This window comes from Leisingera aquimarina DSM 24565, assembly GCF_000473165.1.
Taxonomy (GTDB): domain Bacteria; phylum Pseudomonadota; class Alphaproteobacteria; order Rhodobacterales; family Rhodobacteraceae; genus Leisingera; species Leisingera aquimarina.
In genome coordinates this window covers 82,481-140,151 of sequence record NZ_KI421505.1, presented here as the reverse complement: position 1 = coordinate 140,151, position 57,671 = coordinate 82,481, and the positions used below count along the sequence as shown (strand labels likewise).

Here is a 57,671-nt window from a genome sequence, read left to right as displayed (position 1 = left end):
GGGGATCTCAATATGGTAGGCATTTTTGCCCTTCAGCCGCTCGAAGCTGCTGACATGCGCCGGGTTGACCAGATCGGAGAGGTGGGTTTAGGGGGCCCGGATTTCTTCAACCACAGTTCGACTCCGGTGACCGATCTGCTGCAAAGATGCCAACGCGGCAGTTTATAAAGGGGTGAACCCAGCGGCAAGCGCGACAAGCGGCAAAACGGCAACCATCCCTTGGCTATGCCTGCCGTCCCAGATTTGCATAGCACGTATCAACCGCTGCTTCGTTTGCAGCAGGCAACAATCGCCACCCGGGGCCGCAACCGCTACTGGCTTTGCAGCCAATCGGCAAAAGCCTTGACGCTGGTCTGCAGCCTGCTTTGCCGCGGACGCACCAGGAAGTAGCCATAGTCCGTCAAAGCCTGTTCCGACAGGCGGAACAGCTTGGCCTCTTCCAGTTCGCGCGCAATCAGCGCGTCCATCAGCGCAATCCCCTGCCCGTCGATGACCGCCTGCACCCGCACGTTGGGGTCGGGGATGATCAACGCATCCCGGCGCGCCTGCTGCGGCAGCCCGGCCACCTGCCGCCAGTGGGTCCAGGCGTTGCTGTCATCGTGGTCGCGCAGCAGCGTCATGCTGGAAACCGCCTGTGCTATGCCCTGCCGCGCCACTTGTTCCAGCGCCGCCGCATTGCCAACGGGATAGGCCGGACAAGGCAGAAACGGGGTGATCTCCCCGTCCTCCCAATGGCCGCTGCCCCAGCGGATTGCGATATCCACGCCTTGCGCCTCCAGATCGAACAGCCGGATCATCGGCTGCAGGCGCAGCTGAATATCCGGGTGCTCCTGCATGAACGACATCAGCCGCGGCGACAGCCAGCGGGCGGCAAAATAGGTTGAAACACCTACCGTCAGCGTGCGGCTGGAGACGCCTTTCAGCGCCAGAACCCCGGCCTCGATATCCTCGTAATGGCTTTGACAGGCGGCCAGCAGCTTCTGCCCTGCGGCGGTGATCTCCACCCCGCGGGCATTGCGCTGGAACAGGGCAAACCCCAGCTCTGCCTCCAACGTTTTGACCTGATAGCTGACCGCGCCCTTGGTCATGTTCAGCGCCCCGGCGGCATCTGAAAAACTGCGGTGGCGGGCGATTTCAACAAACAGCCGCAGGCTGTCGTGGTGGCGGAATTCTACAGACATAAGGCAAGCGTATAAATTTCCTGAACGCAGCGCACAAATAAAATCGATTGCCGGACGCGCAGATTCCTAAAATATAGACCCCGGAATATTCACTCGGGAGGCTTCAAGTTGGGAAATATGAACGCTGATACGCATATCACCCAGCGCGGCCGGTCGCGCCGGGGGCGGCTGACCCGGCACAATGCACCTCAGGCAACACCTATCTACCAGCGCCGCAACATTCCCGCCTATGATCTGCTGGAGGATACTGCACTGGCCCGGATCGAGGCCCAGGCGGATTGGATCCTGGAGCATATCGGGGTTGAATTCCGCGGCGACGGTATTGCCCTCGGGCTGCTGGCTGAGGCCGGCGCGCAGGTTGATGGCCCCCGCGTCCGCTTTGCGCCGGGCCATGCCCGGCAGCTCTGCGCCACCGCCCCCGCCGAGTTTCAGCTGCATGGGCGGAACCCTGCCCGCACGGTCACCCTGGGCGGCGATAACCTCGTGCTGATGCCGGGCTATGGCTCCCCCTTTGTCAGCGATCTGGCGCAGGGCCGCCGCTATGCCACGCTGGCGGATTTCGTGAACTTCGTGAAGCTATCTCATCTGTCCCCCGCGCTGCACCATTCCGGCGGCACCGTGGTAGAGCCGACGGACGTGCCGGTGAACAAACGCCATCTCGACATGGTGCTGGCGCATCTCACCCTGTCGGACAAACCGTTCATGGGCGGCGTCACCTCAGCTCAGGGCGCGCAGGACAGCATTGATATGGCGCGGTTGGCCTTTGGCGCCGGCTTCCTGGACCGCCACGCGGTGATGCAGGCCAATATCAACGTCAACTCGCCGCTGATCTATGACGAAACCATGTCCGGCGCCCTGCGCATCTACGCAGCAGCCAATCAATGCGTCTGTATCTCCCCCGCGATCTTTGCCGGCGCCATGGGGCCGCTCTCCCCCGCTGCCGTTGCGGCGCAGACCCTGGCCGAAGCGATGGCAGGCATTGCCCTCACCCAGCTGGTGCGCCCCGGCTGCCCGGTGGTGTTCGGCAGCTTCCATTCCTCGATGAACCTGCGCAGCGGCGCGCTGACCTTCGGCTCGCCCGAGGCGAATCTCGCCACCATGGCAATCACCCAGCTGGGCCGCCGGCTGGGGGTGCCGGTGCGGTCGGGCGGCGGCCAGGTCACCGCTTCAAACGCGCCCGACGGCCAGGCGATGCAGGACAGCACCGGGGCAATGTGGGCGACGCTGCTGTCGGGCGGCCATCAGGTCTGGCATGCGGCGGGCTGGCTCGAAGGCGGGCTGGTGATGTCCTATGAGAAGTTCATTATGGACCTCGACCACTGCGGCGCGATGCTGAAGATGCTGCAGGGCTTCACGGTGGAGGACGAGGATTTTGGCCGCGACGCCTACGGCGAGGCCGGGCCGGGCGAGAACTTTCTCTCCACCAGCCACACCCTGCGCCATTACACCACCGCCAATTATGAGCCGCAGATCCCCGATGCCGGCCCCTACGAGACATGGGACGAAAACGGCCGCCAGACTGCGGACGAACGCGCAACAGCACGCTGGCAGCAGATGCTGGCGGAGTATCAGCCGCCGCCGATGCCGAACAGCACCCGCTCGGCCCTGAACAACTTCGTGGCGGACCGCAAAGCCGCCATGCCCGACGAATGGTATTAGAAAGGGACCCCCGAATGACCGAAGAACTCAGCCGCACATCGGCGCTTGCCTCCCGCCACACCGCCCTTGGATCGGGGTTGGAGGACTGGAACGGCATGGGCACCGCCTGGAGCTACAGCTCCGACCCCAACGACGAACACGACGCGGTGCGCGAGCGGGCGGGCATGTTCGACATGTCACCGCTGAAAAAGGTCTTTGTCCGCGGCTCTGATGCGCAGGCCGTACTGGACCACCTGACCACCCGCGACCTTAGCAAAGTCACGCCCGGCAAGGCAGCCTACCTGTGCGTTCTGACTGAGGCCGGCGGCATTGCAGACGACGCCATCGTATCGAACAACGGCGGCGGCGAGTGGATGATCGTGCATGGCTCCGGCGATACCATGGCGCTGCTTGAAGCCTCCGCTGAAGGCCGCGACGTGTTCCTGGAATTCACCGACGACCTGCATGACGTCTCGGTGCAGGGCCCGTCAGCGCTGGAGATCCTGAACGCCCACTGCGACACCGACCTCGCCGCACTGCAGTATTTCGAGCACACCCCGGCCACCCTGTTCGGCCATCCCTGCCGGATTTCACGCACCGGCTATTCCGGCGAGCGCGGCTATGAGATCTTTGCCGGCGCCGCCGTGATCACCGACATCTGGGACCAGCTGGCGGCGGCCGGTGTGATGCCCTGCTCCTTCACCGCGCTGGACAAGGTGCGGATCGAGGCCGGGCTGCTGTTTTATGGCTACGACATGACCGCGGACAACACTCCCTGGGAGGTTGGCCTGGGCTTCACCGTCAGCGCGTCCAAGGGCGATTTCCGCGGCAAAGACGCGGTGATGGCGGCAAAGGGTGCTGCGAGGATCGGCAATGTCTGCCTCGATATCGATCACCCGGACATGGTTGAGGGCGGCGAGACACTGTCTCTGGACGGCGAAGACATCGGCGTGATCAACAGCCCCTGCTATTCGCACCGGCTGGGCAAATCCCTGGCGCTGGCCCATATCCGCCCCGGCATTGCCACCGGTAGTGTTCTGAACGTCGCCAGCGAAACCCTGAAAACCACCGCGACGGTAACCAGCAGCCCGGTTTACGACCCGCAAAAAACCCGCACCCACGGCTGAACCGCCGTGCAGAACCTGGCAGGAGGCCGGCGTTCAAACTGCCGGCCCTCTGCGCCCTAGCCTTGCGCCGCCAGAAACGCCGACACCCGCGCCAGGCCTTCTTTCAGGATCTCCGGCCCGTTGGCGTAGCCAATGCGGACATACCCCTCCATGCCCAGGGCCGACCCTGGTGTGAACATCACCCCCGTCTGTTGCAGCAGCGCCACGCAGAACTCGCGCGACGTCATCGGCAGATCGTATTTCAGCAACGCCGTGGTACCCGAGCGCGGCTTTACCCAGGACATCCGCGGCTCCTGATCCACCCAGCCTGCCAGAATTGCCAGATTGCCGCGGGTGATGCGCTGGCTGCGCCCCAGCACCTGATCGCGGCTCTCCAGCGCCAGCGCGGCAAAATGGTCGTCGATCATACCCACGGAAATGGTGTCGTAATCGCGGTGAATGGACACCGCCTCAATTACCTCCCGCGGCGCCGCAATCCAGCCCAGCCGCAGCCCCGCCAGGGAATAGGCTTTGGACATGCCCGCCGTCGAAACCCCCTTTTCATAGATATCCGCGATCGAGGCGGTCATGCCGTTCCCCTCCTGATCGGTGCCGCGGTAAACCTCGTCGCACAGGATCCAGGCGCCGGCCGCACGGACAATGGCGGTGATCTCCTCCAGCATCTCCCGGTCCATCAGCGCGCCGGTGGGATTGTTAGGATTGTTGATGGCAATCAGTTTTGTGCTTGGCGTGACCAGAGCGCGCAGCGCATCAAGATCCGGCAGAAATCCGTCTTCCTCGCGCAATTGCAGCTGATGCACATCGGCGCCGATGCTGGCCGGGATCGAATAATGCTGCTGATACGTTGGCACCACCGCCACCACGCGGTCGCCGCGCGACACCAGCGCCTTATGCACCAGCATATTGGCGCCGATGGTGCCATGGGTGACGATGGTGTTTGCCACCTCCTGCCGCGTGTACAGCGCCGCAATGGCGCGCCGCAGCCGGTCCGAGCCCTCAATGGCGCCATAGGTCATCTTCATGCCCAGGAGGTCAGACAGGTCTGCGCGGGTCTTGCCCGCCAGCTGCAGCAGCTCTGCGATAGTCAGGCTTTCAACGCAGGTCTCGGCCAGGTTCCATTCGCATTTGGTCTCCCATTCGTTCATCCAGATTTCAACGCCAAAGGGATCTATATGCATGGGGTTGCTCCTTATGCTCAGGCACGGCCGCCACCCCGGACCCTAGGCTGCCTTCCCGCTCCTTGCCATCATCCCCAAGGATGATGCGCCGCGCGCCCGGCCGTGCTATGGCGCCCGGACCGGGAGGCGACTGTGGAATTCCAAGGCACTGACATCGCAGGGGCGGCCCAGGCATTGGCCAGCGTCATCGACGGTCACGGCAGCGCGCCGGATCTGATCGCCGCCGCGGGCCATCTGCTGCCCTTCACCGCCGCCTTCTGCGTGGTCAACCGCAAGGGCCGGCGCCCGGTTTACTTGTGCGACACCTATCCCGAAGGCACCGCCAAAGATGCGGTGCAGCTTTATGCCGGCAGCACCTATCTGCTGAACCCGGTCTATAACGCAATCCTCGACGGGCTGCCGCCGGGGCTGTACCGGATGGCGGACCTGGCGCCCGACAATTGGAACCTCTCCCCTGAAACTCCCAGCATTCTGGTCGAAGACACCGAGGAAATCGGCTACCGCACCCCCGGCTGGCCCGCCGGGCTGCAGGAACTCACCCTGCTAGTGGCGCTGCCAGAGGGGGCCATGGGCGAAATCAGCTTTGCCCGGCCCGCCGCCGACGGCGGTTTTCCCGACAGCCTGCTGGCCCGGCTGCGCCCCTTCCTGCCGCTGTTTGCGGCTGCCTTCCGCCAGCTTTGGTCCCACCATACGGACAGCCCGGTCCCGGCAGAACCGGACCGGACACTGCAGGACTTCGCCCGAAGCACCCTGTCCCCGCGCGAGGCAGAGACCGTGCAGCTGATCCTTAAGGGGCATTCCAGCCTGTCGATCAGCCTGACCCTGGGGATTGCTCTGCCGACAGTCAAAACCCACCGCAAAAATGCCTATGCCAAACTCGGCATCAGCACCCAGCAGCAGCTGTTCAACGCCTTCCTGCAATGGCAGGGCAAGGCCCGCCGGCAAACTCCTTAGCCGGAGACCTTCTTTACAAACTGGGACTTCAGGCCGATCGGACCGACCCCCGGCACCTTGCAATCAATGTCGTGATCGCCATCGACCAGCCGGATGCCCCTGACCTTGGTGCCAACCTTGATAACCGAAGACGTCCCCTTCAGTTTCAGGTCCTTGATGACCGTCACCGTGTCGCCGTCAGCCAGCAGGTTGCCGACGCTGTCGCGCACTTCGGCGGCCTTGCCGTCAGCCGCCTCCGCCGCCCATTCATGCGCGCATTCAGGACAGATCAGCAGGGCGTCCACCTGATAGGTATAGGCAGAGGCGCATTCGGGGCACGGAGGCAGAGTGTCAGTCATGCCCGCTCCAATAGCCCGTTGGCCGGATGCTGGCCAGACAGAGATTGCTTCCCCCGCCCTCAAGCGCCCTGCCCTCCCCCCTTGTCCCAGCACCCTCTGCCTCAAACCGCGCGCGCCTGCGGCAGCAGGTAGGGCACACCAGCGGGCGGCACCCGGTTCACCGGAACCGGACAGCCATAGACCTGCGCCAGGGTGTCATGGGTCAGCACCTCCGCCGGCACGCCGTCCGCGGCCACCCGGCCTGCATGGACCAGCGTGATCCGGTCGGCAAACATCGCGGTGAGGTTCAGATCATGCATCACCGCCACCACGCCGCCGCCGCGTGCCGCATAGCTGCGCGCCAGATCCATCACCGTGAACTGATGGCCGATGTCCAGACTGGCCACCGGCTCGTCCAGGATCAGCCAGCGCGGCACGCCGTCCCTCACCGGCTCCCAGACCTGCACCATCACCCGGGCCAGCTGCACCCGCTGCTGCTCGCCGCCCGACAGATCCTGATAGAACCGGTGCGCAAAACCGGCCAGATCCACCTGTGCCAGCGCGCGCAACGGCAGATCGCTGTCCGCTGCCGCCAGCCCGGCGCGCAGGCCAAGGCGGACGATCTCCAGCACCGTAAAGGGAAAGGCGATGGCGGCGGATTGCGGCTGCACCGCGCGGATGGCGGCCAGCTGCCAGGGTTTCATGGCGGCGGTATCGTGCCCGTTCAGCAGCACCCGTCCAGAGAACGGCACCTCGCCGGTCATCGCCCGCAGCAGCGTGGTCTTGCCCGATCCATTCGGCCCCGCAATGGCGGTGACCTCGCCGGGGCGGGCCTCAAAATCCACCCCCTTCAGGATGGCGCGGCGGCCAAGCGTGACCCGGATATCATATGCCTGCATCGCGGCCCCCTAAATGCCCATGCTGCCGAAACGGCGCAGCAGGATCCACAGAAAGAACGGCGCGCCCAGCACCGCCGTGATGATGCCGATGGGCAGCTCCGCCGGCGCAACTGCCACGCGTGAGATCATGTCCGCCGCCAGCAGCAGCGAGGCCCCCAGCAAACCCGCGTTGGGCAGCAGGCTGTGGTGGTCCGGCCCGGTGGCCAGGCGCAGCAGATGCGGCACCACAATGCCGACAAAGCCGATGCCGCCGGACACCGCCACCGCCGCGCCGGTGGCGGCCGCAACCGTCAGAATGGCAGTGTTCTTCACCCGCTGCACCGGAATGCCTGTGTGGCCTGCAGCAGCCTCGCCCAGGGCCAGCCCGTTCAGCCCGCGGGCCAGAAACGGCGCCGCCAGCAGCGCCAGCCAGATCACCGGGGCGGCGGCAAAAACCTTGGCCCAGGTGGCGCCGGCCAGCGATCCCATGTTCCAAAACGTCAGGTCCCGCAGCTGGCTGTCATCGGCCATAAAGGTGATCATGCCGGTGCCCGCATTGGCCAGCGCGCTGATGGCAATGCCCGCCAGCAGCATGGTCGCAACCGAGGTCCGGCCGCCGCGGGTGGAAATCCGGTAAAGCACCAGAATGGCGATCCAGCTGCCGAAAAACGCGGCAATGGACACCAGATAGCTGCCCGCCGCCTGCTGAACCGCGGCAGGCAGCGCCGTGCCCAGCACAATCGCAGCCATCGCCGCCAGACCGGCCCCGGCGCTGACACCCACGATGGCAGGGTCTGCCAGCGGGTTGCGGAACAGCCCCTGCAGCAGCGCGCCAGACACCGCCAGCGCTGCCCCCACCAGAACCCCCAGCACCAGGCGCGGCAGCCGGATATCAAACAGGATGATCCGGTCCAGACGGCTCAGCTCGCGGCCCGCCGCCAGATCGCCAAGCGCCCCCCACAGCGAGGTGCCCGAGGCGCCCCAAGCCAGCGAAAACACGGACATCCCCGCCAGCAGGGCGGCCAGCACCACGGTCAACCGCCGCGCCTGCACCCGGCGGTCTGTCCCAGGTCCCGCGGCAGCAGGTGCATCAATGGCCAAGGACATATCAGCCTCCCCCGCCATAAAGCGCCTGGTTCAATTCTGTGATCGCCGAGGCCGTGCGCGGGCCGAAACCAATCAGATGCAGCCCGTTCATCCGCACGATTGCACCATTCTGCGCCGCCGGGGTGGGCTGGATTGCCGGGATCGCCAGCAAATCTTCGGTGCGGATGCCATGATCGCCGCCGCGGTCCATCATCAGGATCACCTCCGGTGCGGCTTGGGCAATGGCCTCGTCGCCCATCGGCTTGTAACCTGCAAACCCCGTCACCGCATTCGCTCCGCCCGCCAGCCGGATAATGCTGTCCGCCGCCGTGTCCGCACCGCCTGCCATGATGCGCCCGCCCTGGGTGGACAGCACAAACAGCACCGTCCGGGGCGCTCCACCTGCCGCCTTTGCCGCTGCAGCCTGGGCGGCGGCGATTTCCGCGCTCACCTGCCCGGCCAGCGCCTCAGCCGCGTCTTGCCGGCCCAGGGCGGCGCCCACAGTGCGGATCTTGCGGGCGATGCCTTCGGCACTGAAGTCTTCGGGCACGCTGATGTAGTCCACCTCTGCCGCCCTCAGCACGTCCAGCGTCTCCGGCGGCCCGGCGCCCTCAATCGCCAGGATCATGTCCGGCGCCACCGACAGCACCCCCTCCGGCGCCAGCGCCCGCTGATAGCCGATGTCCGGCAGCTGCCGGGCCTCCGCCGGAAAGACAGAGGTTGTGTCACGGGCGATCAGCCGGTGCTGCTGGTCCAGCGCATAGACGATCTCGGTGACCGAACCGCCAACCGAAACGATGCGGGTGGCCGGATCCGCCAGCGCCATATGGCCCGCAAAAGCCGCAGCAATCACCAGGTTCAACCCCAGATACAGACGGGACAGCACAGACATCAGGCCATCTCCGCCGCCGCAAGGGAGGCCAGGCTTTCGACAATGCCGTTCCATTCGGGCCGGTGATCCTTGGCCTCTGACCGGCGGCCAAAGACCTGCAGGATAAGGCCGCCCGCCGCGTCAAACGCCTCAACCGAGACCGCATCGCCGCGCTGGGTGGGTTTGGTGACCGCCCAGACCTCGGCAATATGCTCCAGCCGCAGATGCAGGTCAAAGCCGGGGTCGAGGATATTCTGCCACGGCCCCATTCCGCGCAGGGTTTTCACCGGGCCGCTGTGGATTTCGATGCAGCCCATATTGCCCACGAAAATCATCACCTCAACGCCCTGATCGCGCACCGCTTGCAGCATGGTGTTTACCGCACCCGTCTCCAGCGCCCGCGCCAGCGGCTCACCGGCAAGCCGATAGGCGCCCAGCCGGTTCATCTTCAGCTTTGAAGTCAGCCGCATAAACTGGTGGGTGTCGGTCATCCTGGCCCATTCCGTGCGCAGCGCATCGGCCTTGTCCGGATTGCCCTTGGGCGGCTCCGCCGGTTTGCGCGGTTCCACCGCCAGCGCCTGGCTCTGGTCCTCCAGTTTCAGGTCTGCCACCAGCTGCGCCCAGGCGGACAGATCCGAGGCATCGCGCAGATGCACCTTATGCACCGCATCCCCGGCCGCATCAAAAATCTGGATCGACCGTTTCACACCCTTGTCCGTTTCCCGTTCCACCGCAAAGGCGGTGACGAAATGTTTGGGGAACAGCCGCAGGTCAATCGCATCGTTCAGGATCATCGATGCATGCTGGCCCGAACGGTAATTGTCATAGACCCCCACCTTTTCGATCACGCAGGAGGTGTTCCGGGTCAGCGCCATCACCTCGCCCAATGCGGCAAGCCGCGGCATGATGCCGTCCGGGGCGGGATTGATGCGGGTCACGCCTTCGCCTGCATAGGCCGCCACCAGCTGGCCTTCGGAGATGCCAATGCGGTCGGCAAAATCACGGTCGCGCAGCGCGGAATGCTCAGCACGTGCGGCGCGGATCGCCGCCGGCGTCATCGGGATATCAGTCATATCAGCCCTTTCAGCTGTGAGATTGGAAAGGGCTGGCAACGGCGGCAGATAAGGCGCGCAGCAGCTGGCCGCCGCATTTTACGGCGCGTTAATTTATGTTGACTGTTTCTATCACCTTTATTAACAGGCTCAAGCGGAATTTGTGAATCCGCAAAATCAAACCAACGACCTCGCCAGCCCCGACGCAAGCATCCGGTTCAACAGAACAGACAGATGCGAAGGGACGCGAGATGGGGAAACACCACAAGAAACGGCAAAGCGGGTGGCTCCTGCTAAGTACCGTTTCAATGCTGGGCCTGATGGCCAGCGCCGGCAGCCTGGCCGCACAGGATATCATTGAGGACACGGATTTCCTGGGCACGGTGGACCTGGGCCAGGGCAAGCGCGAGGTGCAAACCGGCACCGCGGTGCCGCTGACCGTGATCACCCAAGAGGAAATCGACGACCGCCAGGCCGGCACCATCGGCGAGCTGATCGACTCGGTGCCCGGCGTCAACCTGGTGAACGGCAACACCCCGCGCGGCGCCGGCATCAACATCCGCGGCTTCGGCGCCACCAGCAGCTTTGGCACCGACCAGAAGGTCCAGGTGATCGTCGACGGCGCCTCCACCGGCTCCGAGGAGCTGTACCGCATCGGCACCCAGCTGTTCACTGACCCGGAGCTGTACAAAGAGGTCTCGGTCCTGCGCGGCACCATCGGCAGTTTTGAATACGGCTCCGGCGTCATCGGCGGGCTGGTCAAACTGGATACCAAGGACGCCTCGGATTTCACCGGCGGTGAAATCGGCCTGCGTTTCCGCCAGACCCTGCAGGCCACCAGCAACGGCGAAGGGTTCGCCACCTCCTCGATCATTGCCTGGCAGCCGCTGGAGAATTTCGAGCTGCTGCTGAACTACACCCTGCGCGATACCGCCGAATACGACAATGGCGGCGGCATCCAGGTGGCCAACACCCAGTCGCGCACGCCCTCTTACCTGATCAAGGGCAAATACAGCTTTGGCGATGCCGGCGAGCATTCCATCACCGCCTCGCTGAACGACAGTGTAAACGACGAAAAAGACGTGCCCTACGATGGTTTCGGCACCACCAGCACCAGCTTTGGCAGGGTCGACCGGCGCATTGATAACCGGGTTGCAGGTATCCGCTACCAGTGGAACCCGGTTGGCAATGATCTGGTCAATCTGGACGTGAACCTGACCTATTCGGATCAGGAAATCACCCAGTCCTACATCGCTGGCAGCGCCTTTTGCGACGACGGCGGCGTGGTCCGCGCCGATCCGAACTGCGCCCGCAGCGGCCCGGCGGGAACCCCCTTCAGCAGCGCCACCCAGGACGCCGACCACCGCTATGAGACAACCAAGCTGACGGTCAAGAACAGCAGCTATTTCACCACCGGCGCTGCCACCCACGACCTGCGCGCCGGAGTTGAGCTGTCGCGCCGCGAGCGCCTCAATGCTTCCTCCGCGCCGGGCGGCACCGCCAAACGCTATGCGGTGTTTGCTGTCGATGACATCTCTATCGGCCGCTGGACCGCCACCCCGGCCCTGCGTTATGAGTCCCAGGAGATCGAGGCGCATGACGGCTCGCAAAACCACGACGCCTCGGCGCTGATGGGCGGGCTGTCACTGCGCTATGAGTTTGATACCGGCTTTGCCCTGTTCGGCAGTGCCGCCTATACCGAAAACCTGCCGGTGATCGACGATCTGGACAATGCCGCCCGCATCGGTGTTTCCGAACGCTCGCACACCTATGAAATCGGCGCCTCTTATGCGGCGGCGGATGTGTTCACTGCAAACGACAGCCTGGCGGTCAAGGTGAACTACTACCAAAGCCGGCTGCGCGACATCACCTCCTATGTCAGTTCCGTCTCCCTGCCCACGCCGCCCTTCTTCGCCTTTGTCCCGCTCGACAAGGTCGACACCAGCGGGTTCGAGATCGAGGCCAGCTATGCGCTGGACTCCGGCTTTTATGCGGACCTCAACGCCAACCTGCCCGACGGCGAGGAGTTCCTGACCGGCACCGTCTCGCGCTGGCGCAACCTGGCGGCGGACGATCTGCGCCTGACCCTGGGCAAACGCATCGGCGAGACGCTGGATCTCAGCTGGGAACTGGTGGCGGCGAAATCCGGATTTGATGCCGCAGGAACGGCTGTGGCGGGCTACGGCGTCCACAATCTGCGCGCCACCTACACCCCGCAGTCCGGTCTGCTGCAAGGCGCCGAGATCCGTTTCGGCGTTGAGAACGCCTTTGACCGCGCCTACCGGCCCAGCCTCTATTCCCGCGACGCTGCGGGGCGCAACTTCAAGCTGACGCTGGCCAAAACCTTCTGATCCCACGGAAAAGCTCCGGAACCCCCCCAAGAGGTGCAACATGGCACATGGACGTAAATCCCTGAAATCCCTGTTTCTGGCTGCCACCCTGGCGGCAAACGGCGCAGCGGCGGAAGATGCCGCCAAACCGGGTATCTCCATCGAGCTCAGCGCGGCTGAGGCGGCGGGCGATGCCTGCAAGCTGTCCTTTGTGGTGCAGAACACTCATGCCAAGGACGTCGATCAGGCGGTTTATGAAACCGTCCTGTTCGGCGCCCAGGGCCAGGTCGCGCGGCTGACACTTCTTGATTTTCAGGATCTTCCTGCCGGGCGCCTGCGCGTGCGGCAGTTCCAGTTCCCGCAGCCCTGCGACGGCATCAGCCGGGTTCTGATCAACGGCGCCGGCACCTGCACCGGCGACGGCCTGCCCGACGGCGCCTGCAGCCGCGGCCTGCGCCTCAGCTCCAAAGTGATGGAGCTGGCAGGATGATCATCGTGCAGAACGCCTTGAACAAGGTGCTGAACCTCGGCGGCCCGGTTGTGCTGCTGCTGCTGGCGGTCTCAGTCCTGACAAGCGCCTTGGTGCTCTACAAGATCTGGCAGTACCGCATGGCACGGGTCGGCCAGCACCGCGCCCTTGCGGCGGCACTCGAAGCCTGGGACCGGGGCGAGGCAGACGCGGCCCGGCACAGCCTCAGCCACAGCAAATCCTATCTGGTGCCGGTGATGCGGCTGGCGCTGGACGGCCCCCCGGACCAAATGCTGGCCGACCGTGCCGACGCCGAGGCCGAAGAGCGTTGTTCCCGGCTTGAACGCGGCCTGGGAACGCTGGACATGGTGGCCCAGCTGGCGCCGTTGCTCGGCCTGTTCGGCACCGTCATCGGCATGATCGAGGCATTCCGGAACCTGCAATCCGCGGGTGCCTCGGTGGATCCGTCGCTGCTGGCCGGCGGCATCTGGGTGGCGCTGCTGACCACCGCCGCGGGTCTGGCAGTGGCGATGCCGACCTCGCTGGTGCTCAGCTGGCTGACCGCCCGGATGCAGCGCGAACGGGTCTTTGCCAACCGCGCCCTGCGCACCGTCTTTGCCCCGGCCGCCCCGCCCCTGCAGGTGGCTCATGACGGTTAAACTGCAGGGTCCCAGACGCAGACGTCTGTCGATGACCTCGCTGATCGACGTGATCTTCCTGCTCCTCTTGTTCTTCATGCTGACTTCCACCTTCTCGAAATTCGGCGAGGTGGAACTGATGGCCGCAGGCCAGGGCGCCGACAGCAACGGCAAGCAGATGCTGTTTGTCACCCTCGGCGCGCAAAGCCTGACCCTGAACGGCCAGCCCGCCGATCTGGAGCGGATCGCTGGCCTGATCCGGCTGCAGCCGCAATCCGGCGGCCATCTGGTGCTGATCAGCCCCGGCGCCGGCGCCTCCTCTCAGCGGCTGGTGGACCTGCTGTCCGAATTGCGTCGCGTTGAAGGCCTGCAAACCCTGGTGCTGGGCTGATGCGCATCAAACCGCCCGCCACCGCGCAGAAGGAGCCAACAATTGCCTTGATCAACATCGTGTTCCTGATGCTGATCTTCTTCATGATCGCCGGCACCCTGGCGGTGCCGCTGGACAAGGATCTGACCCTGATCGAGGCAAAGGATCTGGAGGGCCGCGAACCGCCCGATGCGCTGGTGATCCACGCCGACGGCCGTCTGACCCTGCGCGGCGAGGTACTGCCGGACGCCGCCGCCCATGTGGCCGCGCTGACCGAAGACGACCGCGAAGCCCTGCGCATCGTGCCCGATCGCAACCTGCCCGCACGCGACCTGGTGCAACTGGGCAACGCCCTGCGCGCCGCCGGTGCCAAACGGGTGCTGATCGTCTCCGAAAGAGCGCTGCAATGAAAGTGCCCCGCTCCCGGCTGGCAGGTGCGGCAGCCCTGTTCCTCGCCGCCGCCGCCCACGCAGGCGCTGCCTTTCTGACAGACCGCGAACAGGCCGAGCAGGCAGGCGGCCAAACCGACCTGGCGGCACACGGCTTTGCCTTTGCCGATCTGGCGCAGGGAACTGACACCCCGGTGGAGGCCGAAAATACCCTTGCGGCGGAACATCCGGTGCAGGACACCCCGCACAAACCCGCCCCCGAAACGGGGCAGCCGGTTGCTCCCGCAGCAGCAAAGCCCGCCGCCGTGCCAAACACCAAACCGGCCCTGCCATCCCGTCAGGCGCAGCCCGTGGTGCAGACACCAGCCCAACAGCCTGCCAAACCCGCAGCACAGCAACCAATGCCCGAGGCAAAACCGGACCCCGCCCCGCAACCCCAGCCCAAACCCCGCAAAGCCGCCCCGCGCGGCAACAGCGATCAGAACGCGGCACAGGGCACCGCCGCAGGGCGCGCGGCAAAACCTGCAGGGCAGGCCACGCAAGCCCCCGGCACCGCCAAGCAGCAGGGCAACGCCGCGGCAGACAACTACCGCGGCCAGGTGCTGCGGCGGGTGATGCGGGCCAAACGGCAGCGGGTCAATATCCGCGGCGCCGCCCTGGTACAGTTCTCCATCGCCGCAAACGGCGCCCTGCGCGCCGCCAGCATCGTCAAAAGCTCCGGCTCCGCCAAGCTCGACAGCATCGCCCTGGCCCAGGTCCGCCGCGCCGCCCCCTTCCCGGCACCGCCTGCAGGCGCCAGAACCACCTACACCGTCCGGATCAAAGGCAAGTAACAGCGCCCAAACGCGCAGCCGGTCAGTTGCCCGCCAGGGCGGTCTTGCAAATCCGGGTGACAAATTCCTGCACCGTCTGAATCCGTGCCATGCCGCTGGTATCGGGATGCATCAGCAGCCACAGATCCGCCGTGGCTTGCAATTGCCCCGGCAGCAGCTCCACCAGATCCGGATGCGACCGGCCCAGGTACTTCGGAAACGGCGCAATCCCCAGCCCGCTTTTCACCGCCTCCATCTGGGCAAAGATACTGTCCGTGGTCAGCGCCACATTGCAACGCTCTGAGATCCCCGCGAACTCTTGGCATTGCACCGTCTGCGCCATATCCCCCGAGGCGGCAATGACGTTGTGCCCCGCCAGATCCGCCGCGGTTTCAAATTCCCCGATCTCGTCCAGATACAGAGATGAAGCATAAATCCCGAACCCCACCGCCCCCAGCTTGTGGCCCACCAGCCGCTCCTGGCTGGGGGTGCCGATGCGCACGGCAATGTCGGCCTCGCGGTTCAGCAGGTTCACCTTGCCGGTCGACAGCAGCAGCTTAACCCGCAACTCAGGATGCAAATTGTGCAGCTCGCGCAGCTGCGGCGCCAGCAGGGTCTGGCCCAGCCCGCTGGGGGCAGCCACGGTGACCGTGCCCGCCAGCTGGCCGTCGTTGCCGGACACCGCCTCGCTGATCAGCCGCGCCTGATGCTCCATCTGCTCGGCGCTGGCCAGGATCCGGCTGCCGCAACTGGTCAGCTCCACACCCGAAATGCTGCGGTCGAACAAGGTGGCCGACAGTGCCGTCTCCAGCTCCCGCAGCTTGCGCCCGACCGTGGCCGGGCTTTCCGCCAGCTGCCCCGCCGCCCGCGCAATACTGCCCGCCCGTGCAGCCGCCAGAAAGAACCGGAACAGATCCCAGTTCTGGCTCATCACGGGGGCGGGTCTGGGGCCGGAAACGGTTTGCATCACGCCGGAAATCTCATGTGACAACAACAGGGCGGCGGCAAGGACAGCCTATCTTCAGCTACTGCCAGCCCCGTTGTAACACCACTCAAATTTACTTGTGCCGCTGTGAACTTGAAAAAAATCCGCACCTTCTCAGCACTTTACGCGAAAATCTCCGCTTTCTTCCAAATGACGCGCAGCGCTTCAAATCTGATGCGTTGCGTTTTTCCCGCCCCCTCACAGCTTCAATCGCAACCGCGCGCAAACGGAGCTGCGCCGGTGCAATTGGAGGAAAGACAATGACTGTACAGAACAACATGGGCCCGATCACCGGGACAGAAGGCCCGGACCCTCTCATCGGGACAAATGCCAGTGAGGAACTGCAGGGGCTGGGCGGCGATGACACCCTGACCGGCGGTTTGGGGGACGATACGCTGGACGGCGGCGCAGGGTCGGACACCGCGAGTTACCGCGACATCGACGTGCCGGTCGCGGCCGCGCTGCGCACAGGCACCGCCACCCGCGAGACCGGCTTTGCAGTGGTGGTGGTGGATCAGCCGCTGGCGTCGCTGACCACAGACCAGTCCCCCGCGGATCTTGTGGACCAAGCCGCAGGCGGCAATCTTTACTACAACATTCACACCAATGACTTCCCCGGCGGTGAAATCCGCGGCCAGCTGCTGGTTGAAAGCGATGTCGCCGATGGCGGCGTCCGCACGCTGACTCTGGTTGCCGATCTGGATGCCGCGCAGGAACCGGACGGCGCCAGCGACTCGCAGGCCACCGGTCAGGGCCGTGTGGTGATCGTGATCGACGGCAGCAGCATCACCTACAGCTCGGATCTGTCGGTGACCGGCCTGGCCGCATCCGATCTGCTGCCGGTGGCGGGCGTCAGCGCCATCCACCTGCACAACGCCCCCGCCGGGCAGAACGGCCCGGTGATCACCGATATCGTCCAGGATGCAGGCGGCGACGTGAACGGGCTGGACGCCGGTGCCGATGACGGTACCATCTTTGATGAAGTCGTCGAGACCGACACGCTGATCAGCATCGAAAACCTGGAAGGTTCCGATGACGGCGATGATCTGCGCGGCGACAACGGCGCCAATCTGCTGAACGGCAATGGCGGCGATGACATCCTGCGCGGACGCCGCGGCGATGATGAGCTGAACGGCGGTGACGGAAACGACGACCTGCGCGGCAACCGGGGTGCCGACACTTTGGACGGAGGCTCCGGCGACGACGTCTTGCGCGGCGGCCGCGGCAGCGATCAACTGGAAGGCGGCAGGGGGAATGACGACCTGCGCGGCGGCTCCGGCAACGACATCCTCAGCGGCGGCGGCGGAGTGGACACCATCGACGGCGGCGCGGGCATCGACACCAACTCCTTTGCCAATATCAACCAGGGCGCCGCAGATGCCTCAATCGCCGGTGTCACCGTGGTGCTGAACGCGGACGGTTCGGGCACCGCAGCCTATAATGGCGGGGGCGGCAACGGCCCGCTGATCGAGGAAGACTTCACCGGCATCGAAAACATCACTGGCTCATCCAACAACGATGACATCCGCGCATTGGGGGCAGCCCCCAACGCGATTGACGGCGGCGATGGCGACGACTTCATCGCAGGCGGCGGCGGCACCGATGTCCTGACCGGCGGCGAAGGCACCGACACCAACAGCTTCATCAATATCGGCGCCGAAGTTGTCGCCGACCTCGGCTCCGGCAGCGCCTCTTATCAGCCGAATGAAACCACCACCGTGTTCGAAAACTTCAGCGGGTTCGAAAACCTCGACGGTTCGGACAATGACGATCAGCTGTTCGGCGGCGGCGGCGCCAACACCCTGACCGGCAACGGCGGCGACGACCTGCTGGTGGGCCGCGGCGGCAATGACGTGCTGGAGGGCGGCGCTGGCAATGACATCCTGCGCGGCGGCGGCGGCGCTGACATCACCGACGGCGGCGACGGCATCGACACCGCGGATTTCCAGGATATCGGTGCGGCAGTGATTGCCGATCTGAATTCCGGCGCCGCGGTCTATCAGGGGCCGAACGGCGCGGTTGTGGACACGCTCCTGAACATCGAAAACCTGACCGGATCGTCTAACAACGACGTTCTGAACGGCGATGCTGGCGACAACCTGCTGGCCGGGGGCGCTGGCGGCGACACCATCAACGGCGGCGGCGGCAATGACGTGATCCGCGGCGACGCCATTGGCGATGGCGAGGCAATCACTGTCACCGTGACCAACACCCTGGATGAAGGCGGCACCTTCCTGACGCCGGTCTGGTTCGGCTTCCACGACGGCGAAAACTTTGACCTCTGGACGGATGGCGAGGCCGCCAGCGGCGGGCTGGAGCGCATTGCCGAAGACGGCAGCGTCGAAGGCATCGCCGCCGAGTTCAACCAGCAGGTCATCGACGGCGGCGTAGACGCCACCATCATCGGTGGCAGCGGCGCGCCGGGGCCGATCGATCCGGGTGAAAGCGCCAGCTTTACCCTCAATGTGAGTGCCGATCAGGTCGGCCAGGGCTTCTTTACCTGGGCCACCATGATTATCCCCTCCAACGATGCTTTTCTGGCCTCGCCCGACGATGCGCTGCAGGACTTCATCTTTGACGCGGACGGCAACTTTGCCGGGCCGCTGGTGATCGAACGCTTCGGCAGCGACGTTCTGGACGCCGGCACCGAGGTGAACACCGAAGAAGGTGCTGCCTTCCTGAACCAGACCGCCCGCGATCAGGGCACCGCTGAGAACGGCGTGGTCCGCCAGCACGAGGGTTTCAACGGCTCCGAAGGCCTCCCCGGCGGCACGCCGGTGAATGTCCTGGGCGGCACCACCGCGGCAGGCACCATCGTGGATCCGGTTGAGGGCGACTTCACCCGCAACGGCGGCGAGGAGCAGCTGCTGCGCATCGTGGTCGACCTGGCCGAAGGCGGCGCCGATGTGCTGTCCGGCGGTGCAGGCAGCGACTATATCGACGGCGGACGCGGCAACGACCTGCTGCGCGGCCAGCGCAGCGCCGATACCCTGGACGGCGGCGATGGTGCGGATGTGCTGTTTGGCGGCCAAGGAGGCGACCTGGCCGACGGTGGTGCGGGCAATGACCGCATCGTTGGCGGACGCGGGCGCGACACCCTGGACGGCGGCTCGGGCAATGACCGTATCGAAGGCGGACGCGGCGCCGACGTGCTGACCGGGGGGGCCGGCAATGACCAGCTGACGGGCGGCCGCGGCGCGGATACCTTTGTTTTCAAAGAGGGTTTCGGCGATGACGTGATCCGCGATTTCAGCACCTCCGCCGATGGCGAGCTGCTGGATCTGACAGGCGGAAGCTTTGGCTTTGACAGCTTTGATGACCTGTCCGGAGCAATCTCGCAGGACGGCAGCAATGCCCTGATCGACCTTGGGAACGACGGATCGATCACCCTGCTGGATGTGCAGGCCTCTGCCCTGAGCGAGGATCATTTCCTGCTCTAAAACCCGCAGGCGGCGGCAGTCTGCGGAGTGCCGCCGCCTCAGTCTCAGTCAGCAGCCATCACCAGATCGCTGGCCTTTTCACCGATCATGATGGCCGGCGCATTGGTGTTGCCCGAGACGATCTCGGGCATGATCGAACAATCCGCCACCCGCAGCCCCTGCACCCCATGCACCCGCAATCCGGCGTCCACCACCGCATCCGCCCCCTGCCCCATCCTGCAGGTGCCGGTGGGATGATAGATCGACACCGAATTGCCGCGCGCCCAGTCCAGCGTGCCCGCGTAATCCTCCATCTCCAGACCGGCATCGGGCCGGAACTCCGCGGCGATCTTGGACGCCAGCGGATTATGCCGGGCAATGCGCCGGGCAATGTTCACCCCGTCCACCAGGGTCCGGCAATCCGTCTCCGTCGCCAGATAGTTGGGATGAATTTTCGGATAGGTTTTCGGATCCGGCCCATCCAGCCGGATCTCGCCCCGGCTTTCCGGGCGCAGCTGGCACACCGACATGGTAAAGGCCGAAAACGGATGCACCCCTTCGCCGGGGCTGTCCGCCGACCAGGGCTGCACATGGAACTGGATATCCGGCGTTGCCAGCTCAGGCCGGGTTTTCATGAATCCAGTGGCAAGACTGGCCGCCATTGTCATCGGCCCGGCCCGGAACAGCGCGTATTTCAGCGCAATCCGCGCCTGATTGAACAGGCTGCGCACCTCGTCGTTCAGCGTCGGCTCGTTGCATTTGTAGACCAGCCGCGCCTGCAAATGGTCCTGCAGCCCCTGCCCCACGCCCGGCAGATCCACCGCCACCTCAACACCGTTGGCCTTCAGCTGCTCCGCCGGGCCGATCCCCGACAGCATCAGCGTCTGCGGCGAGTTGATGGCCCCCGCCGACAGGATCACCTCCTTGCGCGCCGTGATGCTCTGCCGCTGGCCGGCACGGTCCAGATAGGTCACGCCAGTGACCCGGCGCCCGTCCAGATCAATCTTTTCCACCAGCGCATTTGTGATGATCTGCAGATTGGCCCGCCCCCGCGCCGGTTTCAGGAACGCCACCGCAGCACTGCAGCGCCGCCCGTTGCGGGTGGTCAGCTGGAAATACCCCACCCCCTCCTGCGCGGCCCCGTTGTAATCGGGGTTGAACGGATATCCCGCCTCCTGCGCCGCGGCGACCCAGGCGTCGCAAATCGGGCGCTGAATGCGCATGTTAGAGACAGTCAGCGGCCCGCCCGAGCCATGGAATTCATCCGCGCCGCGCTCCTGATCCTCGGAGCGTTTGAACAGGGGCAGCACATCGTCCCAGCCCCAGCCGTCATTGCCCATCTGGCGCCAGCGGTCGTAATCCTCCTTCTGGCCGCGCACATACAACAGCCCGTTCAGCGAGGACGAGCCGCCCAGAACCTTGCCCCGCGGCCAGTCGATCGAGCGCCCGTTCAGCCCCGCATCGGGCTCGGTCTTGTAGCACCAGTCAACAGACGGGTTATGCATGGTTTTGAAATAGCCGACCGGGATGTGGATCCAGGGGTTTGTGTCCCGCCCTCCGGCCTCCAGCAGCACCACCTTGTTGCGCGGATCCGCACTCAGCCGGTTGGCAATCACGCAGCCCGACGACCCTGCTCCGATAACAATGAAATCTGCTTCCACGACCCTCTCCCGACTCTTTCAAGAAAAAACTTCTATACAGATTGCATGAAATAAGCTAGCTATTTTTGATACCAAACGTCTCAATAATTGATCTTAGGGAGGAAAATTATGGGGATCACCGACAAACTGAACCGCATATCGCGGCGGGATCTGTTCAAGGTTGCAGGCACTTACGGGATGAGTTCGACCCTGCTGGCGGCCGGCAGCTTTGGCGGCGCGATGAGCCTGGCGAATCTCGCCTCAGCTGCGGAATCGACCTATGAAAAGCGCTTTGCCAAACCTGCCAAGCACACGCTGAAGTTCGGCGCCTCAGGCTTTAACGCCCGCAACCTGCTGATCGAACGGGCCGGCGCGCTGGAGTTCGCCCGCGATCTGGAAGCCCGCACCGACGGCGAGATCCGGATTGAATTCATCGGCGACAACCAGATCTGCGGCCAGCTGAGCTGTGTTGAGAAAACCCAGCAGGGCATCGTCGATATCTACGCTGCCTCAACCCAGAACTCGGCCGGCGGCGCGCCCTATCTGAACGTGCTGGACTATGCCTTCATGTTCCCCGGCCGCGCCTCGCAGTATCACTTCCTGTACCACCCCAAGAGCCAGGAAATCCTGCGCGACCCGCTGGAAAAACGCCACGGGCTGAAATTCCTGTTCAGCCACTGTGAGCTGCGCGGCATCCAGCTGGGCCTGAAATACAAGGACGCGCCCACAATCACCAAGCTGGAACAGCTGTTCGGCACCAAGAACCGCGTCACCGGCACCCAGCTGGGCCGCATCGCCATGAAGGCGCTGAACCTGAACCCGGTACCGGTCGCCTGGGAGGAAACCCTGGACGGGTTGAAACAGGGCCTGATCGACGGCGCCGAAACCTGGGCCTCTGCGGTGGCCTATGCCAACATGTCGCCGGTGGTTTCGCAATCCGTGGACCTCAAATTCTTCTGCGGCACCGAGCATACTTCGATGTCGACCAAGGTCTTTGACGGGCTCGAAGGCTACCTGCAGGACGCGGTGCTGGAGAGCGCCTATTGGGCGCAGGCCCATGTGCAGGCCGCAAACGAGGCGGCACTGGTCAAAACAGTCGGTTTCTCCGACCCGCAGCTGCCGGGCACCATGTTTGTTGAAAACGACGTGCGCCCTGCCTTCCTGCCGGACAGCGAAATCCGCATGGCCGAGGAAATGTGCTCGCCCGAGTTCCAGCCGCAGCTGTGGGAGCAATGGCGCGACCGTCTGAACGGCTGGGCCGGCGGCATCGACACCTATCAGGAAATCTACAACATCGCGCGCGAAGTCGACAAAGACATGAAGCCCGAAAACGTGGAACCGCGCCGCTGGTGGAAGGGCTGACCGCAGCCTAGGCTGAAATAACGGGTTCCGGCGCCGCATGACGCGCCGGGCCCCGCCCCTCCGGAACGGGAGACCGGGGGCTTCATGGGAGGAACGAATGACGCTCTGGTCTGATATCAGTGCGATTTTCAGCGCATTTGCATCGCAAGACAGCTGGGAAATCCGCAACGCGTTGCAAAGCAACGCCGCCTGGGTGCTGGGCACCATTGCAGCGGCCCTTGGCGGGGTGCTGGTGATGCTGGTCTACCGGCTGGTGCCGCTGCTGGACCGCCACCTGGAGCGCACCATCATGGTGTGGAGCTATCTGGCTATCGCCTTCATCATTTTCTGGGGCGTGATCGACCGCTTTGTGTTCAAGAACCAGCAGCCCTGGTCCACCACCATCCCGCCGCTGCTGTTCATGGTGATGGCCTGGTTCGGCGCCGCCTTCAACGTGCGCCTGCGCACCCATCTCAGCTTCAATGAATTCCGCACCATCATGCCCCGCTGGGCGCAAATGGGGTGCCTGACCCTGGACGCGGTGCTGTGGTTCGGCTTTGCCGTCATTGTCTTTGTCACCACCACCCGGATGACGGCGCTGTCGGCCTCGAACTTTCAAATCGTGCTGGGCACCGACAGCGTGCTGCAATGGTGGTTCCTGATCACCGCGCCGCTCGCCTTTATCCTGATGATCGGCCGGGTGTTTGAAAACCTCGCCGACGACATCCGCAATTTCCGCAGCGGCGCGCCGCTGATCAAACAGGCCGTGATCGGAGGAGACGTGTAATGGACACCGGAACCTGGGTCACGCTGATCTCGCTTGGAGTCACCTTCCTGTTCATGCTGGGCGTGCCGGTGCTGCTGGTGATCGGCTATTGGGTCATCGGCTGCTCTTTTGTGCTGGGGCTGACGCTCGACAATATGGGCGCCGAGCTGCTGAACGTCTTCAACAAGGGTTTTGCCCTCTTGGCGATGCCGCTGTTCATCCTCACCGGCGACCTGATCAACCAGTCCGGCATTGCCCGCCGCCTGTCCGATTTTGCCTATGCCTGCCTCGGCTGGATGCGCGGCGGGCTGGCGATGGCCTCGCTTGGCGCCTGCGGGCTGTTTGCCGCCATTTCAGGCTCTAACTCGGCGACAACGGCCACCATCGGCTCGATGCTGCACCCGGAGATGGTCAAAGGCGGCTATGACGAGCGCTTCTCGGCTGCCACCGCCGCCGCTGGCGGCACGGTCGGCATCATCATCCCGCCCTCGATCATCTTCATCGTCTACGGCTTCCTGATGAACCTGCCGATCTCGGACCTGTTTGTGGCCGGCATCCTGCCTGGCGCGATGATGGTCATAGGGATGCAGCTGGCCTGCTGGATCATCTGCCGCCGCAATGGCTGGGGCTTCTTGATTCCGCTGCAACTGAACCGGGTTCTGAAGACCGCCTTCGGCGCCTGGCTCGGCTTCTTTGCCATCGGGTTGGTGCTGTGGGGCATCTACACCGGCAAATTCTCCCCCACCGAGGCGGCAGGCGTCACCGTCGGCTTCTGCGTCATCGCGGGTGTGCTGTCCTGGCTGGTGACCAAACTCACCGGCGCCCGGAGCGATAAAACCTGGGAGGAGAAATCTTATGCCGAAATGCTGGTGGTCGAAGGTTTCACCATCCCGCAGATCCCCTCGATCGTCGTGCGCTCGGCGCAGATCACCGGCATTCTGGCACCGCTGATCGCAATCTCCGTGGTGATGCAGCAGATCCTGTCCTTGCTGGGCGCGCAGCAGACCATTGGCGATTTTGTCACCTCGATGGGCGGCTACCACGCGGTGCTGTTCACCTCGATGGTGATTGTGTTCTTCTCCGGCATGGTGCTGGAAAGCCTGCCGGTCACCATCATCCTGGCGCCGATCCTGGCCCCCATCGCGGCCTCTGTCGGGGTTGATCCGATCCACTTCTCGGTGATCTTCCTGGTCGGCGCCTCCATCGGTTTCATCACCCCGCCTTACGGTCTGAACCTCTATGTCGCGTCCGGCGTGACCGGTGTTCCGTATTTCCGCCTGCTCCGTTATACCGTCCCTTACCTTGCAGCCCTGATCGGGGTCTGGGTGCTGGTCTCGCTGGTGCCCGATTTCGCCCTGGTGCTGCTGCCCAACAAGTAGGGATTATGCGGCGATGGCAGACGACGCGTCCGAAAACAATCAGGGGCAGATCCCCACCAACCTGCGCCTTCTGGTGCTGCTGGAGGAGATCGCCCGCCGCGGCGTCGCCGTGAAACCGGCCGAGATGATCGAGGCGATGGGCCTGCCCAAACCCACCGTGCACCGGCTGATGCAAACCGCCGAGGCCGAAGGGTTTTTGCAGCGCGACCTTGACGGGCGCGCCTATGGTCCCGGTCCCCGCCTGCGCCGGATGGCGCTGGATACCATGTCATCCGAACATCTGCGCACCGCCCGGCTCAGCATCCTGAAAGGCGTGGCCGAGGAACTGGGCGAGACCTGCAACCTGGCCACCCCCGACCGCGAGGGGATGATCTATCTCGACCGGGTGGAAACCAAATGGCCGCTGCGCATCCAGCTGCCGATCGGCACTCAGGTGCCGTTCCACTGCACCGCCAGCGGCAAGATGTATCTGTCGACCCTGAAGCCCGCCACCCTGCAGGCCGTGCTGCACGCCCGGCCGCTGGAAGCGGAGACCGGGCAAAGCTGCACCGACCCGGCTGCGCTCAGCACTGAATTGGACGCCATCCGCAGCCGCGGCTATTCCACTGACGCCGAGGAGTTCATCTCCGGCATGGTCGCCGTCGCCGTGCCGGTGCGGGACACGCACAACCGGCTCCTGGCCACATTGTCGGTGCACGCTCCCGTGCAGCGCCGCAGCCTGCAGGATCTGACGGATTTCCTGCCCGCCCTGCAAACAGCCGCGGCAGCCCTGTCTGACTTGACCTAGGCGCCCTGACTATCCTGCCTGCGCAGCCGGTTCCCCTTTTCCCTGCACCTTTTATACATGAACAGCGCGCAGCCGGCAGCCCGACCTGCCCTGCCCCGGCCAGACCCGGCCGTCCGCCTGCGCCACCGCTGGCCTGCGCCATAGCGTCAGCGCCAGCGTCGCCGGGAATTCAAGAAATCGCCCTCCCCTGAACGGCAGAACACAAGTTAAAAATCGACCTTTTACCTTTCCGTACACAATTTATCCGATAATGAAGAATTCATCAGTCGCGCTGCGTTGCAAAAGGGTCCAGCCATGCATTTCAAAAGACCGGTGTTTCTGCTCTGCCTGTGCCTTGGTCTGCTGACCGGCCAGACCGCCGCAGCGCGCATGCTGGTGATCGGCACCATCAGCGACGAGCCGGTTAAGGAAACCCGCGCCTTTTCGCCTTTTGCCCAGTATCTGGCAGCGCAGCTGCAGGATCAGGGTATCACTGGCGGCAGTGTCACCATCGCAAGGGACATCCCCCATATGTCAGAGCTTCTGCGCACAGGCGCTGTCGACATCTACGTCGACAGCCCGCTGGTGTCGCTTGCGGTTCGTGCCAAATGCGGCAGCCGCCTTCTGGCCCGCCGGTGGAAAAAGGGAACCGCGCAATACCAATCCGTTATCTTTGCCCGCCGGGACAGCGGCATCCGGTCGCTTGCAGACCTGGAAGGCAAGCTGGTCGCCTTCGAAGAACCGTTTTCCTCCAGCGGCTATTTCCTGCCGCGGCTGGCCATCGGGGACCAGATCGCCCCTCTGGCCGCTCTCCCCAATCCCCGGGCCGCGCGCCCGGACAGCGGCGGCGCCTATGTCTTTTCCGGTGACGACGAAAACACCATCGAATGGGTGCTGCGCGGGTTGGTGGATGCCGGCGCCATGTCGTTGCGCGGCCTGAAAATGCATGCGGGCAGCGATTTTGACGATCTTGCAATCATTCTGGAAACCAAAGCCATCCCGCGCCATGTCGTCAGCGTTCCGCCTGATGCCCCCGCCGCGTTTTCCCGGGCGCTGCTGGCTGTACTGACAAGCATGGATCAATCCGCGGCAGGCCGCAGCGCTTTGCTGGATTTTGAGAATACCACCAAATTCGACACCATACCCGCCCCCACCCTGAACCTGCTGAAGCAATTCCAGGCTCCGGTTGCGCTTCTCATCGGCGGAGGCTGATTTGCTTGGGTCCAGCCTCAGAACCAAACTAGTGGTCTACACTGTTCTGATCGTACTGGCGGTGGCCGGCGCAATTGCCGCCATTTCGGTCACACTTGCCCACCGGACCTCAGCCGAAGCCTATGAGCAGCATGTGACCGATCTGGCCAAAACCCTGGGCGAAGCTGTACTTGAACCGCTTTATGAATTAGATATCAAACGGTTACGTCAGCAAACCGGGGCAGCTTTGGCCAGCGAAGGTGCCATGCGCGCCTTGATCCTGGATGCCGGCACCCGGGTGCTGACAGATGGCACCGACGACAACCTTTTGCGCGGCCAGCGGTATGCAGATCCCCTTCTGCGCTCCGCTGTCGATTGCAAGCAGTGGACGGTCCTGACAGGCGGCGGCCGGATCAGGGTGGCGGGTCCGGTTCTGGCAACAGCGGACACCCGGCTTGGCTATGTGGTGCTTGAGTTCTCCACCGCCCGGCTGGATCAGGAATGGAAGGCTCATGTCGGCCGGATCCTGCTGCTGTCCGGGTTTTGCGCGCTGTTTGCATCGGTTGCCGCCATCGTCATGGCCAACCGGATCACCCGGCCGGTCAAGCGGCTGACAGACTTCGCGGACAGCATTCGCCAGGGCAGCCGGCCCCAGGACGTCCCCGATTGCGGCCGTGACGAAATCGGCCGTCTGGCCCTGGCTTTCGCCGAGGTGCTGACCCATCTCGACCGCAGCAACAGCGAACTGACCGAACTGGCCGCCTCGCTTGAGGACAAAGTGAAGGAACGGACCCGCGCAGCTGAAGCCGGGAACAAGGCCAAATCCGAATTTCTGGCCACCATGAGCCACGAGATCAGAACCCCGATGAACGGGGTGCTGGGAATGGCATCTTTGCTGGAGGAAACGGATCTGGACGAGGACCAGGCGCTTTATGCCCGGACCATTTCGGACTCCGGCGAAGCCTTGCTGGAAATCATTAACGAGATACTCGATTTTTCCAAAATCGAGTCCGGCAAGCTGGAGCTCAGGAGCCAGCCGCTTGATCTTCGCGACCTGCTTTCGGGTGTTGTCCGGATGCTGGAACCCAAAGCGGCAGAAAGCCGGGTAGCCTTGAGGCTGGTTTATGATCCCGCCTTGCCCGCGGGCATTCTGGGAGACGAGGGGCGCATACGGCAGATCATCGTCAACCTGGTCGGCAACGCCGTGAAATTCACTGAGGAAGGGGTCGTGACAGTCAAAGTCACTGGAACCAATCTGACATCTCAGTCCCTGTATAACATCGCTGTCCAAGACACCGGGATCGGTATACCCGAAGACAAGCTGGCCAGCGTCTTCAACGCGTTTTCCCAGGTCAACAGTTCTGCAACCCGGGATTTCGGCGGAACCGGTCTGGGGCTGGGCATCGCCTGCCGCCTGGCACATCTGATGGGCGGCGAAATTGATGTGCGCTCCGAACTTGGGAAAGGTTCCACGTTCACGTTCAGCTGTACATTCTCCACAGTCCGGGATTCTGTTACCGGATAAGGCAGAAACCCGCCGGTAAATCCTTCCCGGGTTTTCATCACAGCAAGCAATTCGGAAATTCACAGCTGTGAGCTCCACGTTTCAGCCTCTTTGGATTTCAAAGCCAGACGATAACGGCTGCGGCAGGTGCGATGGCGGGCAAGAACATCTTCGGGCACCTCTCGCAACGGGCCGCGTCAGGTCGCCAGCCCTTGCACCGGAGTAGCGGCTGACCTGACCGGCAGTCATCAAAAACTGGATCGGGCGGCCCGAGCGCCTGTGACCGCGTGAAGCTTAATATTCATACCGCCCGTTTACAGGGAATTTGATCTCCCGGATCAGATCCTAATCCTTCAAATGCCGCACGGTCAGACGGCCACGCCCCTTTTCAGCCCCAGACCCGATGCCCTGCGGTGAACTTTCAGATACCTCGCGTCCGCCAGCCCTGCAGCTAGTTGCGCAGCAATCAATGAAAGGGACGCATGATTGCCAGATGATCCGATTGTTCAGCGGTCAATCCTTCCATGATCCGAGCGAAGACACCCTTACCGCTCCACCGTTTCGAGCATTCACCGTGCTACGCCGCTCCGCTGGGGCGACAGCCCCGCCTCACTGGGCGGTCGATACTCCTTCGGCGCATCAGACCACCGCAAACCGGCGCGGCTCATAAAGATAGTCCTGCTGAGAACACGTCTGTCACCCACGCGCGGCTTGCCATGTTTTTGGGAAAGCACCGCCGTAACCGAGCCATCTGCTCATCGGTCAGCCAGAAAAGATTGCTCACCATACTCCTGAAATTCAGGCGCTTGAAACAGTACCCTGAAACGGCGGCAACCAAATCAATGGGTCCAATGCTATCGTGCTGCCGGAAAACCGCATGCCCCTTGGATACCGTTGCATTGTGATCTCCTTCACAGGAAAGTTCCCGCAACTGAGCTATAGGCCGCAAATTCCCCGGCAGGCCGGCGCACGGGCCGGTTTCCAGGCCGATTGCGCAACCGGGCGTGATAACAAAACAATGATGCGGACAGGCGGCAAATCCGCCCGGAAGGAGTGACTAGAATGCGTTGGAGCAAATCCCTTGCCGTTGCGGGCGGTTTTGCCGCCCTTTCCGCGGCCGCCGCGGCCCAGGAGCCGCTGAAACCCGTGAAACTGCTGCAGACCTCATCGGACTCCCTGCTGCTGGAGCGGCAGTTCTTTGGCCAGGTTGCCGCCAAACAGACGGTTGATCTGGCCTTCCAGGTCGGCGGGCAGATCCTGAAATTCCCGGTGACCGAAGGCGGCGCCGTTACCCAGGGCGGCTTGATTGCCGAACTGGACCTGGAACCGTTCGAGTTGCAGCTGGAACAGGCGCAGCTGCGCAAGGAACAGGCCGACCGCACGGTGGTGCGGCTGGAAAAGCTGAGCGGCACCGTCAGCCAGGTGTCGATCGACGACGCCGAGACCGAGGCAGGCCTGGCCCGCGTCGCCCTGCGGGACGCCGAATATGCGCTTGGCCATGCGACCCTGAATGCCCCCTTTGATGCGCTGGTCTCCAGCCGCGAGGTCGAGCAATTCACCACCATCTCCGCCGGCACCCCGGTTGTGCGGCTGCACGACATGTCCGAACTGCACATCAAGGTCGACGTCCCCGAGGTTCTGTTCCAGCAGGCCGATCAAAGCGATGTGCTGACGATTGTTGCGAATTTCCCCGGCCAGGACCAGGAAACGGACTATCCACTGGAAATCCTGGAATTTGACGCCGAGGCCAGCAGCGTCGGCCAGACCTACCGGGTGACCTTCCGCTTGACCCCGCCCGAAGACCGCCAGATCCTGCCCGGCGCCTCCGCCACAGTGAATGTGCGCGTGGACACCGGCGATGCGGCGATCCGGGTGCCCGGCACCGCGCTGGTCGCCGCCGCCGATGGCAGCACCGGGGTAATGGTCTTTGCCCCCGCGGGCGCCGAAGACGGCACCGTCACCTGGACCCCGGTAAAGGTCGAGGCAAGCCAGAACGGCGACTTCCGCATCGCGGACGGCCTCAAAGGCGGCGAAGAGATCGTACTGACCGGCGGCTCCGCGCTGAAAGACGGACAGCAGGTCAGCCGCTTCACCGGCTTCGGCAATTGAGGGCGAACGCATGGACATCGCACGCGGGTCGATCAACCGGCCGCTTTACACCTGGCTCATCATGCTTGCCGCCTTGCTCGGCGGGATCTGGGGCTTTTTGAACCTGGGCCGTCTGGAAGACCCGGCCTTTACCATCAAATCCGCAGTCATCGCGACCCAGTATCCCGGAGCCAGCAGCGCCCAGGTGGCGCTGGAAGTCTCGGAACCGCTGGAATCCGCAATCCAGAAAATGGGCGAGGTGAAGCTGATCACCTCGGTGAACCGGCCCGGTTCTTCGCTGATCGAAGTGGAGATGCAGGACACTTACGACGGCACCGAGCTGCCCGCAATCTGGACCAAACTGCGCGCTGAGGTCCGCGATGCGGCCCGCGCCCTGCCCGATGGCGTCAGCCAGCCATACGTCAATGACGGCTTTGGCGATGTGTTCGGCCTGTTCTACGCGGTAACAGCCGACGGCTACACCGACGCCGAGAAACACGAGCTGGCAACCTTCCTGCGGCGCGAGCTGCTGACGGTGGACGGGGTCGCCGATGTCGAAATCGCCGGCCTGCCGCAAGAAGCGGTGTTTGTCGAGCCGAAGATGGCGGTTGCGGTCAATCAGAACATCCCGATTGACGCCATCAGCAGCGCTTTGGCCAATGCCAACTCGGTCCGCCCGGCCGGCAGTCTTGAGGCCGGTCCCGCGGACACCCGGCTCAGCGCCCCGGAAGGCTCGGACTCGGTCACTGAAATTGCGGGTCTCACCATCGGCTCGCAGGGTGAAGTGGTCAATGTGATCGACATGGCCGACGTCCACCGCGGCCGCATCAGCGACCCGGACCTGCTGATCCGCTTTGACGGGGTTGAGGCCTTTACCCTGGGCATTGCCGGCCTAGCCACCGAAAACATCGTCGAAGTGGGCCAGAACGTCGACGCCAAACTGGCCGCACTCGACAGCCGGATCCCCTATGGCGTGGACCTGAAACCGATCTACCAGCAGCATGTGGTGGTCGAGCAGGCCTCCAACGACTTCCTTGTCAACCTGGCGATGTCGGTCAGCATTGTTGTGGTGGTTCTGGCCCTGTTCATGGGCTGGCGCGCCGCCGTGGTGGTGGGCTCCACCTTGCTGCTGACGGTTGTCGGCACGCTGTTCTTCATGAACATGTTCTCGATCGAGATGGAGCGGATCTCGCTGGGCGCGCTGATCATCGCCATGGGGATGCTGGTGGACAATGCCATTGTGGTCGCTGAGGGGATGCAGATTTCCATGCTGCGCGGCAAGACCTCGCGCGAGGCCGCGCATGACGCTGCCTCAAAAACCCAGATCCCGCTGCTGGGCGCCACGGTGATCGGCATCATGGCCTTTGCCGGCATCGGCCTCAGCCCGGATTCTGCGGGCGAATTCCTGTTCTCGCTGTTTGCGGTGATCGCAATCTCGCTGCTGCTCAGCTGGCTGCTGGCGCTGACCGCAACACCGCTGCTGGGCCACTATTTTTTCAAACAAGGCACAGAAGACAGCAAAGACGCCTACAGCGGCCTCCTGTTCCGCACCTATGGCAAGCTCCTGGCATCGGCGCTGAAGCTGCGCTGGCTGGTGGCCGCCGGGCTGGCGGGCATTACCGTGGTCTGCTTCATCGGCTTCGGCCAGGTGAAACAGCAGTTCTTCCCGGACTCCAACACGCCGCTGTTCTTTGTCCACTATAAGCTGCCGCAGGGCACCTCGATCCAGGCAACGTCCAAGCATCTGAAGGTGTTCGAGGACTGGCTCGCCGAACGCGAAGACGTGGTCTCGGTTGCCTCCTTCGCCGGCCAGGGCGCCACCCGCTTCATGCTCACCTACTCGGCAGAGAAGCCGAACCCCAGCTACGGGCATCTGATCGTCCGTACCGAAACCCTTGACGCCATCCCGCCGCTGCAGGCGGACCTCGAGGCCTTCGGCCAGGCGCAGTTCCCCGAGGGCGAGTTCCGCACCAAGCGGCTGGTCTTCGGCCCCGGCGGCGGCGACCCGATCCAGGTGCGGTTCTCCGGCCCCGACCCGCGCGTCCTGCGTGATCTGGGAGAGGAGGCAAAGCGGCGGCTTGAGGCGGCCTCCGCCAATATCCTGATCCCGCGCCACAACTGGCGCGAACAGGAGCCGGTGCTGAAACCCGTCTATGCCACCGACCGGGCGCAAACCGCCGGCGTCACCCGCGAAAACATCGCCGATGCGCTGCAGTTTTCCACTGACGGGCTGCAGATGGGGGTGTTCCGCGAACGCGACCGGCTGATCCCCATCGTCGTCCGCCGCGCACCGCAGGAGCCTTACAACATCTATGATCAGGTGGTCTTCTCCTCGTCGGCCGGCAAGTTTGTACCGCTGGAGCAGATGATCGACGGCGTTGATGTGGTGGTTGAAAACACCCTGGTGCACCGCCGTGACCGGCTGCCGACCCTGACCGTCGGCGCCGATATCCCGCCGGACCTGACTGCCGCCACCGTCTTTGCCGAGGTCCGGGAGACCATCGAAGCGATGGACATTCCGCCGGGCTACCTGATGGAATGGGGCGGCGAGCATGAAAGCTCGGGCGATGCGAATGAGTCTTTGGGCAAGCAGCTGCCGGTGACGCTGCTGATCATGGTGCTGATTTCGGTGCTGCTGTTCAATGCGATCCGCCAGCCGGTGATCATCTGGCTGTTGGTGCCGATGTCGGTCAACGGCGTGGTGATCGGGCTTCTGGGCACCGGCTTCCCCTTCACTTTCACCGCGCTTCTGGGCCTGCTCAGCCTGTCGGGGATGCTGATCAAGAACGGCATTGTTCTGGTCGAGGAAATCGACCTGGTGCGCGAAACCGGCCTGCCCCTGCGCGAAGCCATCGTCGAGGCATCGGTGTCGCGTCTGCGCCCGGTGATGCTGGCGGCAGTGACAACGATCCTTGGCATGGCGCCCTTGCTGACCGACGCCTTCTTTGTGTCGATGGCGATCACCATCATGGGCGGCCTGGCCTTTGCCACCGTGCTGACACTGGTGGCCGCGCCGGTCTTCTATCTGATCTTCTTCCGGCGGGTGGAGAAACAGGAAATGGCGGGGGTTTGACCCTCCGCCATCTGCAATCCGGGGCGCTTTTCAGGACCACAACCTGATCCTGCAGGGCCGCTTGCCACAAGCGGCCCGCCCTACCCCGCCAGATCCTCCAGCGCGCCGGGGATCAGCTCTTCCCAGAATTCCGCCATCTCACCGGCCAGCAGCGCCGCAGCCCAGCCCCGGTTGCGGAATTCCTCGCGGTCGATCTCTGTTTCCAGGCGGCTCAGGAACAGCCGTTTGTCGGCATCCCGCTGGGTCGGCGAACGCCCGGCGGCCAGATCCCGGATCCGCTCCAGCCGCTGCGCCCTGAGCGACCGCTCCCGCGCCTTGGCTGCATCCTCTGCCGCCTCAACCCTGGCCGCCTCGGCTTCCTCGGCCTTGCGGGCCGCCGCCGCCGCCAGCACCTCGGGCGGCACTTCCTTGACGGTCTCCGCGGGCGTATCCTTGTAATCATCCCGCAGCGCTGCACTCAGATAGCGCACCGGGCTGTCCACGCCCTTTTTACTCTTCAGATAGCCGACCTTCTCGGCGACATACGCCTCGCCGTGCTCGGCGATCCATTGCCGCGCCAGCCGGTCGCTGACGCCCAGACCGATCAGTTGGGAATACACCGCCCCCTGCCGCACCCCTGCCCCGTCATCAATGTCCAGCATCGCCAGCTGCGGGTTCTCCTTGATCAGGAACCGCACCTCGGCCACCTGCCGCCCCATCTTCTTGAACTCCGGCGTCAAGAGGATGTTCGAGGTCTTGTTCACCTCCGCCACCGCCGGCTTGATGATCTTGGCGTTCAGGTGCTTGAAGCTTTCGTAATAGGCACTGCCCTCCACCCCCATCAGGCGCCGGAACAGCGCAATATCCCACCATCCGGTCGACCCCGTGCGCACAAAGCGGTAGCAGTTTTCATACAGCGCCAGCGCATGGCCGCTGGTGAACCGCCGCTGGATGTTCAGATTGATCAGGGCAAAGACCTTGGGGTCATGCAGCTTCTCCGCCAGCGCCGGCGAATAGGCGTACTCACACACCCCGCCCGCCAGCTTGGCATAAGACAACAGCGAGCTGACACCCCATTCCTGACGCCCCTGCTCATCCAGCATGTCCCATTCCGCCACGGTCTCCGCCAGCGAGCGCAGCGACTGCTTCAGCGTCTCCATGTCGTTGGAGTTATACCCCACCATCATGCACAGCGTCTGCGCATCGATCTGATGCTTGGGTTTTGAAATCAGCGTGTCATATGCATTCAGCAGCAGCACATTCGACAGCTTGCGCTGCAGCAGCGTCAGCTTGCCGGACACATGAATGGCCGCCACATTCTTCTTCACCGACCCCCGGCGCAAGGGGCCTGTCAGCTTGTTGTGCGGGATATCTTTGGCGTCCATCGCCCTGCCCTCCTGCCCCTTTTCCGGTCTTTGCGACTCTGCGGGGCCTGCCTTGGCGGTACTATGACGTAAAAGGAACCCGCGCTCAATCCCGCTATGGGCACCCGTTTACGGGAAAGCCCCGTCCCGCAAACGGGTACCTTTACAGGATCTTCCTGGTTCCGGGCGCCATTCCACGCTGGTTTCCACCGTTTTCCGGCTAATATGGGTCCTGAAACCGCCTGATTTCCGGTCTCCGAGTCGCGGGTGCCTGTCTTCCTGCGAATCGGGGCCCTTGCTCCCGCAGATGGGTACCAATGCTCCTGCAAACGGGTGCCTTTCATACCGGAAGCAGGTCCGCAAGCATATCTAACCGTCTGATAAATAATCACTTAGTGGACCTAAAGACTCTAAACTGAATCAAAGATTCACAACATTTCAACCTGTTTGTGCCATAGTGATTTTCGGGGAACAGAGACATATACAGCGGGGAAGCCGGACGGCCGCGCAAAACAGATGCGTTGCCAGATAATGATTCACTCTCTCCCCAGGATGTGCGACAAAACCAAGGATAACACGCCAAACAGGCGATTTACCCGAGGCACATGTCACATGGCAAAGAAACCTGACACCCCCCTGCCGCCCTATTTCAACCTTGATCCGGAGGCTGCAGCGGCCAAGCTCGGCGAGCTCGTCGATACCGCAAGATTCGCCAAGGCCGCAGCTTTTGCAGGCCGCGGTCGCGATGATCTGGCCAAACGCGGCTACGCCCCCGACGGCCGCAAACGCCTGCGCAGCTTTTCCACCTGGGAAGTCTGCCGCTACCTGATCCCCGTCGCCCCCGCCCACCTGCGCCGGGTGCTGAATAAGAACCCGGATCTGCCGCAGGGCGAAGGCGCCAGCGGCTCGCGCTGGTTCACCCTGGAAGACGTGCTGAAGCTGCGCGACCATTTCGCCGAGGAAGGCATCAGCACCAAGGAATACCGCCCCTACCGCCCCGAAGGCCTGCCCGCCAAGGTCGTGGCCGTGGCCAACTTCAAGGGCGGCGTCGGCAAAACCTCCACCGCCGCCCATCTCGCCATGTCCGCCGCGCTCGACGGTTACAAGGTGCTGGTGGTCGACCTCGACAGCCAGGGCTCGATGACCTCGATCATGGGCGGCCAGGTGGCGGACGAATGGCAGACCGTCTTCCCCCTCCTCGCCCGCGACTACGCCGAAGCGGTGGAAGCCGAAAACAAAGTCCGCGCCGCCTCTGGATTAGACCCTATTCCCCTTGATGAGACCCTGACCGAGGCCAGGGAGGTTTCGCTGCGAAACGTGGTTCAGAAAACCCACTGGCCCAATATCGACCTGATCGGCGCGCAGCTGAACCTCTACTGGGCCGAATTCCAGATCCCGGTCTGGCGCATGGGGCTGCGCAATTGGGCGCTGTGGGATGCGCTGACCAACGCGCTGGATCAGGGCGGTGCGCTGGACGACTACGATATCATCCTTCTGGATACCCCCCCTGCCCTCGGCTATCTAACCATCAATGCTCTGGCCGCCGCCGATATCCTGATGGTGCCGCTTGGAGCGTCATTTCTTGAGTTCGATTCCACCGGCCGGTTCTTTGACATGCTCTATTCCACCTTCGCCTCGATCGAGGACGGTGAAAATGCCGGCCGCCGCCGCGCGGGCCTGCCGGAGATGAAATTCGAATGGGACGTGGTGCGCGCCCTGATCACCCGTTTTGACGCCAGCCAGCAGACCGATCTGGCCAATGTGATACAGGCCTATTTCGGTGACATGATGAACGCCTACCGGCAGGATTATACCGCCATGGTCGGCCAGGCCGGCGAAAGCGTTTCCGGTATCTACGAGGCGGATTACCGCAACTTCAACCGCGACACCTATGTGCGCGGCCGCGAGGTGTTCGACCGCACCTATGCGGAGTTCAAGGAACTTCTGATCGGCAGCTGGTGGCGCGATCAGCAGATGCAGCAGGCAGAAACCGCAGTAGAGGAGAGCGAAGATGGCCAGACGCAGACAGCTTGAGACCCCCTCGCCCGAGGCATTGAAAGAGATCGAAGCAGGCATTGACCGCGATCTGTCGCGCGGCCCCGGCCTGCGGCCGCCGATTGCCGATGTGGTGGCCGATGCCGCCCGCCATGCCGACCCCCTGCCCCAGGCCGACCGCGAAGCCATCGCCCGAGACAAGGCAGACGCCGAACGTCTGCGCGACGCGACAAGCAAGGGGCTGGTGGCGGTGGAAATCCCGCTGGAACAGATCACCGCGGATGCCCTGAACCGCGACCGGATCGTGCTGGACGAGGAGGAAATGCAGGAGCTGATGACCTCGGTTTCGGTCAACGGCCTGCGCCTGCCGATCGAAGTGTTCGAGCCGCTCAATCCCGAGGACGCGGGCAAGTATGCGCTGGTCTCCGGCTACCGCCGCCTGACAGCCCTGCGCCGCCTGAACGGGCTGAGCGGCGGCGAACGGTTCCAAACCATCCCGGCCTTCATCCGCGAACCCGGCAGCCTTGCAAATGCGCTGGTCTCGATGATCGAGGAGAACGAAATCCGCTCGGGCCTCAGCCAGTACGAACGGGGCAGGGCGGCGGCCTCGGCGGTGCATGACGGGGTATTCCCGACAGTGGACGAAGCCGTCGCGGTGCTGTTTCAGAACGCCTCCAAGGCCAAACGCTCCAAGATCCGCTCATTTGCCCTGATCCATGAGGAACTGGGCGATATGCTGTCCCATGCCACTGGCCTAAATGAACGCCAGTGCCTGCGCCTGGCCGCCGCACTGCGGAGCGGCGGGGCTGAGCAGCTCCGCACCGCTCTGGAGCAGGCAGGAGGGCGCTCTGCGGCGGAAGAGTGGGAAGCCATGCTGCCGGTGGTTGAGAACGCCGAAGGCGCTCCGCAGGACCCTGGCCGGGGGGGGCGCCCCAAGACCGTGCAAAAAGTGGAGCGGTCCCGCAAGACCCGCGTCGCCAGCGGCATTACAATCGAACGCGAATACGGGCCCGGCGGCTATGCCATCCGGTTTTCCGGCGGCGAGGTGACGGCTGAACTGGTTGATGCGGTCATGGACAATGTGCGCCACCTGCTGGAGCACGGCGGATAGGGCAGGGCGCAGTTCCCGGTTTCGCTGCGAAACCCCGGTCCTGGCAGGCCGGGGTTTTCCATTTCCGCTATGTCTTTTACGAAACTGGCAGTACAGCAATTCCGCAGGTTTCGCAGCGAAACCTATGCTGGATCAGCCGACCAGCCGTTTGGCCCACAACAGCGGTTTTTCAAAATTATACATCACCAGCTGCCCGTCCCCGGTCAGCACCATCCGGTTGACCAAGCCGACTTGCTGCAGGAATTCCCGCTCGGCGATCATTGTCGCTTCGTCGCATAGCCCGCCGCCGATCTCAAATGGCGAAAACATGATGTTCTGCATGTCCGGCCCGAAGGTTGTGGTGAAACTTCTGCAGGGGCTGGATCCGTAAAGCGTGCCGCCGTCAAAATCAAACCGCAGCTCTTCGAACTGCGCCAGATCGACGTCCTGGACCTCCTGAACGATCCAGGCGCCGTCAAAACTTTCTGCCGAGGTTGAAGCCATTGAAATCTCTCCGCTGTTTCCGGTCACGGTGTCAGAGGCAAATGAGTACACTGCCAGCCCGCCGCCGCACAGGCCTGCGAGGACTGCAAGCATCATGGCACGGGCAGGGCGCAAACCCGTCATTCGGCCAAAGCGGCTGGCTGGAAAGTCATCAGCGTCTCACCTTGATGGATGTCCAGATTGAGTGTGCGCAGCCTGAGGCAATTGACAAGAAAAAAATCTTGCTGGAATCCGGGTTCCATGCGACGCTTGAACGTAGCACTAGCTAACACCCCAGTTTTAAACAGTTTTTTAACTCAGGAGCTGCCCATGCCTCTTGATGGATCTGCCGCAAAAGAAATCAAGCAACAGATGGCGATTGCGAAGAAGCGCGCGCTGTCCTTCGGGTTGTGCTTTGGCAAGAAAATCGAAAACTCGGTCTTTCTCACCCATAAGACCAAGGCCGCCAAGGTCCTGGGCAAGCAGGCCAAATCCGACGGCGAGACGCCGCAGTTCACCTTTGGGACGCTGACGCTGGACGGCAAGGAACTGTCGCTGACAGTCGAGGGCAAGATAGTGCCGGGCATGGCGCGCAAGGCCAAGAAGATGTTCATGGTGGTGGGGCTGAAATACAAGATCCTCATTCTGGACCCCGGCGGAAATGTCGTTGAGTCAGAGGCGGATGACGACGAGGAGGCCGCGGATGAAGGCCCGCAGGCGGCCCCTGCGGCCAGCGGCGATACCGTCACCGAGGATCCCGCCGAAGCGACGGCAGCGCCCTCGGCGGAACCTGATCCGGCAGAAACCAAATGGAAAACCACCTCCGCCAAGGTTGAGGCCAATCTGGCCAAACTCCGGGATATTGCCGGCATCGACCTGTCCAAGGCTGACGCGTTGTGGACGGCGATTCAGGCCAAGGCGGAGGGCAGCGGCTATGCGGCGGCGCTCGAGCATGTCGCCAAACTGTCCGCCGAAATGAAGACTGCGGCCCAGGACGCCGCGGCCCGGGCCAAACGGCAAACCCTGCTGGAAGGCAAATGGCAGCAGGCCGCGGGCAAGTTGGAGCCGCTGATCACCGAGGTTCTGGCGCTCAAGACGCCGCAGTCGGCAAAAATCGAAAACGTCTGGACGCAGATCAAGGCCCGCGCGGCCGCCACGCCGCCGGATTATGAAGGCGCGCTCAAGGCGGTCGGGCCGTTGGCCCAGGCCATTTCCAAGGCCCGCCAGGCGGCGGCCGAAACTGCCGAAGAGGACGCGGCACCGGCGGTTGCCGAAGCCGCATCGGCAGGGGAGGGGGATACCGTCACCACCGCCAAGCCCGACGCCCCGGCCAAGGCGCCGGAACAGGCGGCACCGCCTTCGGATGACGCTGGCGGCGATACGGCAGATGCCGATCTGGCAGACCAGATCGCCCGGATCGAGGCGGCGCTGAAGGCGCTGCGCGACGGGCCGGTCAAGACCTACAACACCATGGTGCCCGAGGCTGTCAGCCAGACACCTGACAAGTGGAAAGCCGCGCTCGACAAGGTCGAAGCACTGGCCGCGCAGGCCAAGGCAAAACCCGAAGACGCCAATGGCGCCAAACTGGAGGCCGGGGAAAAGGCGCTGGATGCGTTGGAAAAGGCCGTTGCCGCCGACACCGGCGCCAAGACCGCTTTTCAGAAGGCGCTGGAGATTTTCGATCTGCGGCTGGTGCCTTTGACCAGCCACCCCAAGGCCGCGGCGCCGGAGATTGCGCCGGAAATCACCCGGATCAACGGGCTGCGCACGGCTGCGGTCGACAAGGCCAAGGGCCACGATCTGAAAACCGCCACGGATGATCTGGCCGCAGCGGAGGCTGAAATTGCCAAGGCCGAGATTCTGGCCGATGACTTTGCGCATTTCATGGCGCTTGACCCGGACCGCAAGGCCCTGGCCGATGCGGCCCGCGGTGTCTCGGTCGGCGATCCTGCGATTGATGACGCGGCGCGCGAAATGGAGCGTCTGTATGATGCGGCGCAGGTGGACAAGGCCGCGAAGAAATTCAAAGACGGCATCAAAAAGCTTGACGAAGTTGCTACGGTTCATGGCAAGACCGCCAAGGTGCGCAAGCAGCGGACAACCTATGAAACCCAGCGCCCGAATGCCAAGACCTGGGTCGACAGCTGGGCTGGTCTGGCGGCTGCAATCAAAACGCTGCTGACCGATAAGCTGGATGAAGCAAACGGCTATTACACCGATTCAGATGTGGCCACGACCAAGGATTACGGCGAGTCCCTGAAGAAGCTCGGCAAGTTCTGGAGCGTGCGGCCCTTCATTGAAAAAGAAATCCCGGTTGTTCAGCAGTATGCGCCCAAACTAACGGCCTTTGAGGCCAAGCTGAAGGATTTCAAGGACCACGACGGTGCCTCGGGCATTCAGGTCATCATATTGAAAATGGAGGCGGATCTTGCTTCGGCCAAGGCGGAAGCTGTTCTGCACAAATACTCAACCGCGCTGACCCTTCTGGATGCCACCCAGGGCGATTGGCCCGCAGCCACGGCCCAGGCGGATGCCTGCAAGGCCTACAAGGAAAAACGGCTGGCGGTTCAGGGCAAGATCGACCCCCTGAAGAATGTGGCCCAGGCGGCACCGATGCTGGACGATGCCAAGGCACTGATGGCTGAGGCGGCGGCAGCGGCGCTGAAGCTGGATTTCACCACGGCGAACACCTGCGTGGCGGACGCGGAAAAACGGGTGGACAGCGCCAAGGCGGCGGCGGAAGCCTCGGTTGAGCTGGACGGGATGACCGACACCGCTGCGCTTGATGATCTGAAAAAGAAATGGGACCCGGCGTTCAAGGTCTTCACCGATATCCGCGACAAGGTTGTTGCGGCGGATGCCGGTAATGATTTCACCGCGCTGATCGCCAAGGCGCAACTGCCCGCGGCAGAAGCGGAAAAAGCCAAGACGGCCAAGAAATACGACGATGCCAGGGCGCATCTGGACAGCGCCATTTCGAACCTGAAGATGGCCATGGTGCTGGTTCACCAGCATCGCGCTTATGGCGAGCTGAAGACCTCGCTGGCGGCACAGGCCGCTGCACTGGCGCCGCTGAACGATGCCGCCTGCCTGCAGCCGCATCTGGATGACATCACCCGGCTGACTGGGGAGGCGGATGATCTGATCAAGCCGGAGGGTTATGATTACAAGGGGGCGGAGGCCAAGATTGCGGCGGCGCGCAAGATGGCGGAGCAGGCCCGCGCCGATGGCGAGCTGTACAAGGCCATCAAGGCAGACCGGACCAGGGCCACCGCAGTGATTGCCAAGATCACCACTGAAGGCGGTGCGGTTGAGACCCAGCTCACCCATCGCAAGACCGAAATCCAGGACTTGCTGGATGAAAGCACCACCAAGCAGACCGCCCGGGATTTCCAAGGTGCTGCGGACAAGGCCAAGGCTGCCGCGGGCTGGGAAAAAGCCACGGATGAGGATCTGAAAACGCTGAAGACGGTGCTGGGCTGGGAAAACCAGTATTTCGTTGTGCCTCGTGCAGCGCTGATCGGGCCGGGCAACGAAGCCGGCGTGCATCAGATCGCACGCGCGGATGCGGATTACGCCAAATACGAGGCGGCGAAGGCGGCGCATACGTACACAGCTGCCAAGGCGATGTTCGAGAAAGCCTATCAGAAAATCACCGCGTGCCAGCGCCTGATTGCGGCGGCGGCCCCGTACAATCAGGCTGTCACTGACGCGCAGGCGGCGGTGGATGCGCTGGCGCCGGAAAACAACGATGCCACCAAGGACCGGATCAAGGCGATGGCGGACCGGCTGACCGCGGCCAAGCTGGATACCGCCAGGACCGATCTGGGCGAGAATGATTATTCCCAGGCAATCAAGCTGCTGAAGCAGATCACCGCAGACGCCAAGGCGCTGCTGACCTCGATCCAGGGCTCGTCTGCCTATGAACCCGCGCGGGCCGCGGCTGAGGCCAAGCTGGCCGAGGCAAAAGCCCACAAGCATGCCGATGCGATCGCGGCGCAGCTGACCCGGCTGACCGCGAAATACGATAATCTGGTGAAACTGGCGCCAAGCGATTATGCAACTGCCAAGACCATGGCCGAAGAGGTGACGGCCTCGGCTGAGGAGGCGATCAGCTCGGCCAACACCCATGGTATTCTTGAGGCGGTGAACTCGGCCATTGGCGGCGATGAGGACAGCGCCCCCTGGTGGCCGCAGGTGCAGGCGGCAAAACTGTCGATCAAGGTGGTCGGCAGCCGTGAAAACGCCGCCGTGGCCAAGCCGCATCTGGATACCGCAAATGCCGAGATTGAAAACTGCGGCAAGGACGGGCTGGACGCCAAGACCGCCAAGGGCCATCTGCTGGCCGCGCTGGAAGCCTGCAACACGGCGGATGAGGTGATCTCGCAATATGCGTTCATCGAACAGGAAATCACCCGCGCACGTGCTGCTTTGACCCCGGTTACCGGTCACGGTGAAGCGGCCTATGTGAAGGATGAGACCGACGCGGTCGAGAAACTGCTGGCTGGTGCCGAAACCGCGGCCAAGGGCGGGCAGAATTACACCAAGGCCAGTGCGGACATCGAGGCGGCCATTGCCCAGACCAAAGCCGCGCTGGAGATGGCGGAACAGCACAAAGCGTACAAGGAGCTGCGGGCCAAACCGGAGGTGGAGCCGCGGCTGGCCGTGCTGGAAGGGCACGAGCACCGCTATGCCATCAAGCCCAGCATCGACACCATGCGCAAGAAACTGGCGGATGCCGCCGCCGCGGTGGCGGGCAAGAAACCGGGCGAGGCCATCACGCTGCTGGAAGAGGCGCGTGCCATCGGCACCAGCGCCTTTGTGATGGCTGAAATGCGGGCCAACACGCCGCCCAAGGAAGACGACATCAAGGAAATCCTGTCGCGCCCCAACGGCACCGACGAGCTGGACGCGATGATCGACAACCTGGAGCCTGAGGCGCAGCGGGCTGTGGTCAAAGTGGCGTTCAAGGCGCGTTTTGGCTGTGATATCAAGAACTTCAGCAATGAAAATCTGGCGCCTGCGTCGGAAATCGCCGATGCCAATCTGAAGGGGCCGAATATTGTCGCCTTCTACAAGGCGATGCAGGATCTGCCGCTGGATCACACGCTGAACAACGACTCGCTGCAGAAGTTCGCGGTCAATGAGGCCGCGAAGGGCGGCTCGATGTACCAGGGCAATGAGAAGCGGATTGTGATGCATGAAGGCGATGCGGGTGTGTCGCCCAATTATGCCTTTGGCAGCGACGATGCGGTTGGCAGCCTGGATGATGCCGCCACCCCGGAAGAACGCGCCGAGCTGGAAAAATGCAAACCGGCGAACGAGGAGCCTGTCACCTTTTTCAACTGGAACACCCTGCATGAGGTCGGCCATGCGGTCGACGACAAGCAGAGCTTCATGAAAAGCAACGGCGGCAAGAAGGAATACGGCGGCTGGACCGAACACGGCATGGATATCGCTGCTATTGCTGAGAAGATTGCCACCAAGTTCAGCTATGACAAGGCTTATGCGACCGAGTATATGGCGCATAACAAAGGCGCGCATGTGCCGGATAAGCCGGCCGATGAGACCTGCACGGACGAAGAGTGGGAAAGCCGCCGCATCAAGATGCAGGCGCATATCGACATGGCGTCCGAACCGGCCCAGCCCTGGTCCAGCATGGCAATTGCCAAGAAGATCGAAATCGGCGGTGTCGTGTATCAGGAAAGCTACCCGAACACTTGGAATTCCTATCTGCTGGGCGAGCGGGCCAAGGGGATCACCGGCTATCAGTTCCGTGCTCCGGGGGAATGGTTCTCGGAACTTTATGCCGCCTATCATTCCGGCAAGCTGAAGCCGAACCATCCGGCAGTTGGCTGGCTGGCCAAACTTTGACCCATTGAAAGGCAGTTGACCGATGTCGCTTTTTCACCCCGTCAATCTGGTGTGCCCGCAATGCGAGGCCCCGGTGACCATGATGGCCGTGGGCAGTGTGAACGCCGACCGCCGCCCCGATCTGCGGGACGATATACTGGAAGACCGGTTTCAGGACGTGACCTGCGATGCCTGCGGCGAAAGCTTCCGGCTGCAGCCGCAATTCAACTATCTGGATGCCGGGCGCGGCCATTGGATCGCGGCAATGCCTGCCAGCCGCCTGCGGGATCATCTGGAAATTGAGGATGAGGCCGGGGCGCTGTTTGCCGCCAGCTACGGCAACGAGGCGCCGGCGGCTGCGCGGGATATCGGCGGCGGGCTGGCGGTGCGGCTGACCTTCGGCTGGCCGGCGGTGCGGGAAAAGCTGCTGGTCAAGCAGCTGGGGCTGGACGACGTGATTGTCGAAATGATGAAGCTGCACATCCTGCGCAGTGTTGAATCGGTGCCGATGGCCGAAGGCATAGAGCTGCGCCTGGTGAACACCGACGAAGACAGCGATGGCTATGTCTTTGCCTGGCTGGAGACCGCATCGGAGAAATACATCGAATATATGACCGTGCCGGCGGAGCTGTACAGGGTGATCGAGGGCAATCCGGAGGGCTGGGACGCCATCCGCAAGCGGCTTGATAATGGGCATTTCGTGGATATGCAGAAGCTGTACATGGGGGAGGGGCGCCCGGCGGAATAGACTGGCTGTGACGCTTTGTCAGAAAGCCTGATCGCAAGGCGGGCCGCTGGGATGCAGCCCGCCGTTCAGCGGTTCGGCGCGGGGTCAGCCGCGGGCGACGTTGATCACCTGCATCTGCGTGTATTCAGCCAGCCCTTCGACCGATTGCTCTACCCCAAGACCGGAGCCTTTGAAGCCTGCCATCGGGATATGCGGGCCGATGTTCAGCTGCTGGTTCACCCAGATGGTGCCGGATTCAATGCGGCCGGCGACGTCAACCGCCTTGGCCGTATCACCTGAATGCACTGACCCGCCCAGCCCGTAGTCCGAGGCATTGGCGCGGGCGATCACATCATCGATGGCGTCAAAGCGGATCACCGGCAGTATCGGGCCGAATTGCTCCTCGTCGACGATTTTCTGGCCGTCAGTCACATCACGCACGATGGTGGGATGCACAAAGTAACCGGGGCCGTCCTTGACCGTGCCGCCGGCAATGATCCGGCCGCTGGCGCGGGCGTCGTCCAGATAGGTTTTGACCTTGTCGAACTGGGCCTTGTTCTGGATCGGGCCGATTGTTGTCCCCTGTTTCATGCCGTCATCGACAACCGCCTGTTCGGCCAGGGAGGCCAGTTCGGCGCACATGTCCTCGTATATATCGCTGTGCACATAGGCGCGTTTCACCGCCAGGCAGACCTGACCGGCATTGAGGAAGGCGCCGCCATAGATCTTTTCCGCAGCAGCCTTCACATCCACGTCCGGCAGCACGATGGCGGGGTCATTGCCGCCCATCTCCAGCGTCACACGTTTCATGGTGGCGGCAGCGCCGGCCATGATCCGCTTGCCGGTTTCCGACGAGCCGGTAAAGCCGATCTTGGCCACATCCGGATGCGCCGTCAGCCTGGGGCCAAGGTCATTGGCATCGGTGATGATATTGACCAGCCCGGGCGGCAGGATGCGGGCGCAGATTTCGCCGAGTTTCAGCGCCGTGACCGGGGTGGACGGGGCCGGCTTCAGCACGATGGCATTACCGGCCATCAGCGCCGGTCCGATTTTCCAGCAGCACAGCAGCAGCGGAAAGTTCCAGGCGATGATGCCGGCCACGACGCCCAGCGGTTTGTGCCGCGTCTCGATCCGGAATTCGGCGTCGTCCTGGATGATGCGGTCGGGCAGTTCCAGCGTGGCGGTATGGGCCAGATAGCCCTGCGACCAGGCAACCTCGCCCTGTGCTTCGGGCAGCGGTTTGCCCTGCTCCTGCGTGATCAGCCGGGCCAGCTCGTCCGCCTCCTCGCCGATGGCGGCCGCCAGCGCTTCGATCCTGGCGCGGCGTGCGGCCATCGGGATCTCGCCCCAGGCCTGCTGGGCGGCCTTGGCGGCGGCCACCGCCTGGTTCAGCTGCGCCTCCGAGGCATGCGGCACGCGGGCAAAGACCGCCTCGGTTGCCGGGTTGATGACGTCGATCATCTGTTCCGACGAAACCTGTTCGCCGTTGATGAGCATTGCGTAGTCCATTGGGTTCTCCCTGTTTTTATCTGTCAGCGGTTGGGGTGTGAAAAAGAGGGGCAGGGCCTGGCGGCAGGCCGATGCGTTCGCGGCCGGTAAAAGCCGGGATTTGCAGAAATTCTTTGACCCCGCCGTTCATGCGGGCGCGGGCCAGCAGGCCAGTGAAATGCGCCGCAGCGAGGCTAGCGCCGCGCACTGGCATGTCAGGGCCGCCGGGGCAGGCGCCGAAGTGCGCGCCCGGCTGGTCGAGCCGCGACCACTGACCGGGGGTGCAGCGGGCATCGCCCTGGACAGACAGAACCCCGCTGCAGGCCGCGGGAAACACCGGCGCGCCGCGGGCGGGGGCAGAGGCGACCAGCAGCTTGCCCGCCTGCAGCACTGCGGCGACGGCCTCGGCCAGAAGCGGGCTGGCGTTGGCATGGCCAAAGGAGCAGTGGATGATCTGCGCCTCGCAACAGGCGGCGCGGTGCATGGCCCTGGCCACGGTTGCGAGGGAGATGGCGAGGCGGCCGGGAAAGATGGTGAGGTTGAGCAGCCGCGCGTCGGGCGCATTGCTGCGGATGGCGGCGGCCATATGGCTGGCGTGTTGCGCTGCCGGGCTCTCGGCGGCGCGGGGATGCACCTCGCACAGATCGAAGCGGGAGGTCAGGCCGGGGGTGTCTGCCGCCAGCGGGCCGTCGATCAGGGCTATCAGCGGGGCAGGGGTCATGTTCTGGCCTCCGTCAGGGTGATCTCCATGTCGAATTGCACGCTCGCCGCAGCACCGCCGTGGGCGGTGATAATGCGGGTGGAATGGGGGAAACTCTTGTCGATATGGCTGAGGATCCGGGCGGCGGTGGCGGGATCGACCTCGGACAGGGCCTCGTCCAGGATCAGGATACCGAAGGGGTCAAGCAGCGCGCGCAGCAGGCAAAGGCGCTGGCGTTCGCCGCCCGACAGCGTCAGCCCGCTTTCGCCCAGCATAGTGTCGAGACCGTTTGCGCTGCGGAACCGTTCCGCCAAGCCGAACAGCTCCAGCAGCTGCCAGATACGGGTTTCACTGCCGGGGCTGGCCCAGAAGGCGCGGCTTTGAAACAGGTTGTCGCGCAGACTGGCCCGCAGGGTCAGCGGGCGCTGGCCGGCATAGGCCACCCCTTGGGGCAGGGTGGCGCCGCCAAGCTGGCCAAGGTCCGCACCGCCCAGTGTGATCTGCCCGGACAGCGGTTGCGCCCGCCCGCAGAGCACCGCGATCAGCGAGGTTTTACCGGCGCCGCTGGCGCCTTTGAGGGCCAGTTTGGTGCCTTGGGGGATGGTGAGGCTCAGCGGGCCAAGCGGCGCCGCCTGGCCGCGGGCGACGGTCACGCCGTCCAGTTGCAGGGCATAGCCTGCGGGGGCAAAGGGAGCCGCGGGCCGGGGGGCGGCGGGCTGCATCACCGTATCCAGCCGCGCCACCGCAACCTTGACCCGCGCCTGCGCGTGCCACAGGCCCAGCAGCGACTGCATCGGCCCGGTCATAAAGCCCATGTAGGCGATGAAAGCGATCAGGGATCCCAGCGGCCAGTCGCCGCGGATCACCATCAGCCCGCCCGCCAGAAAGATCGCCGCGCGGGTCAGCGCCGACAGCAGCACCGGCACTGCGCGGGTAAACTCGCCCCACAGGTTCTGCGCAATCAGGCGGCGGTTCAGCCCGGCGTGGTCGCGCAGGCTGCGCCGCTCTGCCCAAAGGGTGCCGCGGGCGGCCTGCAGCGCGGGCAGGCCGAACAGGGTTTCCGAGAGGCCGGCGGCGTAGCGCCCCTGCATCTCGCGCACTGCGGCGGCGTGGCGTTCGGTGCGGGGGCGGGCCCAGATCAGGAACAGCAGCTCAGCCGGGGCCAGCAATGCCGTCAGCAGGCCCAGCCGCCAGTCCAGCACCATCAGCATTGCCGAGCCGCCAATCAGCCGGATCAGCGCCGATGAGCCGCCCAGCACCGCGTTGAAGGCGAATTTCTGCACTTCTGCGGCGTCGCCATCAACCCGCGCCAGCAGCTCGCCTGCGCGCTGCGCAGCAAACCAGCCGGCGGGTTTGGCGGCCAGCCGGGACAGCAGACGCCGCCGCAGTTGCGCCAGCATCCGGACCGAGGCGCGCATATGCAGGATATTGCTGAGCGCGCCGGTGGCGGTGGCCAGGAGGCCAATGGCAAACAGCGCCAGCGACCAGACCACCAGCTGGGCCGCATCTCCACCCATCAGGCCGCGGTCGATCACCAGCTTGCTGATATAGGGCGGCAGCAGGCCGAGTGCAGCAGCCAGAAAACTGATCAGCAGCAGCAGCGCCAGCCGGAGGCGGTGCGGGCGCAGCAGCGGCATCAGCCAGGCAGCAGCGGAGGGTGAAAAAAGCGCCGCACCGGCCCGGGCAGGCAGATGCGGCCAGGCGCGGGCCGCCGCGGGGCGGTTCGGCTGGGGGGAGGTATGCGCCGCCGGAGCGGTCATCCCTGCGGAACCACGTGCAGGGTGGAGACCGACATATCCCCGCCGGAGGGCACCCGGATCTCGCCGATGCGCTCCAGCGTTTCGCTGTCATAGATGCCGATGTCGTCATTGGTGCCGCCGACATAGATTTCTTGCCCGTCGCTGGAGACGTTGATCACGTAATAGGTGTGCGGCAGGTCCACGCGCTTAACCAGCTCGCGGGTGTCCAGGTTGTGTTTGGAAAGCTGGGTATAGACGCCGTAAAGGTGCTTGGGGTCCGTTGCACTGCGTGCGGCTGAGAACATCAGCACCTCGAAGGAGGCGAAATCAGCGATCTCGGTCTTGCCGGTGGTCAGGTCAACAGACTGGTAGCCCCAGACAAAATCTGCCAGCTCCTGCTGAGACTCGTCGGTGAATACCGCCGCTGTGTACATCAGCAGCATCTCGTCGTTCTGGCTGCCGGTGGGCCAGAAGGCGAGCACATCCGGCGGGCTGTAGGTGGGGCGGTCCCAGCTGGCATTGGCTATCGCCACTTCGGTTTCGCCCGTGGCGGGATCAACGCGGTAGATCTCATGCCCCGCGACATAGACCTGGCCGTTGCGGTCGCTGGCCATCAGGGTGGAGCGGCGCGGTGCTTCGAATACTGCCGCGGGGGTGGCCTCCAGCCCGGCGCTGGCGTCATAGACGGCAAATTCGGGCTGCATTACCTCGTAACGGTCGGTCAGTTTACGCACGGGATTGCGCACCGTGTAGATCTGGCTGCCGTCCTTGGAGACGGCAAGCGAGGCGAGCGAGCGGCGGGTCACGTCGCCCTCGGACTGGGCGGCATGGAACACTTTCTCGCAGGTCTGGATATCGACGCCGACCACATCCTGCCAGTGGTTCAGCAGCACATAGGCGATGCGGTTGTCCGGCGACATGGCGATGACGCCGGGGGTCACGTTGGCGCCCAGATCGCAGTCGGCTTTGACCGAGCGGGTATCAGCGTCAAAGACATAGAGGTTCGACGGCCGGGCCACCGTCACCAGAAGGTCGCCGGCGGCCAGCGGCAGGGCGGAGGCGCAGAGCGCGGCAGCAGCAAAAAACGCGGTTTTCATGATGCGGGTCTCCTTAGGTTTCGGCGTCAGTGGGGTAGGTGGCGCCAAGCGCGCGCCAGTCCTTGGCGGCGTTGGGTGCGCCTTCGTCCCAGTTCTGGTGGTTGACCATGATGTCGGGCACCTGGGCGGGCCACCAGCAGGGGTCGGAGCAGCCATAAAGATCCGCTTCCATCGGCTGGCACAGGGCGGCAAGGCCGCCGAAAGGGTCGACCTCCCAGCCGGGATCGAAGGTGGTGGCGCAGCCGGCGGTCACGGTCTGCATCGCGCGGACCTCTTCCATCTGGCCCTGGGTTGCGGCCTGCTGGACGCGTTCGGCTTTCTGATTGAGCGGTTTCATTTTCCAAACGCCCTCCTCGGCGCAACATGGTGGTGGAAGTACTGCGGCGCCCGGGCGATCAGTTCGGCATAGGCGGCGACGCCAAAGTCGATCCAGTCGCGCATCAGGTCGCAGTAGTGGTAGGTCGGCATCATCGGGTCGCTGAAATGGGCATAGCTTTCGTGATAGCAGCCGCCCGCGCACAGGTTGCGGATCCGGCAGGTGGCGCAGCCTTTCTCGGTCCGGTCGGACCGTGCCTTGATAAAGCCCGACAGCTCCTTGCGCTTGATGCCCTCGTCAACGGTGCCGAACTGGTCCATGTCCGATCCGGTAAACCGGTGGCACAGGTTCAGCGCGCCGTCGTGATTGACCGCCAGCATGCCCACCCCGGCACCGCAGGGCAGCGCCTTGGATCGCCCCTCGTAGAGGTCGTTCATCATCTGGTGCATGTTGGAAAAGCCGATGTTGCGGCCCTTCAGCGCCTCTTCGACATAGAGGCGGCCCAAGGATTTCATGCCCTCGAACACCTCCAGCAGTTCGGCGCCGTTGAGGTTGAAGGCATCCATGTCGCCCGAGGTCACCGGCGAAAACCCGACCTCGGCAAAGCCGATATCGTTGATCAGATGGTCCCAGATTTCATGGATGTTGGTGACACCGGCGGTCAGGGTGACGCGGGCGCCCACCGGTTTCGATGTGTAGCGCGACAGCAGCAGCCGGGCCTTGGCGGCGACCGCATCATAGGTGCCCTTGCCGCCGACCGTTTTGCGGTTCAGGTCGTGCTGCGCCTTGGGGCCGTCGATGGACACAGTGAGGCCGAATTTATGCTGGTCCAGCCAGTCGATTAGCGGTTCGGTCAGCAGGGTGGCATTGGTCGTCAGGCTGAAGTTCACCGCCTTGCCAAGGGCAGCAAAATGCGGCTCGGCCCAGTCCACCACCTGACGGATCAGCGGTTGGTTCGACAGCGGCTCGCCGCCGAAGAACACCACGTTATAGCTGTCGCGGTCCGGGTTTTCCGCCAGCAGCATCTCGACCGATTTCTGCGCGGTCTCAAAAGCCATCTTCTGGCCCTTGGACGGCACCGCCAGATCCTCCTTGTAGCAATAGGAACAGGCCAGGTTGCAGCCGGTGTTGACGTTCAGAACGATGGTGGTGAGCGGAAAGTTCTCGATCTCGATCGGCGGGCGTTCCGGTTGCAGCGGGCGGCCGTCGTTAACGATATCCAGCCGCACCAGCCCGTCGAGCCGGGCCGCCGCATCCGTGGCCGCAAACCGCGCCTCAAATGCGTCCATGGAGAACGCCTGCGCCTGCGCGGCATAATCAAGGATGTCGCGGTCGGTGCTGTCCATCTCGAAGATCGAGGTGGTGGGGACGTGGAACAGAACCTCGCGCCCATCGACCGATACCCGGTGCGCATTGGCGGGCTGATAGTGAAAGTCTTTCATGGTCTTTCTCCCTGTGCTTCAGCGGATCGGCGGATCGATGAAGCGCTGCACGGTGACGATCAGCATGGCCTCGGCCTGCTGGCCCATCGCCTCGGCCTGCACTTTCAGCTCACCTGCGTTGTTGGCGCTGAAGGGGCGGTCGGGGTTGGGGCCGGCAATCGCAGGCGCAAAGATGCCGTTGGCCTGCATGACGCCTGCGTATTCGGTGTCTTCCATGTGGGCTGCGTGTTCATGCGCGTTGGCAACGGTCCACTGCGCTGTGATCCGGCCTATACGGATGTCGTCGTCGGTTCCGGCCTTGCCGTCGGGGCCGTTCCACATGCCAACCGCGTTGAAATAGGCAGGCACGGCTTCTGGGCCTGTATCGCTGCCGCCGCCGACGCGGGCGATGGTGAATTCCGGCTCTACCCGGATGCTGTCGACCGAGGTGTAATGGGCGATCTGCCCTTCGGCCCCGTCCGCGCTGAAGGTGACGGTGCCATTGCCCTCAGCCGTCAGCGACAGGGTTGCGCCAAAGCTGTTTGCGGCTGCATCGCCGCTGGAGCTGGCGAGGCTGTCCAGACCGGTGCCGACCACCTGAACCTGGGCCTCACCTGCCGGAACGGCGGAGGGGACGGTGCCGAGGATGACGCTGCCTGTTCCGGCACGGGCACCGGTCAGCGGTGCGCCAAGGGCGTCGTTGCTGCGGTCGAACTGGCGGCCCTGCAGGGCGTTGCCATCCTCGGACAGGGCCAATACCTGACGGTAGGCAGTGCCGCCGATGTCCAGATTGGCGCGCCATTCATAGCCGGTGTAAAGGTTCATCTGGCCAGAGGCGGGATGTTTGGTGCCGTCTGTGGTCACGAACTCGCCGCTGACCTGATAAGGCGAGGCATCGCCTGTGACCGTCAGCCGCCCGTAGGCTTCGCCGATGCCGGGCAAGTCGGTCATCACCACCCAGTCGCCTGCCACTGGCTGTTTGGCTGCGGCCTGCCAGTCCACCCATGCGGCGGTTTCCAGCGGGTTCTGTTCGGCCAGATAGCTGGCGATCTCGGTCCGGGCGATCTTGTACCATTCGCGGTCGCGGCCAAGCGCCTGGTATTCGATAGTGGGGAAATGGCCGACATGGAAATCCATGTGCAGCGCCCATTCCTCGGCGGTGCGGTTCTGCAGCAGCCCGCGCGCGCCGGTGTGGCAGCGTGCGCACATCGAGGCAAAGGGCTCGTCAAAGCTCTCCTGCGCGTTCGGGTCCTTCTCCATCGCATAGCGGAAGGGGGCGGCCTCAGTGGGGGCCAGGCCCTGGCTGTCCGACAGATGCTGCACGATGGCGCGGCGGTCCTCAGGGCTGATCTCCAGCCCATGCGCTTGTTGCATCCGAACGATGGTCATCATCCAGCCTTCGGGTGTTTTGCGCTGGCCGCTGATGCGGCTCAACCCGGTTTCCTGTGCCGTGTGGCAGCTGGAACAGATGTTCTGCAGCAATTCCTCGCTGGCCAGCGCAGGCGTCGCCCCGGCGGCGGATATCAGGAGTGCAGCCGTCAGACTGCGGGGTCGTAATTGCATGGATTGGTCTCCCTGTTTGTGGTGTCCCAGGGGATCTGCACCCCCTCGGTAAAGCCTTGCGACAAAAGCCATTGGTGGATGGCGCGGGCGGCCTGCGGCGGGGCCTCTGGTAATACTGAGGTATGAAACCGGGCCGGACCCGGCAGCGGCCGCCCGTTCAGGCGGCGCAGCAACGGCACGATCTCCTGCCCGGCAGCAAAGGCGGCGCCGCCGGGGGCATCGCGGGTGATCAGCACTTCGCGGCGCGCGAGATGGCCGTTCTGGACGATGACCCGTGTGGCGGCATGCGGGCGGATATCTGTGTCATGCGCCGGGGCGTCATCGGGCCAGGCCGCGCGCGGCTGCCAGAAGGGTGATTGAAGTCCCGCCTCGCGGTAGAAATCACGGCCCACACGGGCCTGCCGCCAAAAGGTTTCGGCCACCCGGTTGCGATAGAAATCGCAGGCCAGCGCCGTCTGGCCGTCCAGCAGCGCCCGTGCGATGGGCACCGCCATCAGCGCCGAGGACACCGCCCAGAACATCCCGTGCCCCGACAAAGGATCCAGCGCCACCGCCGCATCACCCAGCCGGGGGCATCGCGGGTCCAGTTCCGGTGCGGTCAGCTGCGGTGCGATGGCATGAATGGCGGGTTGGCGGGGCAGGGGGGTATCCCCCAGAACCGAATTCCACAGCGCCGCCACAGCTGCCTTGCCGCGTGTCTGGCCCAGCGACTGCGCGTCTCCCACCGCCTGCAGCCACAGCCGATCCTGCCCGGCAGGGGCAGACCAGATCCAGCCTCCGGGCCGGGCTTCGATCCGCGGGGTGTCCATGTATCCAGACTGCGGCGGCACAAACCCAGCAACCGAGATAGTGTCTGGCCCAATCAGTTCTGCCCGGTCCAAATCCGTGGATTGGCGCGGGGCGCGGCGGCCGCGGGCCTCGAACAGCAGGCCGGCGGTGAGGTTTTGCCCGTCGGACAGGCGGATTTCGCCCGCATCCGGGCGGACACTGGCCACCGCCTTGAAAAATACAGTGACACCCGCAGCCCAGGCGGTGTGCAGCAACCCGGTGTCGAACTGCTTCCGGTCGGCCGGATGCTCGCTGTTCTGGCCGCCCTGGAAAGCGCCCCAGCTGACATGGCGCTGCGCTGCCGGGCCGATGCCATCCAGCGGCAGCCCGTGCCTTTGCAGGATTGCGGCGACGCGGGCGGACATGCCCTCATACCGGGGCTCGCACGGCGGCAGGGTGGCCAGCGCCACGCTGTATCCGGCCCGCGCCAGCAGGATTGCGGCCACCGACCCGGCCGGGCCGCCGCCTGCGATTGCAATGTCAAAGGTGCCGAATTGAGGTGCCATTTGCCCAAGGTGCACCGGCCAGCGGCCGCTTGTGGCGGACACATCCGGACAACAAACCGACATTTCCGGACAGAATCGGCGGCTGCGGCCCTGTCTGCAGTGATTTTTCTGGAATGGCCGGTTTTTGCGGTATTCTGGCGCAATCCTGAGGAACCGCGCGATGCCACACACCTATCAGCCCCGGATTTCGGCCACCACTTTGAACGACCCGCTGCGGGCTGTTGAGTTCATGAACGGCGATACCGGCAGGATTTTCCGCACAGCCGGGTTCGGTCCTGATGACCTGGACGGAGAGATCGGCCTGAAGAAGTTCGTGGACTTCTGCGAGCATGCCTCAGACCAGCTGGGGCTGCCCGATTTCGGCTGGCGGGTGGGATCGGTGTTTGATCTGCAAAATCTTGGCACGCTTGGAGATTTCATCATGCAGGCGCCGACGCTGGGGGCGGCGTTGTCGCTGTTCCGCAATGCCTTTCCGATGGTGCAGAGCGACTCGGAAATGCGGCTGACGATGGAGGCGGACAAGGCGCTGCTGACCTACCGGATCCTGGATGCGGGCATTTGGCCGCGGCAGCAGGATGCGGAGCTGACGCTGTCGGTGTTCCATAGCCTGGTGAAGTCCGCCACCGGGCCGGACTGGCAGCCTGATCTGTTGTCGCTGGAGCACGAATCAAGCGCCTTGCTAAGCCGCAGCAGTGCCGGGCCGCGCTGCCCGGTGCAGTTTGCCGCTGCGTCCAACACGCTGGTGTTTCCGGCGGCACTACTGGATCTGCCGCTGGCGGACGGCGAAAGCCCGGCGTTCAAGGCGGCCTCGCAGTCGATGGTCCGCACCGCCCGGCAAAGCGAGCGTGAAGCACCGGTTGCAGTACGGGTGCGCCGCGAGCTGCTGATGCGGATCGGCCGCGAAAGTTTCGAGCAGACTGCCATCGCCACCGCCTTGGGCATGTCGCGCCGGACCCTGCGGCGCAAGCTGGAGGATGAGGGGCAGAAGTTCTCTGGGCTGCTGGCGGGCTGCCGGATGGAGATTGCCAAGCGCATGCTGCTGGCGCCCGGAGCGCAGCTTCATGATATCTCAGAGCGGCTGGGTTACTCTGAAGTTTCGGCTTTTGAACGCGCTTTCCGGCAGCGGGAGGGGGCGACGCCAAGCCAGTACCGCAAGCAAGTGTCCGCATGCGGTGCCGGTGCCGGTGCAAGCGCGGATATGGTTTCAGACTGAACCAGCAAGCCAGGCCGCAGACGGATTGCGGGCAGGTGTGATGCGGGTTTCGCTGCGGTCAGTTTCTCGGGATCCGGCCCACGATCCTGAGCGCGTTTTTTTCGGCGCAATCAGCGGCCTGTTCCACATAGCCCGGCGCGGTGCCGGGCAGGCCGGAAACATGCTGCTCGGCTGCCGGGCGGTGTTCCACCATCAGATCCACCAGCCGGGTGATCCGGTTCAGGACCTCGGCGGGGCGGAAGCCAAGTTCGGTTGCGATTTGCGCAAAGTGATCCGGTGTCACGTCCGCGGGCTTGCGTTTGCGGCCGCCGATTTTTTGGGCGAAATACTGGTTCACGGCCGGCCAGGGCAGAACCGTGGACACATCGTAAAGCGGGGCAAGCCCAACCGATGGGCCAAGCCGGTGCAGCATGGAATAATTCTTGGCGTGGGCGTCGGTGTTGGCCACCAGGATGTTGAAGGCGAACTGGTCAAACAGGTTGAGAACGTCCTTTGGTTCAAGATGCCGGGCGGCGGCGAACAGAGTGGCGAGGGTGAAGCCCGGAACCGTGCCGGCCTCGTACTTGCGGCCCGGCGGCGTGGCCGTGGCCTGGGCAAAATCCTCCTGATGCAAGCGCTGGATGTGCCCGGAAGTTGACAGATGCCGGTCATAGCGCAAAATGCATATGGCCGAGCGGGTCCTAAGGGCGATGGAGGCGGCTCGGGCGGCGGGGATCCCGATCTTCTGTGCAAGCGTCAGGCAGTACAGTTCATTTTCAACGATGCCCGGCAGCCGCGGATTGTCGGGCTTGAGGATGACAGTGGAGGGGGCGCCGTTTCTGGGAATGGCCAGCCTGCTGCCGTCCTCTGGCAGCTGCAGCACCGGGCGTCCGTCCCGGTCCAGAACGGCGAGCGCGGATTTCTGCTGCCCGCCGGCCAGCGACAGGCGGACGCCATCGGCGCCGGCCAAAAATGGCCGCTGGGCCAGGTCGTTGAAATGCGCTTGCAGGGCGTCTTGGGGGCTGGAGGTGCGGTAGTAATCTGTCAGCAGGACATAATCCCACTGGTTTTGCAGGGAAGGGCTGTCAAAAGACAGCGCCCCGGCGGTGTCGCCGCCGATTTCGCGCAGCAGGGCAACCGCATCTGTTTTCGACAGTCCAAGGGAGCGGCTGAGGGTTTCCAGCTGCTGTTCTTCGGGCAGCAGGTTGGCCAGCCAGGGGGCCGCAATGCTGTTCGGAAACGGATCAGACCCAAGCGGCATCAGCACCGAGACCGGGAAGGCGCGGGGGGTGCTGATCCATTCCGGCGTATAGGCAAACCCAGTGGTGCCGTCGTCATGCACCGTGATGCTGCCAACCAGAAACTGCGCATAGAAGACCGGAACCTGAAGGGTCATTCCAGGTCTCCAAGGTCATAGCCGGCGGCGGTGCCTGCTTGCGGCGCCGCGTCCTGGGATGCGCCGAAGAGATCCGCCACCGGCACGTGCAGGGCCTTGGCAATCCGGTACAGGGTCGACGCCCGCGCGTCGCGGGTGCCGGTTTCGATGGTGGAGAGGGCCGAAACACTGGCCCCGGTCAGTTGCGCAAGCTGGGTCAGGCTCAGGCCCTTGCCCTTGCGGATACTGCGGATGGACTGGCCGAGGCGGATCAGCTCCGGCTGTTTCTGATCGGTCATGCGGGCTCCGTTTTACCGAATACGATAAATATACCCTGTGGCCGGAGGCAAATCAACAGATTTTACTGTATTCGATAAATTTGACTGAGAGCGGGTGAAGCGTCAGTGAATTTACCGGATACGGTAAAGATCAGGCCGGGGCCGTTGCGGATTGCCAGGTCATGTTTTTAAACTCTTCGCGAAAGGCAAAACGGGCGAGGTGATTGTCGATGAT

General features: G+C 63.9%; 45 protein-coding genes and 1 pseudogene (1 of these 46 cut by a window edge). 23 read left to right on the top strand and 23 right to left on the bottom strand.

All coding sequences use genetic code 11. The features are described 5' to 3' along the window. Positions 1–311 precede the first annotated feature (311 nt). Positions 312–1,181, bottom strand: a complete 870-nt coding sequence (locus AQUI_RS0125950) for a LysR substrate-binding domain-containing protein (protein WP_027260108.1) — start codon at positions 1,179–1,181, stop codon at positions 312–314. A gap of 117 nt (positions 1,182–1,298) precedes the next feature. On the opposite strand from AQUI_RS0125950, the gene AQUI_RS0125945 reads away from it, so the two are divergent. Beyond that, the gene (locus AQUI_RS0125945; protein ID WP_027260107.1) at positions 1,299–2,840 is read left to right on the top strand and encodes a trimethylamine methyltransferase family protein; all 1,542 of its coding nucleotides are present in this window, start codon (positions 1,299–1,301) and stop codon (positions 2,838–2,840) included. A 14-nt stretch (positions 2,841–2,854) separates the two neighbouring features. Continuing rightward, a complete protein-coding gene (locus AQUI_RS0125940) occupies positions 2,855–3,946 on the top strand; it encodes an aminomethyl transferase family protein (protein ID WP_027260106.1) in 1,092 nt (363 codons plus the stop codon). Between the two features lie 56 nt (positions 3,947–4,002). Here the strand turns inward: AQUI_RS0125940 and AQUI_RS0125935 are convergent, their stop codons facing one another. Further along, on the bottom strand, positions 4,003–5,124 hold the full coding sequence (locus AQUI_RS0125935; RefSeq protein WP_027260105.1) for an aminotransferase: 1,122 nt from the start codon (positions 5,122–5,124) through the stop codon (positions 4,003–4,005). Positions 5,125–5,256: 132 nt separating this feature from the next. Between AQUI_RS0125935 and AQUI_RS0125930 the strand changes: the two genes are divergently transcribed. Beyond that, complete coding sequence (locus AQUI_RS0125930) at positions 5,257–6,078, top strand: helix-turn-helix transcriptional regulator (protein ID WP_027260104.1); 822 nt, start codon at positions 5,257–5,259, stop codon at positions 6,076–6,078. Here the strand turns inward: AQUI_RS0125930 and AQUI_RS0125925 are convergent. The 5 genes from AQUI_RS0125925 to AQUI_RS0125905 form a co-directional block, all read right to left on the bottom strand. After that, positions 6,075–6,416 (bottom strand): zinc ribbon domain-containing protein YjdM, encoded by a 342-nt coding sequence (locus AQUI_RS0125925; protein ID WP_027260103.1) that lies wholly within the window; start codon positions 6,414–6,416, stop codon positions 6,075–6,077. The two genes, AQUI_RS0125930 and AQUI_RS0125925, sit on opposite strands and share 4 nt — an antisense overlap. Positions 6,417–6,517: 101 nt before the next feature. Further along, on the bottom strand, positions 6,518–7,294 hold the full coding sequence (locus AQUI_RS0125920; RefSeq protein ID WP_027260102.1) for a heme ABC transporter ATP-binding protein: 777 nt from the start codon (positions 7,292–7,294) through the stop codon (positions 6,518–6,520). Between the two features lie 9 nt (positions 7,295–7,303). After that, entirely contained in the window at positions 7,304–8,380 is a 1,077-nt protein-coding gene (locus AQUI_RS0125915; RefSeq protein WP_051372071.1) for a FecCD family ABC transporter permease, read from the bottom strand. 1 nt (position 8,381) lies between these two features. After that, on the bottom strand, positions 8,382–9,251 hold the full coding sequence (locus AQUI_RS0125910; RefSeq protein ID WP_027260100.1) for a heme/hemin ABC transporter substrate-binding protein: 870 nt from the start codon (positions 9,249–9,251) through the stop codon (positions 8,382–8,384). Next, a complete protein-coding gene (locus AQUI_RS0125905; protein WP_027260099.1) occupies positions 9,251–10,303 on the bottom strand; it encodes a hemin-degrading factor in 1,053 nt (350 codons plus the stop codon). Before AQUI_RS0125905 ends, AQUI_RS0125910 begins: the two co-directional genes overlap by 1 nt. A gap of 230 nt (positions 10,304–10,533) precedes the next feature. Between AQUI_RS0125905 and AQUI_RS0125900 the strand changes: the two genes are divergently transcribed. From AQUI_RS0125900 to AQUI_RS0125875, 6 genes are read left to right on the top strand one after another with little or no spacing between them, the layout of a single operon-like run. Then, positions 10,534–12,633, top strand: coding sequence for a TonB-dependent receptor domain-containing protein (locus AQUI_RS0125900; protein ID WP_027260098.1), 2,100 nt, complete (start codon positions 10,534–10,536; stop codon positions 12,631–12,633). A 40-nt stretch (positions 12,634–12,673) separates the two neighbouring features. Then, positions 12,674–13,102: a hypothetical protein gene (locus AQUI_RS0125895; protein WP_027260097.1), complete on the top strand. Its 429-nt coding sequence runs from the start codon at positions 12,674–12,676 to the stop codon at positions 13,100–13,102. After that, positions 13,099–13,740, top strand: a complete 642-nt coding sequence (locus AQUI_RS0125890; RefSeq protein ID WP_027260096.1) for a MotA/TolQ/ExbB proton channel family protein — start codon at positions 13,099–13,101, stop codon at positions 13,738–13,740. Before AQUI_RS0125895 ends, AQUI_RS0125890 begins: the two co-directional genes overlap by 4 nt. After that, on the top strand, positions 13,730–14,110 hold the full coding sequence (locus tag AQUI_RS0125885) for an ExbD/TolR family protein (RefSeq protein ID WP_245596999.1): 381 nt from the start codon (positions 13,730–13,732) through the stop codon (positions 14,108–14,110). Before AQUI_RS0125890 ends, AQUI_RS0125885 begins: the two co-directional genes overlap by 11 nt. Next, positions 14,110–14,499 carry an ExbD/TolR family protein gene (locus tag AQUI_RS0125880; RefSeq protein WP_027260094.1) on the top strand — a complete coding sequence of 130 codons (390 nt, stop codon included), beginning with the start codon at positions 14,110–14,112 and terminating at the stop codon, positions 14,497–14,499. The genes AQUI_RS0125885 and AQUI_RS0125880 overlap by 1 nt, the downstream gene beginning before the upstream one ends. Further along, positions 14,496–15,311 (top strand): energy transducer TonB, encoded by an 816-nt coding sequence (locus AQUI_RS0125875; protein ID WP_051372066.1) that lies wholly within the window; start codon positions 14,496–14,498, stop codon positions 15,309–15,311. The genes AQUI_RS0125880 and AQUI_RS0125875 overlap by 4 nt, the downstream gene beginning before the upstream one ends. Positions 15,312–15,333: 22 nt before the next feature. Here AQUI_RS0125875 and AQUI_RS0125870 read toward each other — a convergent pair whose 3' ends face one another. Then, entirely contained in the window at positions 15,334–16,257 is a 924-nt protein-coding gene (locus AQUI_RS0125870; protein WP_156916945.1) for a LysR family transcriptional regulator, read from the bottom strand. Between the two features lie 278 nt (positions 16,258–16,535). Between AQUI_RS0125870 and AQUI_RS0125865 the strand changes: the two genes are divergently transcribed. Beyond that, positions 16,536–19,715, top strand: coding sequence for a spondin domain-containing protein (locus AQUI_RS0125865; protein ID WP_027260091.1), 3,180 nt, complete (start codon positions 16,536–16,538; stop codon positions 19,713–19,715). A gap of 44 nt (positions 19,716–19,759) precedes the next feature. Here AQUI_RS0125865 and AQUI_RS0125860 read toward each other — a convergent pair whose 3' ends face one another. Further along, positions 19,760–21,355 (bottom strand): GMC family oxidoreductase, encoded by a 1,596-nt coding sequence (locus AQUI_RS0125860; protein WP_027260090.1) that lies wholly within the window; start codon positions 21,353–21,355, stop codon positions 19,760–19,762. Positions 21,356–21,463: 108 nt separating this feature from the next. On the opposite strand from AQUI_RS0125860, the gene AQUI_RS0125855 reads away from it, so the two are divergent. From AQUI_RS0125855 to AQUI_RS29000, 6 genes are all read left to right on the top strand, one after another. Next, a complete protein-coding gene (locus AQUI_RS0125855; protein ID WP_027260089.1) occupies positions 21,464–22,696 on the top strand; it encodes a TRAP transporter substrate-binding protein in 1,233 nt (410 codons plus the stop codon). Positions 22,697–22,793: 97 nt separating this feature from the next. Further along, a complete protein-coding gene (locus AQUI_RS0125850) occupies positions 22,794–23,462 on the top strand; it encodes a TRAP transporter small permease (RefSeq protein ID WP_027260088.1) in 669 nt (222 codons plus the stop codon). After that, on the top strand, positions 23,462–24,820 hold the full coding sequence (locus tag AQUI_RS0125845) for a TRAP transporter large permease (protein WP_027260087.1): 1,359 nt from the start codon (positions 23,462–23,464) through the stop codon (positions 24,818–24,820). The genes AQUI_RS0125850 and AQUI_RS0125845 overlap by 1 nt, the downstream gene beginning before the upstream one ends. A gap of 13 nt (positions 24,821–24,833) precedes the next feature. Beyond that, positions 24,834–25,607, top strand: a complete 774-nt coding sequence (locus tag AQUI_RS0125840) for an IclR family transcriptional regulator (RefSeq protein ID WP_027260086.1) — start codon at positions 24,834–24,836, stop codon at positions 25,605–25,607. A 294-nt stretch (positions 25,608–25,901) separates the two neighbouring features. Then, the gene (locus tag AQUI_RS29005; protein WP_051372065.1) at positions 25,902–26,798 is read left to right on the top strand and encodes a phosphate/phosphite/phosphonate ABC transporter substrate-binding protein; all 897 of its coding nucleotides are present in this window, start codon (positions 25,902–25,904) and stop codon (positions 26,796–26,798) included. A 1-nt stretch (position 26,799) separates the two neighbouring features. Beyond that, positions 26,800–28,302: an ATP-binding protein gene (locus tag AQUI_RS29000; protein ID WP_156916944.1), complete on the top strand. Its 1,503-nt coding sequence runs from the start codon at positions 26,800–26,802 to the stop codon at positions 28,300–28,302. Between the two features lie 186 nt (positions 28,303–28,488). Here the strand turns inward: AQUI_RS29000 and AQUI_RS30415 are convergent. Beyond that, a pseudogene (locus AQUI_RS30415) lies at positions 28,489–29,065 on the bottom strand (transposase family protein); the annotation flags it as partial. 278 nt (positions 29,066–29,343) lie between these two features. On the opposite strand from AQUI_RS30415, the gene AQUI_RS0125820 reads away from it, so the two are divergent. Both AQUI_RS0125820 and AQUI_RS0125815 read left to right on the top strand, forming a co-directional pair. Further along, positions 29,344–30,390: an efflux RND transporter periplasmic adaptor subunit gene (locus AQUI_RS0125820; RefSeq protein ID WP_027260084.1), complete on the top strand. Its 1,047-nt coding sequence runs from the start codon at positions 29,344–29,346 to the stop codon at positions 30,388–30,390. Between the two features lie 10 nt (positions 30,391–30,400). Then, complete coding sequence (locus AQUI_RS0125815) at positions 30,401–33,442, top strand: efflux RND transporter permease subunit (protein ID WP_027260083.1); 3,042 nt, start codon at positions 30,401–30,403, stop codon at positions 33,440–33,442. Between the two features lie 80 nt (positions 33,443–33,522). On the opposite strand, the gene AQUI_RS0125810 is transcribed toward AQUI_RS0125815, so the two are convergent. Further along, positions 33,523–34,806 (bottom strand): replication initiation protein, encoded by a 1,284-nt coding sequence (locus tag AQUI_RS0125810; RefSeq protein WP_027260082.1) that lies wholly within the window; start codon positions 34,804–34,806, stop codon positions 33,523–33,525. Positions 34,807–35,397: 591 nt separating this feature from the next. Between AQUI_RS0125810 and AQUI_RS0125805 the strand changes: the two genes are divergently transcribed. After that, positions 35,398–36,819, top strand: a complete 1,422-nt coding sequence (locus tag AQUI_RS0125805; protein WP_027260081.1) for an AAA family ATPase — start codon at positions 35,398–35,400, stop codon at positions 36,817–36,819. Then, positions 36,797–37,891: a ParB/RepB/Spo0J family partition protein gene (locus AQUI_RS0125800; RefSeq protein ID WP_027260080.1), complete on the top strand. Its 1,095-nt coding sequence runs from the start codon at positions 36,797–36,799 to the stop codon at positions 37,889–37,891. Before AQUI_RS0125805 ends, AQUI_RS0125800 begins: the two co-directional genes overlap by 23 nt. 132 nt (positions 37,892–38,023) lie before the next feature. Here AQUI_RS0125800 and AQUI_RS0125795 read toward each other — a convergent pair whose 3' ends face one another. Next, a complete protein-coding gene (locus AQUI_RS0125795) occupies positions 38,024–38,374 on the bottom strand; it encodes an META domain-containing protein (protein WP_211236075.1) in 351 nt (116 codons plus the stop codon). A gap of 309 nt (positions 38,375–38,683) precedes the next feature. Here AQUI_RS0125795 and AQUI_RS31050 point away from each other — a divergent pair, with 309 nt between their 5' ends. Further along, on the top strand, positions 38,684–44,227 hold the full coding sequence (locus tag AQUI_RS31050) for a hypothetical protein (RefSeq protein ID WP_027260078.1): 5,544 nt from the start codon (positions 38,684–38,686) through the stop codon (positions 44,225–44,227). A 22-nt stretch (positions 44,228–44,249) separates the two neighbouring features. Continuing rightward, the gene (locus tag AQUI_RS0125780) at positions 44,250–44,954 is read left to right on the top strand and encodes a CpXC domain-containing protein (RefSeq protein WP_027260077.1); all 705 of its coding nucleotides are present in this window, start codon (positions 44,250–44,252) and stop codon (positions 44,952–44,954) included. Between the two features lie 84 nt (positions 44,955–45,038). Here AQUI_RS0125780 and AQUI_RS0125775 read toward each other — a convergent pair whose 3' ends face one another. From AQUI_RS0125775 to qhpG, 8 genes are read right to left on the bottom strand one after another with little or no spacing between them, the layout of a single operon-like run. Next, on the bottom strand, positions 45,039–46,442 hold the full coding sequence (locus AQUI_RS0125775; RefSeq protein ID WP_027260076.1) for an aldehyde dehydrogenase family protein: 1,404 nt from the start codon (positions 46,440–46,442) through the stop codon (positions 45,039–45,041). Positions 46,443–46,458: 16 nt separating this feature from the next. Continuing rightward, positions 46,459–47,142, bottom strand: a complete 684-nt coding sequence (qhpE, locus tag AQUI_RS28995; protein WP_051372063.1) for a subtilisin-like serine protease QhpE — start codon at positions 47,140–47,142, stop codon at positions 46,459–46,461. Continuing rightward, a complete protein-coding gene (locus AQUI_RS0125765; protein ID WP_027260075.1) occupies positions 47,139–48,881 on the bottom strand; it encodes an ABC transporter ATP-binding protein in 1,743 nt (580 codons plus the stop codon). The genes qhpE and AQUI_RS0125765 overlap by 4 nt, the downstream gene beginning before the upstream one ends. Next, positions 48,878–49,957, bottom strand: coding sequence for a quinohemoprotein amine dehydrogenase subunit beta (gene peaD, locus AQUI_RS0125760; RefSeq protein WP_027260074.1), 1,080 nt, complete (start codon positions 49,955–49,957; stop codon positions 48,878–48,880). Before peaD ends, AQUI_RS0125765 begins: the two co-directional genes overlap by 4 nt. Positions 49,958–49,970: 13 nt before the next feature. After that, a complete protein-coding gene (qhpC, locus tag AQUI_RS0125755) occupies positions 49,971–50,294 on the bottom strand; it encodes a quinohemoprotein amine dehydrogenase subunit gamma (RefSeq protein WP_027260073.1) in 324 nt (107 codons plus the stop codon). Beyond that, positions 50,291–51,715, bottom strand: a complete 1,425-nt coding sequence (gene peaB / locus AQUI_RS0125750) for a quinohemoprotein amine dehydrogenase maturation protein (protein ID WP_027260072.1) — start codon at positions 51,713–51,715, stop codon at positions 50,291–50,293. Before peaB ends, qhpC begins: the two co-directional genes overlap by 4 nt. A gap of 18 nt (positions 51,716–51,733) precedes the next feature. Next, complete coding sequence (peaA, locus tag AQUI_RS0125745; protein ID WP_027260071.1) at positions 51,734–53,257, bottom strand: quinohemoprotein amine dehydrogenase subunit alpha; 1,524 nt, start codon at positions 53,255–53,257, stop codon at positions 51,734–51,736. Beyond that, positions 53,233–54,591: a flavin-dependent monooxygenase QhpG gene (qhpG, locus tag AQUI_RS0125740; protein ID WP_027260070.1), complete on the bottom strand. Its 1,359-nt coding sequence runs from the start codon at positions 54,589–54,591 to the stop codon at positions 53,233–53,235. The genes peaA and qhpG overlap by 25 nt, the downstream gene beginning before the upstream one ends. A gap of 160 nt (positions 54,592–54,751) precedes the next feature. Here qhpG and qhpR point away from each other — a divergent pair, with 160 nt between their 5' ends. Further along, entirely contained in the window at positions 54,752–55,804 is a 1,053-nt protein-coding gene (gene qhpR / locus AQUI_RS0125735) for an AraC-like transcriptional regulator QhpR (protein WP_027260069.1), read from the top strand. A gap of 58 nt (positions 55,805–55,862) precedes the next feature. On the opposite strand, the gene AQUI_RS0125730 is transcribed toward qhpR, so the two are convergent. From AQUI_RS0125730 to AQUI_RS0125720, 3 genes are all read right to left on the bottom strand, one after another. Beyond that, positions 55,863–57,179 carry a type II toxin-antitoxin system HipA family toxin gene (locus AQUI_RS0125730; protein ID WP_027260068.1) on the bottom strand — a complete coding sequence of 439 codons (1,317 nt, stop codon included), beginning with the start codon at positions 57,177–57,179 and terminating at the stop codon, positions 55,863–55,865. Further along, complete coding sequence (locus AQUI_RS28990; RefSeq protein ID WP_051372062.1) at positions 57,176–57,457, bottom strand: helix-turn-helix domain-containing protein; 282 nt, start codon at positions 57,455–57,457, stop codon at positions 57,176–57,178. The genes AQUI_RS0125730 and AQUI_RS28990 overlap by 4 nt, the downstream gene beginning before the upstream one ends. Positions 57,458–57,587: 130 nt before the next feature. Next, positions 57,588–57,671, bottom strand: the end of a protein-coding gene (locus AQUI_RS0125720) for a DUF2218 domain-containing protein (protein ID WP_027260067.1). The gene runs 228 nt beyond the window's last position; 84 of the gene's 312 nt are visible here — the last part of the coding sequence; its start codon lies beyond the right edge, outside the window; its stop codon occupies positions 57,588–57,590.

Excerpts from the sequence above, each read along its gene's own strand:
- AQUI_RS0125850 (WP_027260088.1), top strand. The coding sequence starts at position 22,794 with ATGACGCTCTGGTCTGATATCAGTGCGATTTTCAGCGCATTTGCATCG.
- AQUI_RS0125945 (WP_027260107.1), top strand. The coding sequence starts at position 1,299 with ATGAACGCTGATACGCATATCACCCAGCGCGGCCGGTCGCGCCGGGGG.
- peaD (WP_027260074.1), bottom strand. The coding sequence starts at position 49,957 with ATGAAAACCGCGTTTTTTGCTGCTGCCGCGCTCTGCGCCTCCGCCCTG.
- AQUI_RS0125730 (WP_027260068.1), bottom strand. The coding sequence starts at position 57,179 with ATGACCCTTCAGGTTCCGGTCTTCTATGCGCAGTTTCTGGTTGGCAGC.
- AQUI_RS0125865 (WP_027260091.1), top strand. The coding sequence starts at position 16,536 with ATGACTGTACAGAACAACATGGGCCCGATCACCGGGACAGAAGGCCCG.
- qhpE (WP_051372063.1), bottom strand. The coding sequence starts at position 47,142 with ATGACCCCTGCCCCGCTGATAGCCCTGATCGACGGCCCGCTGGCGGCA.
- peaB (WP_027260072.1), bottom strand. The coding sequence starts at position 51,715 with ATGAAAGACTTTCACTATCAGCCCGCCAATGCGCACCGGGTATCGGTC.
- qhpG (WP_027260070.1), bottom strand. The coding sequence starts at position 54,591 with ATGGCACCTCAATTCGGCACCTTTGACATTGCAATCGCAGGCGGCGGC.
- AQUI_RS0125765 (WP_027260075.1), bottom strand. The coding sequence starts at position 48,881 with ATGACCGCTCCGGCGGCGCATACCTCCCCCCAGCCGAACCGCCCCGCG.
- AQUI_RS0125925 (WP_027260103.1), bottom strand. The coding sequence starts at position 6,416 with ATGACTGACACTCTGCCTCCGTGCCCCGAATGCGCCTCTGCCTATACC.
- AQUI_RS0125875 (WP_051372066.1), top strand. The coding sequence starts at position 14,496 with ATGAAAGTGCCCCGCTCCCGGCTGGCAGGTGCGGCAGCCCTGTTCCTC.
- AQUI_RS0125780 (WP_027260077.1), top strand. The coding sequence starts at position 44,250 with ATGTCGCTTTTTCACCCCGTCAATCTGGTGTGCCCGCAATGCGAGGCC.
- AQUI_RS0125895 (WP_027260097.1), top strand. The coding sequence starts at position 12,674 with ATGGCACATGGACGTAAATCCCTGAAATCCCTGTTTCTGGCTGCCACC.
- AQUI_RS0125800 (WP_027260080.1), top strand. The coding sequence starts at position 36,797 with ATGGCCAGACGCAGACAGCTTGAGACCCCCTCGCCCGAGGCATTGAAA.
- AQUI_RS28990 (WP_051372062.1), bottom strand. The coding sequence starts at position 57,457 with ATGACCGATCAGAAACAGCCGGAGCTGATCCGCCTCGGCCAGTCCATC.
- peaA (WP_027260071.1), bottom strand. The coding sequence starts at position 53,257 with ATGCAATTACGACCCCGCAGTCTGACGGCTGCACTCCTGATATCCGCC.
- AQUI_RS0125905 (WP_027260099.1), bottom strand. The coding sequence starts at position 10,303 with ATGACTGATATCCCGATGACGCCGGCGGCGATCCGCGCCGCACGTGCT.
- AQUI_RS29005 (WP_051372065.1), top strand. The coding sequence starts at position 25,902 with ATGCATTTCAAAAGACCGGTGTTTCTGCTCTGCCTGTGCCTTGGTCTG.
- AQUI_RS0125885 (WP_245596999.1), top strand. The coding sequence starts at position 13,730 with ATGACGGTTAAACTGCAGGGTCCCAGACGCAGACGTCTGTCGATGACC.
- AQUI_RS0125840 (WP_027260086.1), top strand. The coding sequence starts at position 24,834 with ATGGCAGACGACGCGTCCGAAAACAATCAGGGGCAGATCCCCACCAAC.
- AQUI_RS0125950 (WP_027260108.1), bottom strand. The coding sequence starts at position 1,181 with ATGTCTGTAGAATTCCGCCACCACGACAGCCTGCGGCTGTTTGTTGAA.
- AQUI_RS0125935 (WP_027260105.1), bottom strand. The coding sequence starts at position 5,124 with ATGCATATAGATCCCTTTGGCGTTGAAATCTGGATGAACGAATGGGAG.
- AQUI_RS0125880 (WP_027260094.1), top strand. The coding sequence starts at position 14,110 with ATGCGCATCAAACCGCCCGCCACCGCGCAGAAGGAGCCAACAATTGCC.
- AQUI_RS0125775 (WP_027260076.1), bottom strand. The coding sequence starts at position 46,442 with ATGGACTACGCAATGCTCATCAACGGCGAACAGGTTTCGTCGGAACAG.
- AQUI_RS0125900 (WP_027260098.1), top strand. The coding sequence starts at position 10,534 with ATGGGGAAACACCACAAGAAACGGCAAAGCGGGTGGCTCCTGCTAAGT.
- AQUI_RS0125940 (WP_027260106.1), top strand. The coding sequence starts at position 2,855 with ATGACCGAAGAACTCAGCCGCACATCGGCGCTTGCCTCCCGCCACACC.
- AQUI_RS0125920 (WP_027260102.1), bottom strand. The coding sequence starts at position 7,294 with ATGCAGGCATATGATATCCGGGTCACGCTTGGCCGCCGCGCCATCCTG.
- AQUI_RS0125915 (WP_051372071.1), bottom strand. The coding sequence starts at position 8,380 with ATGTCCTTGGCCATTGATGCACCTGCTGCCGCGGGACCTGGGACAGAC.
- AQUI_RS0125815 (WP_027260083.1), top strand. The coding sequence starts at position 30,401 with ATGGACATCGCACGCGGGTCGATCAACCGGCCGCTTTACACCTGGCTC.
- AQUI_RS0125890 (WP_027260096.1), top strand. The coding sequence starts at position 13,099 with ATGATCATCGTGCAGAACGCCTTGAACAAGGTGCTGAACCTCGGCGGC.
- AQUI_RS0125805 (WP_027260081.1), top strand. The coding sequence starts at position 35,398 with ATGGCAAAGAAACCTGACACCCCCCTGCCGCCCTATTTCAACCTTGAT.
- AQUI_RS0125810 (WP_027260082.1), bottom strand. The coding sequence starts at position 34,806 with ATGGACGCCAAAGATATCCCGCACAACAAGCTGACAGGCCCCTTGCGC.
- AQUI_RS0125870 (WP_156916945.1), bottom strand. The coding sequence starts at position 16,257 with ATGCAAACCGTTTCCGGCCCCAGACCCGCCCCCGTGATGAGCCAGAAC.
- AQUI_RS31050 (WP_027260078.1), top strand. The coding sequence starts at position 38,684 with ATGCCTCTTGATGGATCTGCCGCAAAAGAAATCAAGCAACAGATGGCG.
- qhpR (WP_027260069.1), top strand. The coding sequence starts at position 54,752 with ATGCCACACACCTATCAGCCCCGGATTTCGGCCACCACTTTGAACGAC.
- qhpC (WP_027260073.1), bottom strand. The coding sequence starts at position 50,294 with ATGAAACCGCTCAATCAGAAAGCCGAACGCGTCCAGCAGGCCGCAACC.
- AQUI_RS0125845 (WP_027260087.1), top strand. The coding sequence starts at position 23,462 with ATGGACACCGGAACCTGGGTCACGCTGATCTCGCTTGGAGTCACCTTC.
- AQUI_RS0125910 (WP_027260100.1), bottom strand. The coding sequence starts at position 9,251 with ATGTCTGTGCTGTCCCGTCTGTATCTGGGGTTGAACCTGGTGATTGCT.
- AQUI_RS0125855 (WP_027260089.1), top strand. The coding sequence starts at position 21,464 with ATGGGGATCACCGACAAACTGAACCGCATATCGCGGCGGGATCTGTTC.
- AQUI_RS0125795 (WP_211236075.1), bottom strand. The coding sequence starts at position 38,374 with ATGGCTTCAACCTCGGCAGAAAGTTTTGACGGCGCCTGGATCGTTCAG.
- AQUI_RS0125820 (WP_027260084.1), top strand. The coding sequence starts at position 29,344 with ATGCGTTGGAGCAAATCCCTTGCCGTTGCGGGCGGTTTTGCCGCCCTT.